General features: G+C 57.0%; 61 protein-coding genes and 1 tRNA gene (1 of these 62 only partly in view). 40 read left to right on the top strand and 22 right to left on the bottom strand.

The genetic code is table 11. The features are described from left to right. From AC2FFH_RS11175 to AC2FFH_RS11135, 9 genes are all read left to right on the top strand, one after another. Positions 1-412, top strand: partial view of a GNAT family N-acetyltransferase gene (locus AC2FFH_RS11175; RefSeq protein WP_496767243.1) — the 3' portion only. Its footprint begins 140 nt before the window's first position; only the last 412 of its 552 coding nucleotides appear in the window; its start codon lies off the left edge, out of view; the stop codon is at positions 410-412. Beyond that, entirely contained in the window at positions 409-705 is a 297-nt protein-coding gene (locus AC2FFH_RS11170) for a chorismate mutase (protein WP_170561253.1), read from the top strand. The genes AC2FFH_RS11175 and AC2FFH_RS11170 overlap by 4 nt, the downstream gene beginning before the upstream one ends. A gap of 42 nt (positions 706-747) precedes the next feature. Then, complete coding sequence (gene rpsP, locus AC2FFH_RS11165) at positions 748-1,137, top strand: 30S ribosomal protein S16 (RefSeq protein WP_170561254.1); 390 nt, start codon at positions 748-750, stop codon at positions 1,135-1,137. A gap of 12 nt (positions 1,138-1,149) precedes the next feature. Continuing rightward, the gene (gene bluB, locus AC2FFH_RS11160) at positions 1,150-1,785 is read left to right on the top strand and encodes a 5,6-dimethylbenzimidazole synthase (protein WP_496767246.1); all 636 of its coding nucleotides are present in this window, start codon (positions 1,150-1,152) and stop codon (positions 1,783-1,785) included. A 6-nt stretch (positions 1,786-1,791) separates the two neighbouring features. Further along, positions 1,792-1,941, top strand: coding sequence for a hypothetical protein (locus tag AC2FFH_RS11155; RefSeq protein ID WP_496844421.1), 150 nt, complete (start codon positions 1,792-1,794; stop codon positions 1,939-1,941). After that, on the top strand, positions 1,934-2,437 hold the full coding sequence (gene rimM, locus AC2FFH_RS11150; protein WP_058278985.1) for a ribosome maturation factor RimM: 504 nt from the start codon (positions 1,934-1,936) through the stop codon (positions 2,435-2,437). Before AC2FFH_RS11155 ends, rimM begins: the two co-directional genes overlap by 8 nt. After that, positions 2,437-3,252, top strand: coding sequence for a hypothetical protein (locus tag AC2FFH_RS11145; RefSeq protein WP_496767252.1), 816 nt, complete (start codon positions 2,437-2,439; stop codon positions 3,250-3,252). The genes rimM and AC2FFH_RS11145 overlap by 1 nt, the downstream gene beginning before the upstream one ends. Next, entirely contained in the window at positions 3,249-4,058 is an 810-nt protein-coding gene (gene trmD / locus AC2FFH_RS11140) for a tRNA (guanosine(37)-N1)-methyltransferase TrmD (protein ID WP_496780179.1), read from the top strand. Before AC2FFH_RS11145 ends, trmD begins: the two co-directional genes overlap by 4 nt. Positions 4,059-4,255: 197 nt before the next feature. Beyond that, entirely contained in the window at positions 4,256-4,618 is a 363-nt protein-coding gene (locus AC2FFH_RS11135) for a hypothetical protein (protein ID WP_147235301.1), read from the top strand. Here the strand turns inward: AC2FFH_RS11135 and AC2FFH_RS11130 are convergent. Beyond that, positions 4,615-5,418: a glycoside hydrolase family 25 protein gene (locus AC2FFH_RS11130; protein ID WP_496844420.1), complete on the bottom strand. Its 804-nt coding sequence runs from the start codon at positions 5,416-5,418 to the stop codon at positions 4,615-4,617. The genes AC2FFH_RS11135 and AC2FFH_RS11130 overlap by 4 nt on opposite strands. 378 nt (positions 5,419-5,796) lie before the next feature. On the opposite strand from AC2FFH_RS11130, the gene rplS reads away from it, so the two are divergent. Both rplS and rpmE read left to right on the top strand, forming a co-directional pair. Then, the gene (gene rplS / locus AC2FFH_RS11125; protein WP_058273331.1) at positions 5,797-6,180 is read left to right on the top strand and encodes a 50S ribosomal protein L19; all 384 of its coding nucleotides are present in this window, start codon (positions 5,797-5,799) and stop codon (positions 6,178-6,180) included. 11 nt (positions 6,181-6,191) lie between these two features. Then, a complete protein-coding gene (gene rpmE / locus AC2FFH_RS11120; RefSeq protein WP_010437577.1) occupies positions 6,192-6,413 on the top strand; it encodes a 50S ribosomal protein L31 in 222 nt (73 codons plus the stop codon). Positions 6,414-6,492: 79 nt separating this feature from the next. Here the strand turns inward: rpmE and AC2FFH_RS11115 are convergent, their stop codons facing one another. The 3 genes from AC2FFH_RS11115 to AC2FFH_RS11105 all read right to left on the bottom strand — a co-directional run bounded on the left by AC2FFH_RS11115 (position 6,493) and on the right by AC2FFH_RS11105 (position 9,581). Continuing rightward, the gene (locus AC2FFH_RS11115; RefSeq protein ID WP_496844419.1) at positions 6,493-6,957 is read right to left on the bottom strand and encodes a GNAT family N-acetyltransferase; all 465 of its coding nucleotides are present in this window, start codon (positions 6,955-6,957) and stop codon (positions 6,493-6,495) included. Between the two features lie 59 nt (positions 6,958-7,016). Beyond that, positions 7,017-8,612: an MFS transporter gene (locus AC2FFH_RS11110; RefSeq protein WP_496767260.1), complete on the bottom strand. Its 1,596-nt coding sequence runs from the start codon at positions 8,610-8,612 to the stop codon at positions 7,017-7,019. A gap of 81 nt (positions 8,613-8,693) precedes the next feature. Beyond that, positions 8,694-9,581, bottom strand: coding sequence for an AEC family transporter (locus AC2FFH_RS11105; protein ID WP_496844418.1), 888 nt, complete (start codon positions 9,579-9,581; stop codon positions 8,694-8,696). Between the two features lie 217 nt (positions 9,582-9,798). Here AC2FFH_RS11105 and AC2FFH_RS11100 point away from each other — a divergent pair, with 217 nt between their 5' ends. Both AC2FFH_RS11100 and AC2FFH_RS11095 read left to right on the top strand, forming a co-directional pair. Continuing rightward, the gene (locus AC2FFH_RS11100; protein ID WP_496727013.1) at positions 9,799-10,608 is read left to right on the top strand and encodes a division plane positioning ATPase MipZ; all 810 of its coding nucleotides are present in this window, start codon (positions 9,799-9,801) and stop codon (positions 10,606-10,608) included. A 321-nt stretch (positions 10,609-10,929) separates the two neighbouring features. After that, the gene (locus AC2FFH_RS11095) at positions 10,930-12,396 is read left to right on the top strand and encodes a uracil-xanthine permease family protein (protein WP_108861328.1); all 1,467 of its coding nucleotides are present in this window, start codon (positions 10,930-10,932) and stop codon (positions 12,394-12,396) included. A gap of 77 nt (positions 12,397-12,473) precedes the next feature. On the opposite strand, the gene AC2FFH_RS11090 is transcribed toward AC2FFH_RS11095, so the two are convergent. Both AC2FFH_RS11090 and AC2FFH_RS11085 read right to left on the bottom strand, forming a co-directional pair. Then, on the bottom strand, positions 12,474-13,718 hold the full coding sequence (locus tag AC2FFH_RS11090; RefSeq protein ID WP_496727012.1) for an adenylate/guanylate cyclase domain-containing protein: 1,245 nt from the start codon (positions 13,716-13,718) through the stop codon (positions 12,474-12,476). A gap of 60 nt (positions 13,719-13,778) precedes the next feature. Next, positions 13,779-14,231, bottom strand: a complete 453-nt coding sequence (locus AC2FFH_RS11085; protein WP_496767264.1) for a MarR family winged helix-turn-helix transcriptional regulator — start codon at positions 14,229-14,231, stop codon at positions 13,779-13,781. Positions 14,232-14,288: 57 nt separating this feature from the next. Here AC2FFH_RS11085 and hmgA point away from each other — a divergent pair, with 57 nt between their 5' ends. The 7 genes from hmgA (at position 14,289) to AC2FFH_RS11050 (ending at position 20,922) form a co-directional block, all read left to right on the top strand. After that, positions 14,289-15,644, top strand: coding sequence for a homogentisate 1,2-dioxygenase (gene hmgA, locus AC2FFH_RS11080; protein ID WP_496844417.1), 1,356 nt, complete (start codon positions 14,289-14,291; stop codon positions 15,642-15,644). 22 nt (positions 15,645-15,666) lie between these two features. Beyond that, positions 15,667-16,923, top strand: a complete 1,257-nt coding sequence (gene fahA / locus AC2FFH_RS11075; RefSeq protein WP_496844416.1) for a fumarylacetoacetase — start codon at positions 15,667-15,669, stop codon at positions 16,921-16,923. Positions 16,924-16,933: 10 nt separating this feature from the next. Then, complete coding sequence (locus AC2FFH_RS11070) at positions 16,934-17,884, top strand: MBL fold metallo-hydrolase (protein ID WP_496844415.1); 951 nt, start codon at positions 16,934-16,936, stop codon at positions 17,882-17,884. Between the two features lie 137 nt (positions 17,885-18,021). Continuing rightward, positions 18,022-19,632 (top strand): FAD-dependent oxidoreductase, encoded by a 1,611-nt coding sequence (locus AC2FFH_RS11065; RefSeq protein ID WP_496844414.1) that lies wholly within the window; start codon positions 18,022-18,024, stop codon positions 19,630-19,632. Between the two features lie 5 nt (positions 19,633-19,637). Further along, positions 19,638-19,835 carry a DUF2783 domain-containing protein gene (locus AC2FFH_RS11060; RefSeq protein WP_496844413.1) on the top strand — a complete coding sequence of 66 codons (198 nt, stop codon included), beginning with the start codon at positions 19,638-19,640 and terminating at the stop codon, positions 19,833-19,835. A 19-nt stretch (positions 19,836-19,854) separates the two neighbouring features. Further along, positions 19,855-20,493 (top strand): maleylacetoacetate isomerase, encoded by a 639-nt coding sequence (gene maiA / locus AC2FFH_RS11055; protein ID WP_496844412.1) that lies wholly within the window; start codon positions 19,855-19,857, stop codon positions 20,491-20,493. Between the two features lie 87 nt (positions 20,494-20,580). After that, entirely contained in the window at positions 20,581-20,922 is a 342-nt protein-coding gene (locus tag AC2FFH_RS11050; RefSeq protein ID WP_496844411.1) for a DOPA 4,5-dioxygenase family protein, read from the top strand. Here the strand turns inward: AC2FFH_RS11050 and AC2FFH_RS11045 are convergent. After that, complete coding sequence (locus AC2FFH_RS11045) at positions 20,919-22,547, bottom strand: acyl-CoA synthetase (RefSeq protein ID WP_496844410.1); 1,629 nt, start codon at positions 22,545-22,547, stop codon at positions 20,919-20,921. The two genes, AC2FFH_RS11050 and AC2FFH_RS11045, sit on opposite strands and share 4 nt — an antisense overlap. Before the next feature lie 219 nt (positions 22,548-22,766). On the opposite strand from AC2FFH_RS11045, the gene AC2FFH_RS11040 reads away from it, so the two are divergent. The 3 genes from AC2FFH_RS11040 to AC2FFH_RS11030 all read left to right on the top strand — a co-directional run bounded on the left by AC2FFH_RS11040 (position 22,767) and on the right by AC2FFH_RS11030 (position 25,774). Further along, positions 22,767-24,158, top strand: coding sequence for an aminotransferase family protein (locus AC2FFH_RS11040; RefSeq protein WP_496767314.1), 1,392 nt, complete (start codon positions 22,767-22,769; stop codon positions 24,156-24,158). Between the two features lie 161 nt (positions 24,159-24,319). Further along, positions 24,320-24,781 (top strand): hypothetical protein, encoded by a 462-nt coding sequence (locus AC2FFH_RS11035; protein ID WP_496767282.1) that lies wholly within the window; start codon positions 24,320-24,322, stop codon positions 24,779-24,781. 174 nt (positions 24,782-24,955) lie between these two features. Beyond that, complete coding sequence (locus AC2FFH_RS11030; protein WP_496767283.1) at positions 24,956-25,774, top strand: DUF2189 domain-containing protein; 819 nt, start codon at positions 24,956-24,958, stop codon at positions 25,772-25,774. Positions 25,775-25,905: 131 nt separating this feature from the next. On the opposite strand, the gene rplT is transcribed toward AC2FFH_RS11030, so the two are convergent. The 5 genes from rplT to pyk all read right to left on the bottom strand — a co-directional run bounded on the left by rplT (position 25,906) and on the right by pyk (position 30,361). After that, entirely contained in the window at positions 25,906-26,271 is a 366-nt protein-coding gene (gene rplT, locus AC2FFH_RS11025) for a 50S ribosomal protein L20 (protein ID WP_058273348.1), read from the bottom strand. Between the two features lie 14 nt (positions 26,272-26,285). After that, positions 26,286-26,486 (bottom strand): 50S ribosomal protein L35, encoded by a 201-nt coding sequence (gene rpmI, locus AC2FFH_RS11020; RefSeq protein WP_010443552.1) that lies wholly within the window; start codon positions 26,484-26,486, stop codon positions 26,286-26,288. Between the two features lie 182 nt (positions 26,487-26,668). Beyond that, positions 26,669-28,219: an alanine/glycine:cation symporter family protein gene (locus tag AC2FFH_RS11015; protein ID WP_496844409.1), complete on the bottom strand. Its 1,551-nt coding sequence runs from the start codon at positions 28,217-28,219 to the stop codon at positions 26,669-26,671. Positions 28,220-28,233: 14 nt separating this feature from the next. Beyond that, positions 28,234-28,671, bottom strand: a complete 438-nt coding sequence (locus tag AC2FFH_RS11010; protein ID WP_058279007.1) for a universal stress protein — start codon at positions 28,669-28,671, stop codon at positions 28,234-28,236. A gap of 244 nt (positions 28,672-28,915) precedes the next feature. Then, complete coding sequence (pyk, locus tag AC2FFH_RS11005; RefSeq protein WP_108861341.1) at positions 28,916-30,361, bottom strand: pyruvate kinase; 1,446 nt, start codon at positions 30,359-30,361, stop codon at positions 28,916-28,918. Positions 30,362-30,493: 132 nt separating this feature from the next. Between pyk and AC2FFH_RS11000 the strand changes: the two genes are divergently transcribed. The 3 genes from AC2FFH_RS11000 (at position 30,494) to AC2FFH_RS10990 (ending at position 31,928) form a co-directional block, all read left to right on the top strand. Beyond that, complete coding sequence (locus tag AC2FFH_RS11000; protein ID WP_496844408.1) at positions 30,494-31,231, top strand: N-formylglutamate amidohydrolase; 738 nt, start codon at positions 30,494-30,496, stop codon at positions 31,229-31,231. A 65-nt stretch (positions 31,232-31,296) separates the two neighbouring features. Beyond that, a complete protein-coding gene (locus tag AC2FFH_RS10995; protein ID WP_108861343.1) occupies positions 31,297-31,536 on the top strand; it encodes a DUF6868 family protein in 240 nt (79 codons plus the stop codon). A 77-nt stretch (positions 31,537-31,613) separates the two neighbouring features. Further along, positions 31,614-31,928, top strand: a complete 315-nt coding sequence (locus AC2FFH_RS10990; protein WP_496767290.1) for a DUF1244 domain-containing protein — start codon at positions 31,614-31,616, stop codon at positions 31,926-31,928. Between the two features lie 43 nt (positions 31,929-31,971). On the opposite strand, the gene AC2FFH_RS10985 is transcribed toward AC2FFH_RS10990, so the two are convergent. From AC2FFH_RS10985 to dgcN, 3 genes are all read right to left on the bottom strand, one after another. Continuing rightward, complete coding sequence (locus tag AC2FFH_RS10985) at positions 31,972-32,832, bottom strand: D-amino-acid transaminase (RefSeq protein ID WP_496726996.1); 861 nt, start codon at positions 32,830-32,832, stop codon at positions 31,972-31,974. A gap of 11 nt (positions 32,833-32,843) precedes the next feature. After that, positions 32,844-33,809 (bottom strand): N-acetyl-D-Glu racemase DgcA, encoded by a 966-nt coding sequence (gene dgcA / locus AC2FFH_RS10980; protein ID WP_496726995.1) that lies wholly within the window; start codon positions 33,807-33,809, stop codon positions 32,844-32,846. Between the two features lie 74 nt (positions 33,810-33,883). Next, positions 33,884-34,885: an N-acetyltransferase DgcN gene (gene dgcN, locus AC2FFH_RS10975; RefSeq protein WP_108861347.1), complete on the bottom strand. Its 1,002-nt coding sequence runs from the start codon at positions 34,883-34,885 to the stop codon at positions 33,884-33,886. 295 nt (positions 34,886-35,180) lie between these two features. Here dgcN and AC2FFH_RS10970 point away from each other — a divergent pair, with 295 nt between their 5' ends. Beyond that, positions 35,181-36,140 (top strand): L-malyl-CoA/beta-methylmalyl-CoA lyase, encoded by a 960-nt coding sequence (locus AC2FFH_RS10970; protein WP_496726994.1) that lies wholly within the window; start codon positions 35,181-35,183, stop codon positions 36,138-36,140. 41 nt (positions 36,141-36,181) lie between these two features. Here the strand turns inward: AC2FFH_RS10970 and AC2FFH_RS10965 are convergent, their stop codons facing one another. After that, positions 36,182-36,757, bottom strand: coding sequence for a PA14 domain-containing protein (locus AC2FFH_RS10965; RefSeq protein ID WP_109312215.1), 576 nt, complete (start codon positions 36,755-36,757; stop codon positions 36,182-36,184). Positions 36,758-36,872: 115 nt separating this feature from the next. Beyond that, entirely contained in the window at positions 36,873-37,325 is a 453-nt protein-coding gene (locus AC2FFH_RS10960) for an Lrp/AsnC family transcriptional regulator (protein ID WP_058273360.1), read from the bottom strand. Between the two features lie 73 nt (positions 37,326-37,398). On the opposite strand from AC2FFH_RS10960, the gene AC2FFH_RS10955 reads away from it, so the two are divergent. From AC2FFH_RS10955 to AC2FFH_RS10945, 3 genes are all read left to right on the top strand, one after another. Beyond that, positions 37,399-37,995: a LysE family translocator gene (locus AC2FFH_RS10955; RefSeq protein ID WP_496767292.1), complete on the top strand. Its 597-nt coding sequence runs from the start codon at positions 37,399-37,401 to the stop codon at positions 37,993-37,995. 236 nt (positions 37,996-38,231) lie between these two features. Continuing rightward, the gene (locus AC2FFH_RS10950) at positions 38,232-38,915 is read left to right on the top strand and encodes a hypothetical protein (protein ID WP_496726992.1); all 684 of its coding nucleotides are present in this window, start codon (positions 38,232-38,234) and stop codon (positions 38,913-38,915) included. A 101-nt stretch (positions 38,916-39,016) separates the two neighbouring features. Further along, positions 39,017-39,979: an acetyl-CoA carboxylase carboxyltransferase subunit alpha gene (locus AC2FFH_RS10945; RefSeq protein ID WP_108861352.1), complete on the top strand. Its 963-nt coding sequence runs from the start codon at positions 39,017-39,019 to the stop codon at positions 39,977-39,979. Between the two features lie 4 nt (positions 39,980-39,983). On the opposite strand, the gene AC2FFH_RS10940 is transcribed toward AC2FFH_RS10945, so the two are convergent. From AC2FFH_RS10940 to AC2FFH_RS10930, 3 genes are all read right to left on the bottom strand, one after another. After that, positions 39,984-41,111, bottom strand: a complete 1,128-nt coding sequence (locus AC2FFH_RS10940; protein ID WP_496767294.1) for a lytic murein transglycosylase — start codon at positions 41,109-41,111, stop codon at positions 39,984-39,986. Positions 41,112-41,222: 111 nt separating this feature from the next. Continuing rightward, complete coding sequence (locus tag AC2FFH_RS10935; protein ID WP_496740230.1) at positions 41,223-41,870, bottom strand: GntR family transcriptional regulator; 648 nt, start codon at positions 41,868-41,870, stop codon at positions 41,223-41,225. A 30-nt stretch (positions 41,871-41,900) separates the two neighbouring features. Continuing rightward, positions 41,901-42,596, bottom strand: a complete 696-nt coding sequence (locus tag AC2FFH_RS10930; RefSeq protein WP_496844406.1) for a M48 family metallopeptidase — start codon at positions 42,594-42,596, stop codon at positions 41,901-41,903. A gap of 100 nt (positions 42,597-42,696) precedes the next feature. Between AC2FFH_RS10930 and AC2FFH_RS10925 the strand changes: the two genes are divergently transcribed. The 7 genes from AC2FFH_RS10925 to AC2FFH_RS10895 all read left to right on the top strand — a co-directional run bounded on the left by AC2FFH_RS10925 (position 42,697) and on the right by AC2FFH_RS10895 (position 48,527). Then, positions 42,697-43,023 carry a TIGR02300 family protein gene (locus AC2FFH_RS10925; RefSeq protein ID WP_496740228.1) on the top strand — a complete coding sequence of 109 codons (327 nt, stop codon included), beginning with the start codon at positions 42,697-42,699 and terminating at the stop codon, positions 43,021-43,023. A 142-nt stretch (positions 43,024-43,165) separates the two neighbouring features. After that, positions 43,166-43,241, top strand: a tRNA-Ala gene (locus AC2FFH_RS10920). Between the two features lie 155 nt (positions 43,242-43,396). Next, on the top strand, positions 43,397-44,611 hold the full coding sequence (locus AC2FFH_RS10915; protein WP_282169963.1) for a tyrosine-type recombinase/integrase: 1,215 nt from the start codon (positions 43,397-43,399) through the stop codon (positions 44,609-44,611). Then, positions 44,608-45,123, top strand: coding sequence for a hypothetical protein (locus AC2FFH_RS10910; RefSeq protein WP_496707281.1), 516 nt, complete (start codon positions 44,608-44,610; stop codon positions 45,121-45,123). The genes AC2FFH_RS10915 and AC2FFH_RS10910 overlap by 4 nt, the downstream gene beginning before the upstream one ends. A gap of 85 nt (positions 45,124-45,208) precedes the next feature. Further along, the gene (locus AC2FFH_RS10905) at positions 45,209-45,574 is read left to right on the top strand and encodes a helix-turn-helix transcriptional regulator (RefSeq protein WP_282169965.1); all 366 of its coding nucleotides are present in this window, start codon (positions 45,209-45,211) and stop codon (positions 45,572-45,574) included. Further along, positions 45,571-45,840 carry a hypothetical protein gene (locus AC2FFH_RS10900; protein ID WP_170512719.1) on the top strand — a complete coding sequence of 90 codons (270 nt, stop codon included), beginning with the start codon at positions 45,571-45,573 and terminating at the stop codon, positions 45,838-45,840. The genes AC2FFH_RS10905 and AC2FFH_RS10900 overlap by 4 nt, the downstream gene beginning before the upstream one ends. A 146-nt stretch (positions 45,841-45,986) precedes the next feature. Beyond that, complete coding sequence (locus tag AC2FFH_RS10895; RefSeq protein WP_496844404.1) at positions 45,987-48,527, top strand: phage/plasmid primase, P4 family; 2,541 nt, start codon at positions 45,987-45,989, stop codon at positions 48,525-48,527. A gap of 192 nt (positions 48,528-48,719) precedes the next feature. On the opposite strand, the gene AC2FFH_RS10890 is transcribed toward AC2FFH_RS10895, so the two are convergent. Next, positions 48,720-49,100 (bottom strand): hypothetical protein, encoded by a 381-nt coding sequence (locus tag AC2FFH_RS10890; RefSeq protein WP_282169967.1) that lies wholly within the window; start codon positions 49,098-49,100, stop codon positions 48,720-48,722. A 596-nt stretch (positions 49,101-49,696) separates the two neighbouring features. On the opposite strand from AC2FFH_RS10890, the gene AC2FFH_RS10885 reads away from it, so the two are divergent. Both AC2FFH_RS10885 and AC2FFH_RS10880 read left to right on the top strand, forming a co-directional pair. After that, positions 49,697-50,278 carry a methylenetetrahydrofolate reductase C-terminal domain-containing protein gene (locus tag AC2FFH_RS10885; protein ID WP_496727383.1) on the top strand — a complete coding sequence of 194 codons (582 nt, stop codon included), beginning with the start codon at positions 49,697-49,699 and terminating at the stop codon, positions 50,276-50,278. Beyond that, positions 50,275-51,264, top strand: coding sequence for a methylenetetrahydrofolate reductase (locus AC2FFH_RS10880; protein WP_496770953.1), 990 nt, complete (start codon positions 50,275-50,277; stop codon positions 51,262-51,264). Before AC2FFH_RS10885 ends, AC2FFH_RS10880 begins: the two co-directional genes overlap by 4 nt. Positions 51,265-51,620: 356 nt before the next feature. Here AC2FFH_RS10880 and AC2FFH_RS10875 read toward each other — a convergent pair whose 3' ends face one another. Continuing rightward, positions 51,621-53,330 (bottom strand): adenylate/guanylate cyclase domain-containing protein, encoded by a 1,710-nt coding sequence (locus AC2FFH_RS10875; protein WP_496844403.1) that lies wholly within the window; start codon positions 53,328-53,330, stop codon positions 51,621-51,623. A 206-nt stretch (positions 53,331-53,536) separates the two neighbouring features. Between AC2FFH_RS10875 and AC2FFH_RS10870 the strand changes: the two genes are divergently transcribed. Continuing rightward, positions 53,537-53,959 carry a hypothetical protein gene (locus tag AC2FFH_RS10870; RefSeq protein ID WP_496844402.1) on the top strand — a complete coding sequence of 141 codons (423 nt, stop codon included), beginning with the start codon at positions 53,537-53,539 and terminating at the stop codon, positions 53,957-53,959. The last annotated feature ends 182 nt before the right edge of the window (positions 53,960-54,141 follow it).

The following is a 54,141-nucleotide window of genomic DNA, read 5'->3' as shown; positions in this document are numbered from 1 at the left end:
GGCATGGCGGTCGCTTTTGGGCCGGTTCGGGCACTGGGCCATCATGGGTTACGGCGGTTGGCACATCGTTGAAAAGGCAAGCGGCGCGTTTGCAGGCTGGACCGGGATCATCAATGCCCCGGGCTGGGATGAGCCGGAATTAGGTTGGGTCGTTTTCGACGGCTTCGAAGGCAAGGGCCTTGCATACGAAGCTGCGATGGCTGCCCGCGCCTATGCCGCCCATCACCAGGGGGTGAACGGTCCGATCTCATACATCGCCCACGCGAATGACCGCTCGCGCGCATTAGCCGAACGTCTTGGTGCCACTTATGAGCGCGAAGGCGAGGTTGTCGGCGAACGCTGCCAGGTTTGGCGGCACCCGATAATCGACATTTCCGACACCGCTTTGACCGCTGAGAGGACCGGCCAATGAACAACCCTGTGACACGGGCTGCGACGTTGCTGAAAGAGCATCGCGAAAGCATTGATCGGCTGGACGCGATCCTTGTCTACACGTTGGGCGAGCGGTTCAAGCACACCCAGGCCGTTGGCAAGCTCAAGGCCGAACACGAACTTCCCCCGTCCGATCCTTCGCGCGAGGCCGCGCAGATCGCACGGTTAGAAGAACTGGCGAAAGAAGCCGATCTGGACCCCGATTTCGCCAAGGCTTTTCTGAATTTCATCATTCAGGAAGTCATCCGACACCACAAGAAACACCAGAACTAAACCGGTGAACCACCGGATACGCCATTCAAAGGAGATACCACCATGGCAATGAAAATTCGTCTCGCCCGCGGCGGCTCGAAAAAGCGTCCTTTCTATCGCATCGTAGCGGCTGACAGCCGTATGCCCCGCGATGGTCGCTTCATCGAAAAGCTGGGCACCTACAACCCGCTGCTGCCCAAAGACAGCGAAGAGCGCGTGAAAATGAACATGGAGCGCGTTCAGTACTGGCTGGACCAGGGCGCACAGCCCACCGACCGTATCGCACGGATGCTGGAAGCTGCCGGCACCCGCGACAAGGCCGAGCGCAACAACCCCAACAAGGGCACCCCGGGCAAGAAAGCTCAGGAACGCGCAGAAGAAAAAGCTGCAAAGGCTGCTGAAGCTGCCGAAGCGGCTGCTGCGCCGGCTGAAGAAGCAGCAGCAGAAGAGTAAGCAGGTCGGCGCGTGCAGGATCAGGACTTCACCGACGATTTTCGCACGCAGTTCGAACTGTTGATGCGGCTCCGGCGCGATGTGCGCCGGTTCCGCACCGATCCCGTGGACGAGGCGGTGCTGACGCGCTGCCTCGACACATTTCGACTGGCCCCTTCAGTGGGGCTGAGCGAACCCTGGCGCGTCATTCGCGTCGAAAGCGAAGCGGCGCGTGCCGCAGCGCTGGAGAATTTCCAAAACGCCAACGAAAAAGCCCTTGCGGGATACTCGGGTGACAAGGCGCTGAAATACAGCCGCCTGAAGCTGTCCGGCATGCAGGAAGCGCCTGTTCAGCTGGCTGTTTTCTCAGACGAGACGACCAACAAAGGTCTGGGGCTGGGCGCGGGCACGATGCCCGAGATGCGCCGCTATTCTGTTGTAGCCGCAATCACCTTGTTTTGGCTCGCTTTGCGGGCCGAGGGGTTGGGTCTGGGTTGGGTCTCGATCCTTGATCCCGAACGGATGAAACGCGATCTGGCTGTGCCTGACGATTGGTCTCTGGTAGGCTACTACTGTGTGGGCTGGCCGGAAGAAATGTCTGAAAGACCCGAACTTGAGCGTGCCGGCTGGGAACAGCGCAGCGCCCGGTTGCATATCGAAACGCGGTAAGGCCAGATGTTCGGACTGATACGGCTTCCCATCCTGTTGCTGATCGTTTTTATTGTGGGCGTGTTCTTTGAGCGCAATAACCAACGCGAGGCATGTGCCTCGCTTGGAGACTGGCAGGACGGATTATGTGTAACGACGGAAGAGCCAAATGACTGATCTGATCTGCGTGGGCAGCGTTGCGGGGTCTTACGGCGTGCGCGGCGAAGTGCGGCTAAAAAGTTTTTGCGCCATCCCAGAGGATATCGAGACCTATTCGCCCCTAACTGACGAAGACGGCAAGGAACGCTATCCGCTGGTCCTGACCCGCCCAATCAAAAACGGCTTTGCGGCGCGTTTGGGTGGGATCGAGACCAAAGAACAGGCAGACGCCATCAACGGCCTCCGCCTGTTCGCGCGGCGTGATCAGCTGCCATCATTGCCTGATGACGAATTCTATCACACCGACCTGATCGAGCTTGAGGTCTACGACACCGGCGGAACGCTGCTGGGTCGTGTGAAGTCGGTACAAAACCACGGCGCCGCAGATCTGCTGGAACTGCACGGGCCGGGGTTGAAAGGCACCGTTTTTCTGCCCTTCACGCTTGAGGTTGTTCCAACCGTGGATCTGGACAAAGGCCGCATCATCGCAGACCCGCCCGAGGGGCTGATCTGATGCGACGCGTTCTGCTGCATCTGGGGCTACACAAGACCGGAACCACTGCAGCTCAGTCGTTTCTGTATGAAAACCGCGAGTTGATCTGGCCACATTTTGCACTGTTGCTGCCTTACAAGACGCGCAAATTGGGGCTGTCAGGTGCTGCGACCCGCCACTCCATCTATGGAACCGTGGGAACGCTGTCCGAATTCAGCTCGCAGGCCCGAGAGTATCTGGCCACGCGGAACTTCGGCACGAAACGTGGCCTGATCGTCAGTGAAGAGAATTTCAGCGGCCTGCGACCCAGCCGCAATATCGAACAGGGGTATGCAGCTACACCCGATCTGGCCGCTTGTCTGGTGGACGCCGTCCGCGATCGGTTCGAGGATCAGGAGGTCAATATCACGATCTACCTGTCCCTGCGCCAGCGCGGAGCGTGGTTGCGCAGCCTGTGGGCTCACGATCTTCAAAGAACCCGTGAAGTCCAGGATTTCGAAACCTTCCGCACGAACATGGATCACCTGCCCCCGCTCGAGGAAACGGTCTCGGAAATTCGCAAGAAACTGCCGTCGGTCACCGTGATCCAAGAGTGGCTGGAAGAGACGCATTTGCGCCGCTTTGGTCCCGGTACGCCTTTTGCCGAATTCCTGAACTTGCCTCGGGAAAAAGCGCAGCTTTTGGTGCCGCCCACAAAATCCAACAGCAGGCTGCCGGAAAGCGTGCTGGCCGAATTGCTGACGCTGAACCGATCCCATCTGGACGAAGCTGAGCTGACCCGGCAAAAAGCGCTGGTAGTAGAGCGGGCAAAGAACGCGATGGTCGGCACAATATGACAGACAAGCCAGGCAAATCTCACGGACGCAAGGCAATCCGACCCACGCTGAAGCCGCGTGAATTGATGACTCCGACACCTGACCTGCACGGGGTCTGGAAGGCGAAAATCATCACCCTGTTCCCTTCGGCCTTTCCCGGCGTTCTGGGCGAAAGCTTGACAGGCAAAGCCCTGCAAGAAGGGTTGTGGCAGTTAGAGACCGTGGATCTGCGCCAGTTCGGCGTTGGCAAACATCGCAATGTCGACGACACGCCGGCCGGCGGCGGCGCGGGTATGGTGTTGCGCGCAGACGTGCTGGGTGAGGCAATCGAACACACAATGGCTGGTGTGCAAGGCAACTGGCCGTTGATCTACCTCAGCCCGCGCGGTCGCCGGATGGATCAACGTATGATGCAAAACCTCGCACGCTGCGACGGTATGACCTTGCTCTGCGGTCGGTTCGAAGGCGTCGATGAACGCGTGTTGGAACATTACGGCGTTCAGGAAGTCAGCCTTGGGGATTTCGTGATGACCGGCGGCGAGATCGCAGCCCAGGCGCTGATTGACTCAACTGTGCGGTTGATTCCCGGCGTATTGGGCAACCAGGCCTCAGCCGAAGACGAGAGCTTTTCCTCGGGTCTTTTAGAGCACCCGCAATACACCCGACCCGCAGATTGGAAAGGCCGTCCGATCCCCGACATTCTGATGTCTGGTCATCATGGGCGCATTGCCGAATGGCGGCACCAGATGTCTGAAGAGATCACCCGCAAGCGACGCCCTGATCTGTGGGAACGCTATGAGGAATCCGGGGACGACACACAGGATTGATACCCCGAGTGTGGCTTGTATGCAGCACGTTCCTGTATTTAGCGAACACCACTTGAAGCTGATGTTCTGAAAAAATACTCATCTTGAAGATATTGCAAAATGCGATTTCAATTCAACGCATAACAGGCTGCTAAATGAAAAAAATCATATGCTTAGCTGTGCTTGCCCTTTCAGCTTGCACAACCAAGCCTCTTGAGATGGCAGTGCCCACTCAGGCGGGCCATAACCTGCACTCCGCAAAGGTCGCCGTGCAATCATGCGCCACCGAGGAAGATATTGGGGGCAACAGCGCGGTGATTGGTGGATACGCCACGAATATCCTGCTGTGGGGCGTGATCCTTGGCCCCATCGTTACGGCGCCCTTCGACGATAAGCTTCGCTCACAGGGTGAAATTGACCAGGTGCACCGCTGCATGACCGAACTTGGCTTCGAGCGACGCGAACTGACTGATGGAGAGCGGTTCTGGCTGCATCACACATCTGGCCAAGAACGGGTACGCCGTCTGGATCACCTTGTGGCGGGAGGAACCATTGAAACTTATGGGGCACCAAGCGGCTAAGTGCCCCCCGCCTTCCATCTGGCCCATATCTCAGGCGGGCCGTTGAATGTGTTGATGTCCACTTTCCCCTGAACGCCAGGAACCAAACCCGTGCCCGTATACTGCCAAAACCGCCACGCGGCCTTGGGGTAAACGTTGCGCGGGTGCCCGGCGACCGACCGCAGCCAGAATTCCGTCTTGGGCAGGCGGGCGATATCGGTGTCACCGTAGAAATCCACGGTCGTATAGACGATCGGGCGGCGGCCATAGTGGCGTTCCAGGATATCAAGGAACCGCTTCGCCTCGGACCGGACGGTGGCGCCATCGGGTCTGATGGTGCAGGTCTTGGAATGTGGCGTCCATTCCATATCCAGCACATGCGGCAGGTCGGCACCTCGGGGCACGTTCTCGATGAACCATTTTGCCTGCTCATGCGCCGGTCGGCAAAAATAGTAATAGTGATAAGCCCCCCATGGAACACCGGCGGCTTGCGCGCCGCGCCGGTGATCATCAAACAAAGGGTCGGCTACGTCCCCCCCCTCGGTCGCCTTGATGAATACGAAACTGACACCGGAGGACTTGGCCCTGCGCCAGTCAATCGGACCCTGCCATCGCGAAACATCGAGCCCGTGAACCGGATAGTGCCCCGGATGCCGGCCTTCCCACTCATGCGGCTTGGCATCCCCAAAGCTTGGAAAAATGACCGAAGGCGACGTGGTGCTCAGAAATGCCTTTGGTTCAACCTGTTGGGGCGGCGGGCTGCTGCGACCGCAAGACAGGGTCGCGAAGGCCATAACAGCCAGCATCAATGCTGTACGCATGGTATGTTCCTGTTCCAAATTTCTGCTCTTATAATTCCCTCTAGAATGCCCGATCTGCCTGACAAGGCAACGGTGTTGTTGACAAGCGGCGAAAACCTACCACTCCGCCCCGATCTTTATAGAGATTCAGGCTTGATCCCTGCCCACAAAGCCCGTAAAGCAGCGCAATCCGGTGCCGCGACATGCGACTCCGGTGTTTTGGTTTGCACCATGGCGTGACGCCCGGCTTTCTTCGGCCACGGCGCGGCAGGGCAGACCAGGCATAAGGAACATTCGATCTGACCTCTGGCGGGCTGTTCGCAGGACCCGGTGAAGACCAAGAGCTCTCAGGCCGTGCTCAACTTCGTGGACCAACCACGAGCAGATAGGAGAAATGCGATGGACCTGATCGCACAGCTTGAGGCGGAACAGATTGCCGCCCTGGGGAAGGACATCCCCGATTTCAAAGCCGGTGACACCATCCGTGTCGGCTTTAAAGTGACCGAAGGGTCGCGCACCCGTGTGCAGAACTACGAAGGCGTCTGCATCGCCCGCAAAGGTGGCAACACCATCGCCGGTGCGTTCACCGTTCGCAAAATTTCGTTTGGCGAAGGCGTAGAACGTGTGTTCCCGCTGTATTCGACCAACATCGACAGCATCACCGTTGTCCGCCGTGGCCGCGTCCGTCGCGCCAAACTGTACTATCTGCGCTCGCGCCGTGGTAAATCCGCGCGTATCGCAGAAGTCACCAACTACAAGCCCAAGGCTGGCGCCGAAGCGTAAGGAACGGAAAGATGAAAAAAGACATCCATCCCGATTATCACGTCATCGACGTCAAAATGACCGATGGCACCGTAGTTCAGATGAAATCCACCTGGGGCGCCGAAGGCGATCAGCTGGCTCTGGAAATCGACCCCTCTGTGCACCCTGCATGGACCGGTGGTTCGTCGCGCCTGTTGGACGCCGGCGGCCGTGTGTCGAAGTTCAAGAAGAAATACGAAGGTCTGGGCTTCTAAGCCAGACCTGTTTGAGATGCGAAAGGCCGCCCACCGGGGCGGCCTTTTTTGTGCGTAGAACGTTGCCAAAAATAAGTGGCTAATCCAGCCGCATGATCAACTCGACCTCACCATCGACAAGCCGGCCAGTCGGCGCAAACCCGAACGATTGATAAAGCGGCAGCGCACTGCCGGGTTCGTCGACGACGCTGATCACCAGGTTAGAGCGACCCTTTTTCAAAGCCACGGATTTCGCAAAATCCAATGCGGCCATTCCATAGCCCCGACCCTGACGAGATTTGTCGACCATCAACCGCCAGATATAGACGCCATCCGGGTCATCCCCGTCATCCAAATCTGCGTCGGGATGCGCCATGTCGATTATGGCCAGCAAACCAACCGCATCGCCGATATCCCAAATGCCATAGATTTCTGACCCCGGTTCGAAAATCGACTGCGCCATCGTCATTAGATTTGTCGCGACAAACCCTGCCTGATCTTCACGCACAGACAAAGCCGCCAAAGGGCGCAGGTTTTTTTGAGAGAGTAACGCAAACTCAACCATGGCGCCCTATTATCACAACCGGATTTCCAATAGAAGAATTCCGAACGGTCGAAGCGAACTCAACTCTTCGCACGCGTCAGCTCGGCTGCGCTGTGTACGGGCGGCACCGGGCCTCGAAGCAACATCAGCGCCAAAGCCATCCCGACTAGAGCCGCCGCAGCAGCAACAAGCATCGCGCTGTCAAAGGCGTTGTCCTGCAAGTCCCTAAGGGCCTTGGCCAATGCAACGCTAGTTTCAGGATCCATTTTAGCGATCATTTGTTGGATTTGACTCGGCGTCCCATGGGTCAGGGAATGGGCCAGATCTTCTCGCTGGGCGGACCCGGTGGGCAAAGCATTCATGACCTCGGAAATACCTCTGCGGGTCGTTATAGCTTCGGCCAAGCCTCCGACTACGGCCCCTAGTGTCGCGCCAAAATACAGGCAGGCATTAATCACTCCGGACCCTTGCCCGACATGCTCTTCCGGCAAAAGGCGCAGGCCCAGCCGGGGTAGCAGCGAGAAACAGATCCCCAACCCGATACCGACAATCATCAGCTTCCGCCAGATCTCGACATATTGGGTAGAGTTCGAGGTTGTCATCAACAACAAGAACCCACAGGCCATCGCCCCCAAGCCAACCGCAATGGGCCATCGAAAGCTGTAGGGTGCCAGAAACCGGGGTGCGGTGACCGAGATCACGAACATGCTGAGGCTAAGCGGCATGATCGCCAAACCTGCGCCGACAGGCGAGTAACCGAAAGCATCCGGGGATTGAACGAACGTGTTGAAATACACAAAGAAGCAGAACAGCGTGAAGCCGGTGAAGAACATACCAACGGCGGCCATGAAATAGCGCGGATGCTTGAAGTATCGCAGCTCGATCAACGGATCGTCGCTGCGGCGGGATACGATGACAAGGATGATTGTCGCAACCGCAGCGACTCCCAGCGGCATCAATGTCATCGGCGTAGCCCACCCGCTGCTTTCGCCATTGCTAAGCGCGAAGGACAGCGGGCCAAGGAACAACAGCAGCGCAAAAGCACCCGGATAGTCAAACTTGGCCCCGGCCTGACGTGTGTCCGGCACGTATCTGCGCCGGCTGACATGTAGCCCAATCAGGAAGGCGAACATCAGCAACACCAGATCGGTCGCAAACACTGCGCGCCAGCTGATGTAGTGGGCAAAGGCTCCGCCGACGATCGGCCCGACGCCAATGGCAAGACCGACAATTGCACCCCATGCGCCGGTGACACCTGCACGCTGTTCTTCGGGTGTGGCGGCGGTGAGCAATGACAGAGATGTTCCAAACAAGGCCGCAGCCCCTGCACCCTGCGCCCCGCGCCCAAACAAAAGCATCGCGCCATCTTGCGCAAACAGGACCGAGGCGGACCCAATGCCGAAGACAATCATACCAGCAAAGAACACGCCCATCTTGCCGGTGATATCGCCCAACCGGCTGACGATTGTGACCAGCGTAGCGCTGGCCACGGTATAGGTTGCCATCACCCATTGCAGACCGGATGGTGTCAAATCGAACTCGGCCTTGAGGTTCGGCAGGATGGTCGCGACGGCCGTTGTGTTAAACCCAACAACCATCATGCAGATGGCCGTCATCGCCAGCACAACGCGGGCACCCCCCTCGTGTGTTGGGTCAGATGACGTCTTGTCGATCATAAATACACCCCAAAACTCATTGTTCTTAAATGCAATTAATGAGCAGTTTAACGATTTTTGTCGCTGCGCAAAGGGTCGGCTTTAGATCCAGTAGGACAGAGCCACCGGCAGGACGATGATCGTGGCCAGCGTCGACACAAGAATGAAACCAGCAACATCCGGCCCGTATTCCGGAACGTGCTGGTCAATGAAAAGGTAAGTCGCAACCGAGGATGGCATCAGGCAACACAGAATCACCGCGCCACGCTCAGCTCCGGTGAAACCGAACGCCCATACCAAAGTGCTGGCGATTGCAATCGCCATGACCAGATGCAGAACGGTCAACAGCACCGCCCGGCCCAGACTTTTGATCCGCAACGTCGCCAGCGTATGGCCCAATGTCAGCAGCATCAGCGGGATCGACAGCCCACCGAGAATGTCGAAGGATTTTGCCAGCGGCTGAGGCAAGCTTGATCCGCTCGCCATAAGGATCAGTGATAGGATCACTGCATAAATGATCGGGGACGTGACGAGCTTTCTGGGCGAAAACTCACCCGCCGGGATCCACATGCCGATGGTGAAAATGCTGATCAGCACGACTACGACAAAACCCATCGTATAGGCCATTCCCGCATCACCCAACGCAAGCAACGCGATAGGCAGCCCGACATTGCCCACGTTCCCATGCATCAGCGGCGTCAAAAAGGCCCGAACCGGCAGACGCATGGCTTTTAGTGCCAGAAATCCCAACACTCCGAACCCCGCAATGGCCAGCGCTGCAGCCGTCATGACGTCCAGAAAGGTGCCAACCGCAATTTGGGTCGTGGACAGATGCGAGATGATCAGCGTCGGGTACCCAACGCGTGAGACGATCCCACCGATGACTTTGTTGTCGAACGGCGCCTTGATCACAGCAAGGGCATAGCCGATCCCGGCACAGATCAGCACCGGCAGAACCACGTTCAGAACGTTCAAAAACAGATGGTCCAACCGGTTCCCCTATCGCAAAACCCTGATTTGAACTGTGAAACAGCCCATCCGCTTTGACAAGCACGCGTCCTAACCAACACACCCGGTTGAGTTTTCCAAATTAGAGCCTGATATTGCCCTTTGATGGCGCTTGGGGTTCTTCCCTTCCCGGCCTCCACAACATATAGTGGGCGGTAACAACGTGTGGTTAAGCACGGCGGGACGTGGGAATGCAAGCATGGCACATATTATCGTAGTGGGGAACGAGAAGGGCGGCGCAGGCAAATCGACCGTGTCGATGCATGTAGCGACCGCACTAGCGCGATTGGGTCACAAGGTCAGCACACTGGACCTTGATCTTCGGCAGCGCAGCCTTGGCCGGTACTTTGAGAACCGCGGTAATTTCCTGAACGGGTCCGAGGTCACTTTGCCTAGCCCTCGCCACCACGATCTGCCCGAGATTGATGCCGCCAAGCTGAAACCCGGCGAAAACATCTATGACCACCGCTTGTCAGCTGCCGTGTCTGAGCTGGAAAGCGACAGCGATTTCATCCTGATCGACTGCCCCGGATCGCACACACGCCTAAGCCAGGTGGCACATTCGCTGGCCGACACGCTGATCACGCCATTGAATGACAGCTTTATCGACTTTGACCTGCTTGCACGGATCGACTCGAAGGGCGAAAAAATCCTGGGCCCGTCGGTCTATTCGGAAATGGTGTGGAACGCGCGTCAGTTGCGCGCGCAGGCGGGACTAAAACCCATTGACTGGGTGGTCGTGCGCAACCGCGTGGGTACGCAGCGCATGGTCAACAAGGAAAAGATGCAGCGCGCGATTGAGATGCTGTCCCAGCGCATCGGCTTCCGCGTCGCCTCGGGTTTCTCCGAGCGGGTGATTTTCCGCGAGCTTTTCCCACGCGGCCTGACCTTGCTGGACCTCAAGGATATCGGGGTCAAACAGCTGAACATTTCGAACATCGCTGCACGGCAAGAGCTGCGCGACATGATGAAAGAGCTTAACCTGCCGGGCGTAGAGATCGACTTCTAACTGCCACGTTCGGGCGTTCCAGTCCCAGCGCTACTATACCTCGCTAAAATCGTAGATCGGGTGCGCCCCTGCCCTTTTGGGCAATGAGTTTTGACAATACCGGCAGCCTGACGCTTCAGCGTCGAGTTAGGGCTGACTCTGGACCGTCATTGGTTTCTTTACCAAAAATACAACCATCCAAAACACCTTTTTGGTATTTTTGATAATCCCAGCTATCTGCTTGCTCTAATAATAGACAACTTTGAATGGATCAGGATGTGAATTCCACACCAGGCTATCAAAGGACAGGACGCCAAAGCGCGCGTTTACGGGAGGACAGCCATGACCGATTCATCCATTGGGACGCCGGAGCAACTCCGCGATCCAAATTACTTTCCAGCCATATACCGGGCCGTGCCGTTGGGGATTCAGCACGTGCTTGCAATGTTCGTGTCAAACGTTACTCCGGCGATTATCGTCGCTGGCGCGGCGGGCTTTGGCTTTGGCTCAAACAGCCCGGATTTTCCCGAATTGCTGTACCTGATCCAGATGTCGATGCTTTTCGCCGGTGTTGCCACGCTGTTGCAAACGGTAACGCTTGGCCCGGTTGGCGCGGCGCTTCCGATCGTACAGGGCACATCATTCGCCTTCATTCCGATCATGATCCCTCTGGTTGCCGGAAAAGGCGTGGACGGTCTTGCCGCCCTGTTTGGGGGCGTGATTATCGGTGGCTTGTTTCATGCCCTGTTGGGCACGGTAATCGGCAGGATACGCTTTGCATTACCGCCTCTGGTCACCGGATTGGTTGTGACGATGATCGGTCTTGCACTGGTAAAGGTCGGCATCGAATACGCGGCCGGAGGCGTACCAGCCAAAGCATCGGGTGCGGAAAGTTATGGTTCATTGTCCAGCTGGACACCTGCGCTGATCGTTGTGTTTGTCACGCTGGGGCTAAAGTTCTTCGCGCGTGGCATGCTTTCCGTTTCGGCTGTCCTGGTCGGTATTTTGGTGGGCTATGTTTATTGCCTACTGGTTGGGAAGCTGCCCGTCGAAGTGATCTCCGGCTCGTGGGAACGCTCTGCGGCTTTCGCACTGCCGCAGCCTTTCAAATACGGTTTCGAGTTCTCGTTCGCCGCAGTAATCGGTTTCTGCCTCATGGCCTTTGTCTCTGCGGTTGAGACGGTCGGAGATGTCTCGGGAATCACCAAAGGTGGCGCCGGTCGCGAGGCGACCGACAAAGAGATTCAGGGGGCCACATACGCGGACGGTTTCGGCTCTGCCATTGCGGGTGTCTTTGGCGGCTTCCCGAACACCTCGTTCAGCCAGAATGTCGGTCTGATCGCTATGACCGGCGTCATGAGCCGCCACGTGGTCACCATTGGTGCCATTTTCCTGATTGTGTGCGGTCTGGTGCCGAAGGTCGGCGGGTTGATCCGAACGGTTCCGATCGAAGTGCTGGGCGGCGGCGTCATAGTCATGTTCGGCATGGTTGTCGCCGCAGGCGTATCCATGTTGTCGGATGTTGTGTGGAACCGTCGCAACATGGTGATTTTTGCGGTTTCGCTTTCGATTGGTCTGGGGCTTCAACTCGAAGTCATGAACGTGGCGCCCGGATCGGCAAATGCGCTACAGCACCTGCCCGACACCCTGCGGGTCCTGGGCGCGTCAGGCATCCTTCCAGCTGCGTTCATCGCTATTGTGCTTAACCTGATCCTGCCAGAGACACTCGCTGATGAGGCGACAGAAGAAGTCTCTGGGGGTATGGCCGGCCACGGGCGCGGCGCGTTGGTTAAGGACGATCACGTCTGAGCCAGAAACCATTGCCTGAGCCTGTTCACAATTGGATAGGCCCAAGCCGTAACAAATTTCGGCAACGAAAAGCAAACTTAATCCCGTGCGTCATTCGCCTTGTAAACCGTAAACAGTTCCTTCGGTTCCGGCACTCCACGCAGCATGTAACGACCGACAGAGACCAGCTCTGACGCGGCAGGTCGCGCCGCCTTTGCCACGTCATCCGAGATCAGGATCCGTTGACCCAGCGACCTGTGCATTCCGGCAATCCGCGCGGTCTGGTTGACGGTCGGGCCGATGACGGTGAAGTCGAGGCGGTTCTCAGAGCCGATATTGCCGTACAGAATCTCACCCGCGTGCAGGGCCAGCGTATAGTTCGACACAGGTAGGCCATCGGCAGAACGTTGTGCGTTCAGTTTCGCCATCGATGCCTCCAATTCGGCGACGGCCGCCAATGCCGCACGCGCATCCGCATCAATCTCGCCTACATCGAACATGGCCATCAACCCGTCGCCCATGAACTTGAGGATGCTTCCGTCGCATTTGTGGACCACGTCGATAGCAGCGGCCAGATACTCGTTTAGCATCTCAATAAGGGCATCGCCCGGCAGCTCTTCGGACAGGCTGGTGAACCCCTCAAGGTCAAAATTCCAGATTACTGCATCGATCTGCTGAAGCGACCCGCGCCTGATTTCGCCGGATAAAACGCGCCGACCGGCATCACGGCCCAAATAGACGCGCATCAGGTCCTTTGATATCCGCTGGTTGTTTGCCGATTTCAAAGCCAACCCGAGATGCGGCAGCGCTGTATTGATCAACGCCAGATCGCTGTCCTTGAACCCCTCGGGCGCGTTTGACGTCCAGGACAACAATACACCGTTCACCGCCTTTTTGGCGTCCTTCGGCTGATTATGAGTCGGAATGTCAAAGGACACACCCGTCGCGTAATATTCAGTGGCGCCATGTTCGCGCAGTTCATTCAGCAAGGGAAATCGGCTGGGTTCGTTCTGATCCACCAACCGTTCGTGCACGACGCTTTCGCCTTCGTTCAGAACAGCAAACAGAGGGCTAGCACGCCATTGATCGCTGGGCTGTTCAGAGTATTCGAACTTTTGATATTCCCCTCCCTTGCCGTAATACCAGCTATAGCCGGTTCCGCCATAAATCGGGTGCAGGGTCGACTGGGCCGCATGAAATCGCATCAGCGGAACGCCCAGTTCCACCAGGCGATTGCAGTACTCTTCCAGCAGTTCTTCTTTTTCGACACCCTCAAGCCCGCGCGCCACCAGCCAGTTGATCAGATCGCTTGATTTTGCCGTATCGGCATCCAAGGTCGTCATGTTTTGTCCCATTTTTGTTCTGGGCTTCATCTGGGAATTGAGGCGGTGAATTACCAGTGGTCAATCCATATGCGCCAAACGCCGAAGCATTTTGCGCAACAGTTCTGCTTCGTTCCGGGAAAACAGGCCAGCAAGCTTTGTATCATAGGCCTCGGCCACCAAGCGCAAATCCCTGTAAACCGACTGACCTGCGGATGTCAGCGTTAATTGTTCAACCCGGCGGTCGGATGTGTCGCGTTTACGGGCTAAGTATCGGCGCTGTTCCAGTTTCGAAACTGCACGGCTGACCTTGGTTTTGTGAATTTTGGCACGCTCACCTATTTCTTTTGCAGTCATCTCGCCGTAATTTCCCAGATGAAACAAGACGCGCCATTCGGTGCGAAGCATTCCGTAACGGTCCTTATAGACCTGCTGAAACTCTAGCGAACTTTCTTCGGCTGCACGGTTCAGCAGGTACGGCAGGAATTCCTGCAGATCAAAGTCATCTTTTTTGGCAGATTTGTCCTGAGTCATGCTTGTTAGTTACAAAATCAACTATTACTCGACAAGCAGCAATTGGAGGAACACAGGATGAACCATCCGACGGATCCGCACAAAATGACGCAAGCCAGCACGCCCGTTGGCACGCAAGCAGGCTATATGCCCGGCTTTGGAAATGATTTTGAGACGGAAGCCCTGCCCGGCGCATTGCCGCAGGGTATGAACAGCCCGCAGCGTTGCAACTACGGTCTTTATGGTGAACAGCTTAGCGGCACGGCTTTTACAGCCAATCCGCCCGAACGCACGTGGTGCTATCGCATTCGCCCGTCGGTCAAGCATTCGCACCGTTATGAAAAAATCGAACTACCACATTGGAAATCCGCGCCCTGCGTTGACCCGGACGTGATCAGCCTTGGCCAATATCGCTGGGACGCAGTGCCTCATTCCGATGAAGGCCTGACATGGCTGACCGGCATGCGCTCGATGACCACGGCGGGGGACGTGAACACGCAGGTTGGCATGGCCAGCCACATTTATCTGGTCACGGAATCCATGGTGGATGACTATTTCTTCTCAGCCGATTCCGAAATGTTGGTGGTGCCACAGGAAGGTCGCCTGCGGTTCGCGACTGAACTCGGGATCATTGATCTGGAACCCAAGGAAATCGCCATTCTCCCCCGTGGCCTCGTGTACCGTGTCGAGGTGCTGGAAGGCCCAGCGCGCGGGTTTGTCTGCGAGAACTACGGCCAGAAGTTCGAATTGCCCGGCCGCGGTCCAATTGGGGCCAATTGCATGGCCAATCCACGCGATTTCAAGGCTCCGGTGGCGGCGTTTGAAGACCGCGAGGTGCCTTCGACCGTGACGGTCAAATGGTGCGGGCAGTTCCATACCACAAAGATCGGCCAAAGCCCGCTGGACGTGGTGGCGTGGCACGGGAACTACGCGCCCTACAAATATGACCTGCGCACCTACTGTCCGGTCGGTGCAATTCTATTCGACCATCCCGATCCGTCGATCTTTACCGTCCTGACAGCGCCCTCTGGGCAACCGGGCACGGCCAATATCGACTTTGTCCTGTTCCGCGAACGCTGGATGGTGGCCGAGGATACTTTCCGCCCGCCCTGGTATCATAAGAACATCATGTCTGAGTTGATGGGCAACATTTACGGCCAGTACGACGCCAAACCGCAGGGGTTTGTTCCGGGCGGCATGAGTTTGCACAACATGATGCTGCCGCATGGGCCGGATCGGGAAGCGTTTGAAAAAGCATCAAACGCGAACCTCGGGCCAGACAAGCTGGACAACACGATGTCCTTCATGTTCGAAACCCGTTTCCCGCAGCATCTGACACCATTTGCAGCCAACGAAGCCCCGTTGCAGGATGACTACATCGACTGCTGGACGTCGCTTGAGAAAAAGTTCGACGGCACACCGGGCAAAAAGTGACACCCAAAAGAGGTTTGAATAAATGCCATTGATGAAATCCTGGGTGGCCTCGGCCAACGACGCCGATCACCCGTTTCCCCTGAACAACCTGCCATACGGCGTTTTCTCGACCGAAGGCGGCGATCCGCGCTGTGGCGTCGCGATTGGTGACATGATTCTGGACGTCACCGCAGCCGAGGCCGGGGGCCTGATCGAAATGGCCGACGAGCCGCTCTTCGATCTGCCTTTCTGGAACCCGCTGATGGAGGAAGGTCCTGCCGTCTGGGCTGCATTGCGCAACCGCCTGACCGCATTGTTGGACGAAGGCGCAGAGGAACAGGCGCAGGTTGAACCGTTACTTATTGCTCAGATCGACGCCGAAATGCACATGCCTTTCGCCGTCAGCGAATACACCGATTTCTATGCCGGACGTCACCACGCGCAAAACGTTGGCACCATGTTCCGCGGACCGGAAAATGCCCTGCCGCCGAACTGGTTGCATATCCCCATCGGGTATAACGGCCGGGCTTCATCCGTTGTCGTATCGGGTACCGATATCCGTCGGCCCTGGGGCCAGCTCAAGTCGCCCGATCATGACATGCCCGCTTTTCTGCCTAGCCGCCGTTTTGACATCGAGCTTGAGATGGGCGCGATTGTCGGTACACCCTCGGACGGACCCATCTCGGTTCAGGAGGCCGACGACAACATCTTTGGCTATGTTCTGCTTAACGATTGGTCCGCACGCGATATTCAGGCCTGGGAATATCAACCCTTGGGGCCGTTTCAAGCCAAAGCCACAGCCACTTCGATCAGCCCGTGGATTGTGACAAAGGCGGCGCTGGAACCCTTCCGCTGCGACACGCCTGCGCGTGAATTCGAGTTATTGGATCATATCAAAGACTGCGGTCCGATGCTGTATGACATTGATCTTGAGGTCACGATGGAGCCCGACGGCAGGGGCGCCACAGTCATTGCCCGAACAAATTACAACGAAATGTACTACTCGGCCGCCCAACAACTGGCACACCATTCGACCTCAGGCTGCCCAATGAACACGGGCGATCTGCTTGGGTCTGGCACGATTTCCGGTCCAACAAAACCAGAGCGGGGCTCGCTGTTGGAACTCAGCTGGGGCGGAAAGGAACCGCTGACGCTGGATACCGGTGAAACCCGCACTTTTATCGAGGACGGTGACACACTGACCCTGACAGGTGCTGCCAAGGGCAAAGGTTACACCATCGGGTTTGGCGACTGTGTCGGGACCGTGCTGCCCGCCCTAAAAAACCCGTACACCCGATAAGGAGCTTATCATGGCTAAGGCATTCGCGTCCCAGGGGGATATGTCGGATAAGAAGATCTCTTTCACCGAGGTCGGCGAGGGCCTTTATGCCTTCACCGCAGAAGGCGATCCAAATTCCGGCGTCATCATCGGCGATGATAGCGTCATGATCGTCGAAGCGCAGGCGACTCCGCGCCTGGCCAACAAGGTGATCGAATGTGTGCGGTCCGTCACCGACAAACCGATCACCCACGTTGCGCTGACCCACTACCACGCGGTTCGCGTACTGGGTGCCAGTGCGTTTGGTGCGCAGCAGGTCCTGATGTCGGACATGGCGCGCGCCATGGTCGTTGAACGCGGGCAAGAGGACTGGGACAGCGAGTTTCAGCGTTTCCCCCGCCTGTTTGAAGGCCATGAAAGCATCCCCGGCCAGACCTGGCCCACCACCACATTCAGTGACACGATGACGGTTTATCTGGGTAATCGTCGGGTCGATCTTATGCATTTGGGCCGCGCCCACACCGCAGGTGATATCGTCATTCACGTACCCGACCAGAATGTCATGTTCACCGGTGACATCGTCGAATACCACTCCGCCTGTTATTGCGGTGACGGGCATTTCGGCGATTGGGGTGATACGCTGGATGAAATCAAGTGGTTCGACGTCGATGCCATCGCACCTGGTCGCGGAAACGCCCTGGTCGGCAAGGACATGGTCAATGCAGCGATCGAAAACACCCGTGACTTTGTCGATAGCACCTACCGCCCGGCTGCGAAAGTGGCGGCACGCGGAGGATCTCTGAAAGAGGCATGGGATGCAGTGCGCGCAGAGTGCGATCCGAAATTCGCCGATTACGCGATCTACGAACATTGCCTGCCTTTCAATGTCGCCCGCGCCTATGACGAAGCCCGCGGCATTGACACGCCCCGTATCTGGACCGCCCAGCGCGACTTGGAGATGTGGGAGGCCCTGCAGGGCTGAAGAAGACGAGCAAACTTGATCCAGATCGTTTTGCACAGGGGAAATAGGTGGAATCATAGGGCAAGGCCTTCTGGCGCACACGTGCCAGAGGGCGGGATTTAGTGCGCCCACGGCGCCTGAGTATCGGGGGAGAGCCCATGAACAAGATTTTCGAAGTTCCACTCTATGCCTATCAACGCAGCCCGGATCAGGACACGGCAAGCTCGGTACGACACAAGGTTATCGTGATTGGTGCCGGCCCGGTTGGGTTGGCCGCAGCCATTGATCTGGCCCAGAAAGGGGTCCCTGTCGTCGTGCTGGACGACAATGACAAGGTTAGTTTTGGCAGCCGCGCGATCTGCTTTTCACAGCGGTCTCTGGAAATCGCCGACCGTCTGGGCGCCGGGGGTAAGTTGGTCGATAAAGGCGTACTGTGGGATGCCGGCAAAGTCTTTTTTGACAACCGCCAGGTCTATGAGTTTCACCTGCAACCCGACGCCGGCTATGCGCATCCGGCCTTCATCAACCTGCAACAATACTATTTTGAAAAAGCGCTAGTTGAACGGATACGGGAATTGCAGGCCAAGGGCGCGCCGATTGAAATTCGCGGCCAGAACAAGGTCGAAGCCGTCGGCACCCACAACGATCACGTCAAGCTTGAAGTCGAAACGCCCGAAGGCCCCTATAACGTTGAGGCGGATTGGCTGATTGCCTGTGACGGTGCAAACTCGCCTACCCGCCGCATGCTCGGCCTGGATTTCGAAGGCCGTGTATTCGAAGACAACTTTCTGATTGCGGACGTGGTGATGCAGGCGGACTTCCCGACCGAACGCTGGTTCTGGTTCGATCCGCCGTTCAATCGCGGACAATCTGCCCTGCTGCACAAACAACCCGACAACGTGTGGCGGATCGACCTGCAACTAGGAAGGGACATCGATCCCGAGAAGGAAAAACAACCTGAAAACGTGATCCCTCGCCTAAAGGCGATGCTGGGCGAAGAGATCAATTTCGAACTTGAATGGGTCTCGATCTACACGTTCAAATGCCGTCGGATGGAGCGGTTCCGTCATGGTCGCGTTTTGTTTGCTGGCGACAGCGCTCATCAGGTCAGCCCCTTTGGCGCGCGCGGGGCCAACTCTGGCCTGCAGGACACAGACAACCTGTGCTGGAAACTAAAGATGGTTATTGACGGCGACGCGCCCGAGCTTTTGCTGGACAGCTACAACCGCGAACGGGTCGAAGCCGCTGATGAGAATATACGCATGTCCACCCTATCGACGGAATTTATCACGCCCAAATCCGATATGTCGCGTCTTTTACGGGATGCGGTTTTGGACCTCAGCGAGCACTACGCGTTTGCGCGCCCGCTGGTCAATTCCGGCCGGTTGAGCACACCATGCGCATATTCCGGATCATCGCTGAGTTCTGCGGATGCTCTGACCGGGCCAGAGATCACGCGCCCCGGTTCCGCCTGCCCGGACGCGCCTTTGGGTGATGAATTTCTGCTGCCCAAGTTGGCCGGGAAATTCACGCTGCTGACGATAGATGCGGATGCACCCGACAGTATCGAAGAGGGCGGTGTACAGGCGACGCGGCTGGCCCTGTCGGTCAAGGATGACCTGTCTTTGGAGTTGAAGCGCAGGTATCTGGGTGATGCCACAGGCGCGGTGTACCTGATCAGGCCTGACCAACACGTTGCAGCCCGTCGCGACACATTCGAAGAAAACGCGTTCCAGCAGGCGATCCGCCGGGCAACCGGTAAGGAGTGAACGAAATGACCAATCTGATCCTTTCCCCCAATCTGGAAAATGCCGACGGTTTCTATGCCGATTTGGTGGCGGCGCATGATGGGCTGGTCAAAGCCGACAGTGACGCCCTGAATGCACGTCTGGTTCTGGTCCTGGCCAATCACATCGGCAATGCAAATGTATTGTCTAGCGCCCTGAAAGCCGCCACGCTGAAGGACACCTGACGAACTGAGGAGATCGATGATGAGCGGCGTGGTGTTGTATGACTTTTGGCGGTCTTCGGCCAGCTACAGGGTGCGCATCGCGCTGAATCTGGCCGGGATTACCTATCGCGGAGTGTCGGTTGATCTGGCAGCGGGCGAACAGAGATCCGACCACCACTTGGCGCGTAATCCACAGGGGCTGGTCCCCGTGCTCGAGATTGACGGGCTGCGGTTGACGCAATCTCTGGCCATTATCGACTACCTTGACCAAACTCGCGGCCTTGGACTGTTGCCTCCGGAACCGGCGGCCCGGGCGCATGCGCTGGCTTTGGCGCAATCCATCGCGGTTGATGTGCATCCGGTCTGCAACTTGTCCGTCGCGCAGTATGCGACCGCGCTGAGTGATGGTGCTGACGGTAAGCCCGGTGACTGGATGCGCCATTTCATTCGCCCCGGCTTACTGGCTTTTGAGGCACTTCTCGAGGGTTTTGAACAAGCGCCCTATTGCACCGGAACCAAGCCCGGACTGGCCGATGTTTGTCTGGTCCCGCAAATGTACAATGCGCGCCGTTGGGACGTGGATTTATCGGACTTGCCGCGCAGTCTAAGCGCTGAGACCGCTTGTGCCGAACATCCAGCCTTTGCCGCAGCCCACCCAGACTTCCACGCACCCTCTTGACCTGGCGCACAGAGCCTGTGTGACGGCGCGAGTGGCAATACCATTTGCAGCGCCATATCTTGTTCGAAACGTATGCTAGAGGCCCCAATGTCAGAGATCACCGGCTATCACGCCCATGTCTATTTCGACGCAAACACGCAAGCCATTGCCCAGCAGGTCTGCGAAGACGTTGCCGATCTGTTTCCCGTGCAGATGGGGCGCATGCATGCCAAAAATGTAGGCCCCCACCCGCGATGGAGCTGCCAGCTGGGCTTTGGTCCAGACGCGTTCGATCAAGTCATGCCTTGGCTAATGCTGAACCGACAGGGCCTGACCATCTTCACCCACCCCGAAACCGGCGACCATCTGGCGGATCATCGGGACCGGGCCATCTGGATGGGTGAAATGCTGGATCTTGATCTGTCGATCTTTGACAAAGTGAGCACTTAAGTCAGCGCCTTTGCCTGATCCCGCAGTTTGAACTTTTGAATCTTACCGGTCGAGGTCTTGGGCAAGGGGCCAAACACCACGGTCTTGGGGGCTTTGAAATGAGCCATATTATCCCGGCAGAATGCGATGATATCGACCTCGGTCGCCTGCGCATTGGGCTTCAGCTCGATGAACGCACAGGGCGTTTCGCCCCATTTGTCATCCGGGCGCGCGACCACGGCCGCCTCCATCACCGCCGGGTGCTTGTAAAGGATATCCTCAACCTCGACGGATGAGATATTCTCACCACCCGAAATGATGATGTCTTTCGACCGGTCCTTAAGCGCAATGTAGCCGTCCGGATGCATCACCCCAAGATCGCCAGAGGCAAACCATCCGCCTCGGAATGCCTTATCTGTGGCTTCGGCGTTCTTGAGGTAGCCTTTCATGACAACGTTTCCTTGCATGAAAATCTCACCCATCGTCTCACCATCGGCAGGCACCGGTTCCAGCGTGTCCGGATCCGCAACCATCAGCCCCGACAGGGCCGTATAGCGCACACCCTGACGGACCTTCAGCGCCGCGCGGTCTTCGGCCTCTTTACCGTTCCATTCATCCTTCCAGGCGCAGACAACCGACGGACCATAAGTTTCAGTCAATCCATAGACATGGGTAACCTCAACGCCCATGTTTTCCATGCTTTCGATCACAGCGGCGGGCGGCGGTGCGCCGGCGGTCATCACCTTAATCTCATGATCGAAATCCTTGAGGTGTTCAGGCGCATTGGCAAGCATGTTCAGAACGATCGGCGCGCCGCAGAAATGCGTGACTTTCTCATCCCTGAACGCCGCATAAATCGGTTCGTCCCGCACGGCCCGCAGGCAGACGGAAACACCCGCATTGGCGGCCATCGCCCAGGGGAAACACCAGCCGTTGCAGTGGAACATCGGCAGGGTCCACAGATAGACCGAGTGCTTTGGCATATTCCAGTCCAGCAGGTCCGACTGTGCATTCAGCGCGGCCCCTCGGTGGTGATACACGACACCTTTCGGATTGCCGGTTGTACCTGACGTGTAGTTCAGCGTGATCGCGTCCCACTCGTCATTGGGTAGTGACCAGTTGAATTCAGGGGCGCCCTCGGCCAGCAAGGCGTCGTAGGTTACGCTGCCCAGTTTCTCACCACCCTCAAAGCTCGGGTCCTCGATATCGACGATCAGTACATCGTGATCCACCTGTTCCAGCGCCTCTTTGACCACGCCTGAGAACTCGGGATCGACCAGAAGGACTTTGGATTCTGCGTGATTCAGAATGAAGGCAATGATCGGTGCGTCCAATCGGGTGTTGATGGCATTCAGAACAGCGCCCGCCATCGGCACGCCAAAATGCGCCTCATACATTTCCGGAATGTTGGCCGCGATGATTGAAACCGTGTCGCCCGCGCTGATTCCGCGTGCGGACAATGCGCCTGCCAGCCGGCGGCAGCGGGCATAGGTTTCAGCCCATGTATAGCGACGCGCGCCGTAAACTACCGAAGGGTAGTCCGGATAAATATGCGCTGTTCGCTCGACAAAACTCAGCGGTGACAACGGCGTATAGTTTGCCCGGCATTTGTCCAAATGACGCTCATAGATGCTGGCTTGTGTCATTTGCTGATCCTCCCTCTGCGGTTCCGGCGAATTGAGCACAAAGTCGTTCCTCTGACAAACCCGTAAAAATACGGCGCGGCCATGGACTGGAATTACGGGATGGTGCAATCTGGCCCTATCTCCGACAGAGCTTTCGCGGTGATCTGAGCCATCGAAACACAAAGCCGGGAAAGCCCATTTTTGGCAACCCGCGCCCCAGTCATTCTGAAAGGACATGTCATGGACGGCACGTTCAACGAAAACGATCTCTCGCACGTGGTCGAAGCCGACCGCGCCCATATCTGGCACCACCTGCTGCAGCATAAGCCATTGGAAACCAATGATCCCAAGATCATTGTCGAAGGCAAAGGCATGCGCGTCTGGGACCAGAACGGCAAAGAGCATCTGGACGCCGTGTCCGGTGGCGTCTGGACCGTAAACGTAGGCTATGGCCGCGAATCGATCTGTAAGGCGGTTCACGATCAGCTGATGAAGCTGTGCTACTTCGCCAATACCGCAGGGTCTATTCCCGGTTCGATCTTTGCTAAAATGCTGATTGAAAAAATGCCGGGCATGAGCCGGGTCTACTACACCAACTCCGGCTCTGAGGCGAACGAGAAGGTGTTCAAGATGGTTCGCCAGATCGCGCACAAGCGCTACGGCGGCAAGAAAACTAAGATTCTGTACCGTGACCGCGACTATCACGGCTCGACGCTGGCAACCATGTCTGCAGGCGGTCAGGACGAGCGTACGGCGCAGTACGGCCCCTTCGCGCCCGATTTCGTCCGCGTTCCCCACTGCATGGAATACCGCAAGCACGAGCTGGACGGCGCGCCTGAAGAAAACTTTGGCGTCTGGGCCGCGGATCAGATCGAAGAAGTGATCCTGCGCGAAGGTCCCGAAACCGTTGGCGCCCTGTGTCTTGAGCCTGTGACCGCAGGTGGTGGCGTCATCGAAGCGCCCGAAGGGTATTGGGAACGCGTGCAGGAAATCTGCAAAAAGTACGACATCTTGCTGCATATCGACGAAGTTGTCTGCGGCGTGGGCCGTACCGGCACCTGGTTCGGTTATCAGCAGTACGGCATCAAGCCGGACTTCGTGACCATGGCCAAAGGCGTTGCCTCAGGTTATGCGGCGATTGCCGTGATGGTCACCACCGAGGAAGTCTTTGACATGTTCAAGGACGACATGTCGGACCCGATGAGCTATTTCCGCGACATCTCGACCTTTGGTGGCTGCACCGCCGGTCCAGCTGCGGCAATCGAAAACATGCGCATCATCGAAGACGAGAACCTGTTGCAGAACTGCACCGACATGGGCAACCGGATGCTGGGCAACCTGCAGGCGCTGATGGAAAAGCACGAAGTTATCGGCGACGTGCGCGGCAAGGGCCTGTTCCTGGGTGCTGAACTGGTCGCAGATCGTGCCACCAAAGAGCCGATGGACGAGAAAAAGGTTCAGGCGGTCGTTGCCGACTGTATGGCGCAGGGCGTCATCATCGGTGCCACCAACCGTTCGATCCCCAGCCGCAACAACACGCTGTGCTTCTCGCCTGCACTGATTGCAACCGCAGACGACATCGACCAGATCACCGACGCGGTCGACGGCGCACTGGGTCGTGTATTCGGCTGAACCTAACTGAATACATCTGCCACCACTCACGCAATCACGGCAGATGAACTTAAACCGGCGCGCCACCCGCGCCGGTTTTTTGTGTTTACGCATATGGGTTTGTCAAATGCGTCTACTCCAGTACCCTGTAGTTATCACACCCCATGCAGGAGACGTGTCCAATGGTACTCAAGCTCATCCGAAGCCTCGCCGCCGTGGCCACCCTTGCGGTCACCACCCCTTCCAGCGCTGATGAAGGCAGCGGCTTTCCCCAGATCGTCGGCACCTGGCACGGCACCTATCTGGTGGCCTTCGCCAAATCGAACCCAAATCACGGGAAAGGTCTGCTGAAAACCGAGATGGAGCTGGAAGTCACCAAACTGGACGGCAATCTCATCACTGCCACCAACCGCTGGCGGCGTATCGGCGACGAAGAGTGGGTCGTAGAAGAAGCTATGGGCACTTTCAGTCTGGACGACCCCACCCGCTTTGTTCTGGCCGAGGCTGGGATTTCGGGCGAAGACGTCTCGGCGGGGATTTTCAACGGGGTCTACCTGGATGACGTGATCATGGTCACCTATGCCGGTCCGGGAACCGGCGTGGCGTTTGCGGCGCAGTTGGTGAAGAAAGACCCAAACAAATAGGCTTATGGCTCCGTTGAAATTAGCAAAACTCGCCAGCCAAAGTTTGGCCGCCATCCTTACTCTTGCCGTTATGCCGCCACTGATGCAGACTTGTTTCAGGAAGGATGTCTGCTTAACCGCATAGCAAGTTGGCAGACCACCCAGCGCGACACCATTCTTTGAGAGGAGTGTGTCATGGCATCCAAAACTACAGGGTCCACACCACCGGACAACATGACGCCGCAACATGCGGCCATGCCCCAAATCAACAAGGTAACTACAGGTGATGTCACCGAGTCGCTGAAGGCAGGGTTTTCCGACTTTCTGGCGCGCCCCTTCATGAGTGGGTTCTTCGGCCTGTTCTATGCGGTTTTCGGAATCCTGATGGTTTGGAGTCTGGTCTGGCTTGGAAAGATCTGGATGATCATTCCCGCCATTGTTGGATTCCCGCTGGTCGCGCCTTTCGCTGCCGCCGGGCTCTACGAAATGTCCCGTCGGTTGCAGAACGGAGAGAGGTTCGGCTGGTCAGAAATCCTGACTGTGATGGCCAATCAGCGCAAACGCGAAATGGGATGGATGGCCTTTGTCACCCTGTTCATTTTCTGGGTTTGGATTTACCAGATCCGGCTTTGGCTTGCGATCACCCTGCAAAACGCATCCTTTTCGGATTTTGAAGGGTTCTTGAATACCGTATTCTTCACGCCTCAGGGCTGGGCCTTCCTCGCCATCGGAACTTGCGTCGGCGCATTTCTGTCGGCGGTCCTTTTTTCGGTCACTGTCATTGCCATGCCCATGTTGCTTGACCGGGAAACCAATTTTGTTTCCGCCATGTTGACTTCTTTGCGCGTCGTCGCGGAAAGCCCGGGTGTCATGCTCACTTGGGCTGCGATCATCTCGGTTACCATGCTGTTGTCGCTGGTTCCGGCATTTCTGGGCCTGATCTTCACACTGCCGATCCTTGGCCACGCCACGTGGCATCTTTATCAACGGGCGGTACCACCAGCGCAGGAATAATCTATCCGAGCATCACCATGGACGTTATGCGCTTTAGTTTACCGAAGTGTTGCTGAGTTCACTTTCGGCTATCAATGAAAAAGGCCGCCCCAAACGGGACGGCCCTTCATTCACTGTCTCTCGAAAGAGGATCAAGCAGCCAGAGCGGCCTGAGCTTTGGCGACGATCGTGCCGAACGCTTCCGGTTCGTGCACGGCCAGGTCGGCCAGAACTTTGCGGTCCACTTCGATACCGGCCAAGGTCAGGCCGTTGATGAAGCGGGAATATGTCAGTGCTTCGTCATGCGAACGGACAGCAGCGTTGATACGCTGGATCCACAGCGCGCGGAAGTTGCGCTTGCGGTTCTTACGGTCGCGGGTTGCATACTGGTTCGCCTTATCGACGGCCTGACGGGCAACCTTGAAGGTGCTCTTGCGGCGGCCATAATAACCTTTGGCGGCCTTGATAACCTTCTTGTGACGGGCGTGAGTTACGGTTCCACCTTTAACGCGGGACATCTCTTAATCTCCTCTTAGCGGTCGTAGGGCATGTAGCCCTTGACGATCTTGGCGTCGGGGGCGGACAGGGTGGTGTTGCCACGGGCGTCGCGGATGAATTTCTTGGTCCGCTTGATCATGCCGTGACGTTTACCGGCTTGGCCAGCAAGGACCTTACCGGTCGCAGTCACCTTAAAGCGCTTTTTGGCGCTCGACTTTGTCTTCATCTTAGGCATTTCCGTCTCCTTTCGGGGTTCGGTTTCAGACGCGACTCGGCATGCCATCTCGGCCGGTCACGCGATCAGAAGCGCCGTTTACGCAAGTTCGACTATACTGGCAAGGGGGTTTGGACCAGAATCTGCGCTTTTTACAGGCTGATCAGGCACCGGGGCGACAAAGGCCGCCCCGGTGGTTTGATTTAGTGTTCGAATTTGCGGATTTCGCCAGTCTTTAGTCGACTCGAATAGCTGGCCAGTTCTTCACGCACCACCTTCATCAGGAAGTAGAGCGCAAACACGTTCACGACCGCCATCGCAAAGATTGCCGCATCCGAGAAGTCGATGACAGGGCCAAGATTGGCCGCCGCGCCGATAACAACGAAGATGCAGAAGATGACCTTGAACACCAGCTCCTTGGCGTGGCCTTCCCCGAACAGGTAAGTCCAGGCCTTGAGGCCATAGTAGGACCAGCTGATCATGGTTGAGAAGGCAAACAAGACCACCGCAATCGCCAGTACATATGGGAACCAGCTGAAGGCACTACCAAAGGCTGCCGAGGTCAGGCTGACGCCCGAGTTGCCATCAACAGTCGCAATAGCATTGCCCGCTTCGTTCAGCATGTAATTGCCGGTTTCCGGATCGACGATCAGCTGCTGGGTGATGATGATCACCAGCGCAGTCATCGTACAGATCACAACCGTGTCGATGAACGGCTCAAGCAACGAGACGAACCCTTCGGTGATCGGCTCTTTGGTCCGAACAGCCGAGTGCGCAATCGCCGCAGAACCCACGCCCGCTTCGTTCGAAAACGCGGCACGCCGGAAGCCCTGGATCAGTGCCCCGACCATACCACCAGCGACGCCGAGGCCGGTGAAGGCACCTGCGAAAATCTGGCCGAACGCCCAGCCGATTTGATCAGCATTCATGATGATAATCACCAATGCCGCGGCCACATACAGGATGCCCATGAACGGAACGACCTTTTCGGTCACCCGTGCGATGGATTTCAGGCCGCCCACAATGACAAGGAACACGATGATTGCAAAGACAACCCCTGTGATCCATCCGGGATAGTCGCCCGTGATGCCCGCAATCTGTTGGTGAGCCTGATTGGCCTGGAACATATTGCCCCCGCCCAGCGCGCCCAGAATACAGAAGATCGAGAACAGGACGGCCAGAATCTTGCCTCCAGGCAGGCCCAGCTCGTCAAAGCCCTTGGACATATAGTACATTGGGCCACCGGAAACGGTGCCATCTTCGTATTCGTTACGGTATTTCACACCCAACGTACATTCGGTGAATTTCGACGCCATGCCTAACAGGCCCGCGACAATCATCCAGAAGGTGGCTCCCGGTCCGCCAATGCCTACGGCGACCGCCACACCGGCGATGTTACCAAGACCAACTGTCCCCGACAGCGCCGTGGCCAGAGCCTGAAAGTGGCTGACCTCACCCGCGTCATTGGGATCGGCGTAGTCGCCTTTGACAAGGCTGATCGCATGGCCAAAGAACCGCAGCTGCACAAAGGCAAAGTACAGCGTGAAGACAGTCGCCGCGACGACCAACCAACCCACGATCCACGGGAAACTGGTTCCCGGAAACGGCGCAAAAATAAAGCTAACAAATGGACCGGTGAAATCGGCAAATGCCTGATTGATCTTGTCGTCCAGCCCGGGCGCCTCTTGCGCCATCGCAGGAGCGGCGATCAAGGCGGCGATTACAGCCAGCCAGAGATGTTTCAACATAGTCATTCTCATCCCTCCCGTCAGTTCACAACAGTGACTGGCACATCGGCGTGCATGACCAGATTTTGGGTCGAGCTGCCAAACAAGCGTTTCTTGAATCCATCAGCCGAGGCGCGCCCGACGATGATCTGCGAACCGCCATTCTCAACGGTGATTGCGTTCAGAGTTTCAGCCACGTCGCCATGACGCACGATGCCCTGCACTGTGTAACCATCTGCGGTCAGAGCCTCGACAGCCGGGGTAACAATCCGGTTCGTCGCAAGTTCGATTTCTTCTTCTCGCCGCTTGTGCCGCAATGCGTTCTCTTCAGGGGTCTGAAAAGTAAATGGGGACCATTCGATGACATAAACAACCAGCAATTCACACGTACCAATTCGGCCAGCCAGATCTTTGGCAAAGGCGATGGCGTGTTCTCCGGTTTCTGTCCCGTCCAGTCCAATGACAATTTTCGTTGTCATAACGTTCCTCCAATAATTTTGGTTATGCCGGGACCCGTGCCCCCGGCAGGGCAGCCGGAACCTGGAACTTATTAAGTGGACCGCCCATGCGCCCGAGTATCCCGGAAAAACCCTCAAAAACAGAGAGTTATCTTGCAAACACATCCGTTATTTCGGTATGCTATTGAAATTTATATACTTTTTCCGCCCAAAATTTAGGCGTATCGGTTTGATACCAGCTTTTCAAGGCCCTGCATCGCAACTGTCACCCGGGATCAGTGTTGTAGATCAGCCGTTCATCGCAAGGCGCGATACGCAAAATATTGGTCGTTCCCGGGACGTTGAAAGGCACACCGGCAGTCACCACGATCTGATCGGCTTCGGATGCGAACCCACCGGCACGGGCCGCACGGGCCGCGTTGACGACAGCGCCTTTGAACCGCTCAAGCTCGGGCGTCATCACGCAATGACAGCCCCAGCTCAGACACAGACGCCGCGCGGTTCCCGTGGCAGGCGTCATCGCGATGATCGGAACGCCTGGACGTTCGCGGGCAGTCAGAAGCGCGGTGGTGCCGCTTTGGGTAAAACAGCAAATCGCCTTGATATCTGTTTTTTCTGCAATCTCACGCGCGGCGGCAACGATTCCATCGGCAATAGTGGTCCCCTTTGCCGTCCGGGACGCTGCGATAATCTGCGTGTAGGTCGGGTCCGCTTCGACCTCGATCGCAACCTTGTTCATGGTTTGCACGGCCTCGATTGGGTACGTACCCGCAGCGGATTCCGCGCTGAGCATGATCGCATCCGTGCCTTCGTAGATTGCTGTCGCCACGTCCGAAACTTCGGCCCGGGTTGGCATCGGGCTTTCGATCATGCTTTCCAGCATCTGAGTGGCCACGATCACGGGCTTAGCCGCCCCACGGCATTTGCGTACCAGTCGTTTCTGGATCGGGGGCACCGCCGACACAGGAAGCTCAACACCCAGATCGCCGCGCGCGACCATGATCCCGTCAGAGGCATCCAGAATGTCGTCGAATGCCTCGACCGCTGCAGGCTTTTCGATCTTGGACAGGATCGAGGCGCGACCGTCGGCCAGCGCGCGCGCTTCAAACACATCCTTGGCACGCTGCACAAAGCTCAGTGCCAGCCAATCCACACCCAGTTGGCAGACGAATTCCAGGTCGTCGCGATCCTTGGCCGACAAGGCGGCCAGCGGCAGCACCACATCAGGAACGTTCACACCTTTGCGGTTCGAGATCGTACCGCCGACCTCAACGGTGCAATTAGCGAAATCCTGGCCACAGTCCTGCACGGTCAGGCGGATTTTGCCGTCGTTGACCAGAAGGCGCGCACCCGGCTCCAACGCGGCAAAAATCTCGGGATGCGGCAGGCAAACGCGGTTGATATCTCCGGGCGCAGGGTCCAAGTCCAGACGGAAGGCCGCGCCTTCTTCAAGTTCTTCTGCGTCGTTGGCGAACACCCCGACACGCAACTTGGGTCCTTGAAGGTCAGCCAGAATTGCGATTGGCCTGTCCAGATCTTTTTCAATCTGTCGGATGATCCGGTGGCGTTCGCGGATCTCATCATGGCTGCCGTGACTCATATTCAGGCGGAAGACGTCTGCGCCTGCCTCGTACAGCGCGCGGATCATGTCATAGTCATTTGACGCCGGTCCCAGCGTCGCCACGATTTTCACATTTCTCAGGCGTCGCATTGGTCTGGCTCTCCTAACGTCTTCTCTTGATTCTGCGCAAATGTTACCGCAAACATTGCTCCGCCTGCTTATTGCGCAATTCCCTTTTCAAAGCAACTGCCCTAAACCTGCGACAAACTAGATGACAGGCTTATGACGTATTCCCCGTTTTTTATCCACGGCGCGGATCGGCCCTCGCGCTGGCTGATCACATGCGACCACGCATCCAACTTGGTTCCGCCCGAAATCCACGGTGGCGATCTTGGCCTACCTCGTGAAGATATGGAACGCCACATCGCTTATGATGTAGGTGCCTACGAGGTGTCAAAACATCTGGGTGAGCTTTTGAGTGCACCCGTGATCGCGGCCAATTTTTCCCGCCTCGTGATTGATCCGAACCGCGGCGAAGATGATCCGACCCTGTTGATGAAGCTCTATGACGGGTCGATCATTCCCGGCAACCGGCACGCCGATGCGGCAGAACGAGAGCGGCGGTTGAACATGTGCTATCGCCCGTATCATGACGCGCTGGCGCAGATGGCCGCGTTGCCGCATGCGGTGATCGTGTCGATGCACTCGTTCACGCGGCAATTAAGGGGTCGTGATCCCCGCCCGTGGCATATTGGGGTTTTGCATACTCCGGACGAACGGTTCTCGGGCCCGTTGATCAACCGTCTAGAGGCCGAGGGTGACCTTTGCGTCGGCGTTAATGAACCCTATACCGGCGTGCTGCCCGGTGATGCCATTGACAAACACTGTACCAGTTTTGGTCGCCCCAACGCACTGATCGAGCTGCGCAATGACCTGATTGCCGAACACGCGGGACAGCGAGAATGGGCCGAGCGGCTAGCCCCTATCCTGCAGGACGCACTGGGCGAAAGCGGGTTGTGACAAATGCCCTCACGTCATTGTGAGAACCCGCCCCAGACCCCATATTATTGGGAAAGGAGGCCACAATGACTCAGGAGTTTCTGACGTCCGTCTTTGGCTGGATGGCTGTGCTTAACATCGCGGTTCTGCTGTTCACCACAGTGATGATCTTGCTGTTGCAGGATTGGATCGCAGGCATCCACGGCAAGATGTTCCAGATGGAGCGCCCCGCAGTGAAACGGGCATATTTCCGGTATCTGGCCAACTACAAGATTTTGACACTGATCTTCTGCATCACTCCTTGGCTGGCATTGAAACTGGCCTGATACGCTGATCGTTGAAACATCGCCCTTTGGCCGCTAGGTCATTTACAGCACGTATTTCTGTCATCCGGAGCCAGACCATGCACAAGCAAACCGAAATAGAACTTCAGGCAGCCGCATTCCGTCGCTTGCAACAGCATCTGATGGAGGACCGCACCGATGTGCAGAACATCGACATGATGAATCTGGCCGGGTTCTGCCGCAACTGCCTGTCGCGATGGTATCAGGAAGCCGCCAATGAAAAAGGCATCGAGATGGGCAAGGATGAAGCCCGTCAAATTTTCTATGGCATGACCATGGATGAATGGAAAGCCAACTACCAGACCGACGCCAGCCCGGAGAAGCAGGCCGCCTTCAAGGTCGCGTTCGAAGAGAATGTGACGAATAAGGGCTGACGCCCAAAACGAAAGAGGCCCGCCAACCTGGCGGGCCTTTTGTTTAGATTGCGACCTTGCGGCTTTCGTCCAGATAAATCTCTCGCAAACGCTTGGCGATTGGCCCCGGCGTACCGTCGCCCAGCGTAACCCCGTCAATCTCAACCACGGGCATGACAAACGCACTGGCCGAAGTTGTAAAAGCCTCATCCGCTTCCTTCGCCTCATCAATGGTGAACAGGCGTTCTTCCACTTCCATCTGCGCCTCGGCGGCCATACGCAGGACGGCCTTGCGGGTGATGCCGTGCAGAATGTCGTTCGAAAGCGGGCGGGTGACGATCTTGCCGTCCTTTACGTAGTAGGCGTTGTTGCTGGTGCCTTCGGTCACATAACCGTCCTCAATCAACCACGCATCGTCACAGCCTGCCTTCTTGGCCATCATCTTGCCCATCGACGGGTACAGCAGCTGAACGGTCTTGATGTCGCGGCGGCCCCAGCGGATGTCTTCGATCGAGATGATCTTGGCGCCCTTCTTGGCGGCTGGGCTATCGGCCAAGCCGGGCTTGTTTTGAGTGAACAGCACAAGGCTGGGCTTGGTATCTGCGGGCGGGAATACAAAATCGCGGTCGCCATCCGAACCGCGGCTGACCTGCAGATAGACCAGCCCTTCTTCGATGCCGTTCAGCTCTACCAGCTTGCGATGAATTTCCAGCAACTCATCCTTTGTGCAGGGCTCAGCCATCTCCAGCTCATCCAGAGACCGTTTGAGGCGTACTGCGTGACCTTCGAAATCGATCAGCTTTCCATCCAGAACACTGGTGACCTCATAGACAGCATCTGCAAACAGAAAACCACGGTCAAAGATGGATACTTTGGCCTCGGTCTCAGGCAGATATTCGCCATTTACATAAACGGTGCGGGTCATGTCTTGTCTCCTCAGCCCCAGAGGTCCGCTTTGGGCGGGTGCACTCCGGCATCATCAAAAATCAGCGGGTTGTCGCGGTCTTCGGCCAGCAGAAGCGGGCCGTCAAGGTCTGTTACCATTGCGCCCTGTGCCAACAGTGTCGCAGGTGCCATAGCCAAAGAGCTTCCGACCATGCATCCGACCATCACGCGATAGCCTTCAGCAAGCGCCTGTTCCCGCAGGGCCAGCGCCTCTGTCAGGCCGCCCGTTTTGTCGAGCTTGATGTTGACCACATCGTACTTGCCCTTGAGTGCAGGCAGGCTTGTGCGATCATGACAGGACTCATCGGCACACACCGGCACGGGGCGCTCCATCCCGATCAGCGCGTCATCTTCACCGGCGGGCAAAGGCTGCTCGACCAGGGCCACACCCAATCGCACCAGATGCGGGGCAAGGTCCGCGTAAACACCAGCGGACCAGCCTTCGTTTGCATCGACGATGATCGTGGCATCTGGTGCACCTGCGCGCACGGCCTCCAGCCGGGGCATGTCATCCGGCGTTCCCAGCTTGATCTTCAACAAGGGCCGATGCGCGTTGACGGCAGCCTGTGCCTGCATCTTTTCCGGCGTATCGAGCGACAGTGTATACGCAGTGATCTCTGGTCCCGGAACTGGCAGCCCGGCCAGATCCCAGGCGCGCTTTCCGGCGCGTTTTGCCTCCAGATCCCAAAGGGCGCAGTCCACCGCATTCCGCGCCGCGCCTGCAGGCAAAAGGTCCATCAGGCTGTCGCGGGTAAATTCAGCAGGCAAAGCTGCGATCTCGGCCTCGACCGAATCCAGCGTTTCATCATACCTGGCATAGGGCACGCATTCGCCCCACCCCTGATGGGTACCGTCAGAAATCCGAACCGTCAGCACCCTGGCCTCGGTCCGAGACCCACGCGAGATCGTAAAAACCTGCGCCAGCCGAAACATGTCACGAGAAACTTCTACCTGCACGCGCCAGCTCCTTCATCTTTTTCAAAATACTCTCGCCGAAGGCGGACAAGCCCGCCTCCGACGCGCCGCTTAGATCACAGTGCGGCCAGCGCATCCACCAGCTTACCCGAACCAAAGCGGAACGGGTCAGTCGCAGGCAGGCCCATTTCCGCCTCAACCTTGGCCAGGTATGCGGTGGCGTCCTCTTCGGACATATGCTGGGTGTTAACCGAAACCCCAACGACCTCACATGCCGGATTCGCGACCTTTGCCAGTGCCAGCGCCGTGTCGCGCAACGCTTCCAGTGTCGGCAACTGATAGGTCGGCAGCCCGCGCATATGCTCTCGGGTCGGTTCGTGGCTCAGGATCAGCGCATCGGGCTGGCCGCCGTGGATCAGCGCCATGGTCACACCGGAATAAGACACGTGGAACAGCGACCCCTGCCCTTCGATCAGATCCCAGTGGTCATCATCATTGTCAGGTGTCAGCCATTCGACCGAACCCGCCATGAAATCCGCGATGACCGCGTCCAATGGCACGCCGTCCCCGGTGATCAGGATGCCGGTCTGACCGGTTGCGCGGAAGGTCGACTTCATGCCGCGCTCGCGCATTTCGGCATCCATTGCCATCGCAGTATACATCTTACCGACCGAGCAATCGGTGCCAACGGCCAGGCAGCGCTTACCTTTGCGCTTGATACCATTTGCAATCGGATACTCGACCGATGGCACACGAACATCGTGCAGCTTGCGGCCAGTGGCCTCGGCAACGGCAACCAGATCGGGTTCGTCACACAACAGGTTGTGCAGGCCCGAGGCGAGGTCAAATCCTTCCTCGAGCGCCATCACCAGAACTTTCTTCCATTCCTGGCTGATCACGCCGCCACGGTTGGCCACGCCGATGACCAGCGTCTTGGCGCCGGCTTCTTTCGCTTCGGTCAGGGACATGTCGGTCAGGCCCAAATCAGCCTTACAACCTTCCATACGGTACTGGCCGACGGCATTTTCAGGACGCCAGTCCTTAATGCCAACTGCCACTTTGGCCGCCAATTGGTCGGGCGCATCGCCCAAAAACAGCAGGTACGGTGTCTCGATCATTGCGGTTCACTCCTTTGATTCTGGCGCAATCTAGGGGACGATTTCCACGAGTGTTTCGCGTTTTCGCCTGACAACGCCCCGTCACGTGGGAAATTTTTGCGCCATTCCTTTAAGTAGCGCACTAATCTTTCAAGTTTTTAAAGCGATTAAACTTTAATCGCTGTTTTGACCCAGTATTGCGGCAATTGCTGCGATTGCATTGCCGCACCTGCACAAAGATGCTTGCTATGGCTTGCGCAATTTAATACCCCATGAGGCAAGAAAATCGTAATTTCCTTTCTCGCACGAGGTCCAGATGAGCTTTCGCATCCAACCCGCCGCCCCCGCGCGCCCCAACCGTTGCCAGTTGTTCGGACCGGGATCAAACACCAAGCTGTTCCCGAAAATGGCCGCGTCGGCCGCTGACGTAATCAACCTCGACCTTGAGGACTCGGTCGCGCCGTCGGACAAGGACGCCGCGCGCGCAAATGTAATCGAAGCGCTGAACACCGTCGATTGGGGCAACAAATACATGTCCGTGCGCATCAACGGGCTGGACACACCCTATTGGTACCGCGATGTGGTGGACCTGCTGGAACAAGCCGGCGACCGGCTGGATCAGATCATGATCCCCAAGGTCGGCTGCGCGGCAGATGTCTACGCCGTTGACGCGCTGGTCACCGCCATCGAGCGCGCCAAGGGCCGCACAAAGCCCGTCAGCTTTGAGGTGATCATCGAATCCGCAGCTGGCGTTGCCCATGTCGAAGAGATCGCGGCCTCGTCTCCGCGCATGCAAGCGATGAGCCTGGGTGCAGCAGATTTTGCAGCCTCGATGGGGATGCAGACCACCGGTATCGGCGGCACGCAAGAAAACTATTACATGCTGCGCGAAGGCGAAAAGCATTGGTCCGATCCGTGGCATTGGGCGCAGGCTGCCATTGTTGCGGCATGCCGGACACATGGCGTTCTGCCCGTGGACGGACCCTTTGGCGACTTCTCAGACGACGAAGGTTACATCGCGCAAGCGAAACGTTCGGCTACCTTGGGCATGGTTGGTAAATGGGCGATCCACCCCAAGCAGATCGCGTTGGCCAACCTGGTCTTCACCCCGTCGGACGAAGCCGTGTCCGAGGCACGCGAAATCCTGGCTGCGATGGAGCAGGCCAAAGCCAATGGCGAAGGCGCAACCGTTTACAAAGGCCGTCTGGTCGACATCGCCTCGATCAAACAGGCCGAGGTGATCGTGGCGCAGGCCGAATTGATCGCCGCGAGCTGATCTAATTGAATAAGGCGCCCTTAGGGGCGCCTTATTGGGGCCTACCGGCCAAAGACGTCGTTAGGCGTCCATGTAAAACGCTCACCCTTTTTTCCTGACTTCATCATCAGGCAAGATGTACCGAGCTTCTGAAAATAGATTATCTTCAGCGGATACCAACCCGCCTTCGGCACCTCTACTTCGGTTCGTTGATTGGCCTCACACCCCTGAATACTATTGACTTTGCCGATCTGCTGCCCGCCGACCCAGGCATCGATCCCATCGTTTGACCATGTCTCCAACTCGTATACCCCCGGTGAGTCAAAGCGCATGTAACCGGTGATTTCTGCGGCGACATTATAGTGGTGGTCGAATGTCAAAACATCCTCGCCTTCGTTTGTATCCCTATAATCCAAACCGATCAGCGGCTGCCCCGGCTGAGCCTTAGGCAGCAACTGCTTGGCATGAGTGAGGTTGCGGATTTTGCGCTGAGTACCAGTTCCCACATATTTTACATTCAATCCCGCTTTTGGACTGGGTTGCGGACTGGCGGGCTGCAATTTGAGCGGCGCGGCCACTGCTGAACTGGCGATAAACGCCGCAGCTGCTATCAGCGCTCCAATGCGAACAAATTTCATTATCTTCTCCCTGTGTGTGGCCTGTTGGGGTTGTTCCCCTTCGATCAGGTCCTTGAGAAGACACTAGGCTGTGAAAATTCACCCGGCAAGCCGGTTGAAGATCACAATTCCAACGTCAGGCGCGCATATCCTTGGGTGAATCCATCACCACATAAGACGTGATCGACGTCACATGCGGCAGTGTTCCCAGAACTTCGGTGTGGAATGTCTTGTAGGAAGGCAAGTCCGCGCATTCCACGCGCAACAGGTATTCGATGGTCCCCGTGATATTGTGGCATTCGACCACTTCCGGCACACGTTGTAGGGCGCGTTCGAACCCTTCCTGTGCAGCTTTGGTATGTTCTCCCAGCCCAACGCCGATATAGGCGACAAATCCGACGCCAATCTCGGATGGGTTCAGGACTGCGCGGTAACCCGAGATTACACCCGAACGCTCCAGCTCCTGCACGCGGCGCAGGCAGGCAGAAGGAGACAGCCCCACCCGGTCGGCCAGATCCAGATTACTGATGCGGCCGTCTTGTGATAGCTCTCGCAATATTTGCTGATTTATGTGGTCAATTTTCGCCATTGATTGCGATATTAGTGAGATCACGCATTAAAACGCAATTTCATTTGTTCAGTTTGCAGCAATTATCCAACTCATGACCTACGATATCCTTCTGGCCTTGATCGCCTTTGCTTTTGTCTCGTCCATTACGCCTGGACCCAACAACCTGATGCTGATGGCGTCAGGGGCTAATTTCGGATTTCGCAAAAGCATCCCGCACATGCTGGGGATCGGGCTTGGGTTTACCTTCATGGTGCTATTGGTCGGCACCGGCCTCGTGCAGCTGTTCGACAGATATCCGATCAGCTATACGGTGCTGAAATTCGCCTCTGTTGCGTATCTTCTGTTCCTTGCTTGGAAAATCGCGCATGCCGCCCCGGCTAAGGGGCAAAACACGACAGGCACGCCGATGACGTTCCGGCAGGCGGCAGCCTTTCAGTGGGTCAACCCCAAGGCCTGGGCCATGGCCTTGACAGCCACAACTGCCTACACACCGGATCAGACCCTTCAGGCCATCGTTGTCGTGGCTCTTGTATTCGGAGCGGTCAACCTGCCCTCGGTCAGCACATGGACCGTTTTGGGTCAGCAAATGGCGCGCATCCTGACGAACCCACGCCGGCTGATGGTGTTCAACTGGACAATGGCGGCTTTGCTCGTCGGCTCGCTCTACCCTGTTCTATACCCGAACTGAGCAATTTCAGCGCCAGGTCTTCAGCCTGATTATCATGAACGTGGGCCAAAACACGCAGAACGCTGTCTTCATAACGGGTCGTCATCAGCATCCTTTCTATTTGCCCGCCTAGGGATGCATATTCTGCGGCCACATATCTTGCTGAATTCAAATCGGAATACACAGGTAAGAATGTTACACTGGGCGTATAACTCACGAGACCAATAGATTTTTCAACATGGTAAATGAGGACCAATATGAACAATCCATCTCGCCCGCTCCGCCAAATTCTGTTTGCCGCCATCCTTGCCGCAATACCGGCTATTGCGCAGGCCGATGACGTCCAGACACAAACCATGATTTCTGAACGTGTCAGCCAGCATAACCCGGCGCCCGAAGCCTATATCAAGGATCGCCCAATCCTGGGTTGGCAGCTGACCAGCGATGACTTCGACGCCATCCCCGACGCGATACGCGAAAACCTCGGTTCGGTTGATGGCACCAGTTACGATCAGGCTTACCTGACCGAGAACACCGGCTCGATCATTGCGCTGCAGTTCCGCAAGGATGGCCCAGACTTCTACATCATCGGCAAAAGCACGTTTGACGAGGCCTACGAGCTGGTTTCGCTGGACAGTGTTGCCGCCAAGAATACGCGCCTGATCGAACGGCTGGACATGGCCCCTGAGGTCAAGGCGATGTTCGAAGATCAGGCGCCCGGCATTGTTGGCGCGCTCAAGACAACACCGGTTGATATGCTGCGCCTGTCTGATCTGGGATATGCAAAAAGCGATGCTCTGACCATTCAGGCCCCATGGGGCGAACAGACCAAACCCGAAGGCGCAGACGCATTTCTGGTCTGGGACAGCGGCGAGAACCAGTACTACATGGTGAACGCTGACGACGACGGCCTTCCGACCAGCTACGTACCTGTGAAGTGACCCATACCGGCGCGGCCCTTGATCGGGGCGCGCTTTACCTTGTGTTGCATTCCTCTGACAGCAAGTTCATATAGCAATGAACTTCCGCGTTGAGAGGCGTCATGACCCAGTATCTGGATTTCGAAAAACCCCTGGCCGAGATCGAAGGCAAGGCCGAGGAACTGCGCGCGCTGGCCCGTGCCAACGAAGAGATGGACGTGGCCGAAGAAGCCGCTGCGCTGGACGCCAAGGCTGCCAAGCTGCTGGACGAGCTTTACGGTGACCTCACTCCGTGGCGAAAATGTCAGGTCGCGCGTCACCCTGAACGCCCCCATTGCCAGGATTACGTGGCAGAACTGTTTACCGAATTCACACCGCTAGCGGGTGATCGCAACTTTGCTGACGATCTGGCTGTGATCGGTGGCCTGGCCCGTTTCGACGACCAGCCCGTCATGGTGATCGGGCACGAAAAAGGCTCGGACACCAAATCTCGGATCGAACGGAATTTCGGCATGGCCCGCCCTGAAGGTTATCGCAAGGCCGTACGCCTGATGGAAATGGCTGGACGTTTCGGTCTGCCCGTCATCACTCTGATCGACACGGCCGGTGCATATCCGGGCAAAGGTGCCGAGGAACGCGGCCAGTCCGAGGCCATCGCGCGGTCGACCGAAATGTGCTTGAAGATCGGCGTGCCTTTGGTGTCTGTGATCATCGGCGAAGGTGGTTCAGGCGGCGCAGTAGCGTTTGCCACGGCAAACCGGGTCGCGATGCTGGAACATTCGGTCTATTCGGTAATCTCACCTGAAGGCTGTGCGTCGATCCTGTGGAAGGATTCGGAAAAGATGCGTGAGGCCGCCGAAGCGCTACGGCTGACTGCTCAAGACCTGCAAAAGCTGGGCGTCTGTGATCACATCATCACCGAACCCAAGGGCGGCGCGCATCGCGACCGCGCCGCAACGGTCGACTCTGTACGAGGTGCCATTGCTGCTATGCTGAAAGAACTGGATGGCAAGGATGCGGCAGCCCTGATCAAGGACCGCCGCCAAAAATTCCTGGATATCGGCTCGAAAGGGCTGGCGGCGTAATCCGTCAGCCGCCGAGCTGACGCAACAAAGCCGCTGAAGGTTCACCGGTTACGGCCAAACCACTGGCGCGTTGATACGCGCTGATGGCGGATTTCGTATTGTTGCCGATAACCCCATCCGCGCCCTGGGTGTCGTACCCTGCGGATGTCAGTCGGCGCTGCAGCTCTTTGCGATCCTCAAGCGTCAACCCGGTCGCATCGGGCCCGAACGAGGCCTGAAACGGGGCGCCACCGGCGATCCGGTCCGACAGATGCCCAACGCCGATCGCGTAGCTGTCCGAGTTGTTATAGCGCTTGATCACCTGGAAGTTGCGGAACACCGCAATCCGCGGCCCCGGCGTTTGCGGCTGCAACACCGCCACAGGCGTTCCCGAAACAGTACCTGCTTCGCCCCCCCAAGGCTGTCCGCGTACCCAGCCAGCGCGCGCCAGATATGCGGCGGTCGAGGCCAAAGAGTCCGTGGGATCCTCAGACCAGATATCCCGACGACCATCACCGGTAAAATCCACCGCGTAGGCCAAATAAGAGGTCGGGATGAACTGCGTGTGCCCCATCGCCCCGGCCCAACTGCCGGTCATGTTCGCGGGCGATGTATCGCCCTCTTGAATGATCTTCAGGGCGGCTATCAATTGCTTTTCAAAAAACGCACCGCGACGCCCGTCATAGGCCAAGGTTGAAACCGCTGATACCACCGGCACATCCCCGCGGCGGGCTCCATACCGGCTTTCCAAGCCCCATACGGCCACGACAACCTCTTTGTCGACGCCGTATTTTGCCTCGATCGCTGACAGGGTTCCGGCATGGCGTACCAGCATCTGTTTGCCGGTTGCGATCCGTTCATCCGACGCAGCAATCGCCAGGTAGTCTTCGAGTGAGCGCTTGAATTCGACCTGATTGCGGTCCCGTTCGATCACATCCGGCAGATACCCTGCCCCCTGAAAGGCCCGGTTGATGGTGGTCTGAGAAATGCCTTGCGAGGCCGCGCGCGACTTGAACCCGGCAACCCAGGCGTCCCACCCTGCGTTGGGGACGGCCCGCATCCGCGTTGCCGGGGCGCTGGTTGGCGCGCCACCCGAACAGGCGGCCAAAAAGGTTGACCCAAGTCCAACTGAAAATAGGCGTCGATTGATCATGTCTGAAATCTGCTCTTGTTGTGATTTGGGTCAGAGTATCGCAGACCAAGTGCGCAAGCTAGTTCTGCGGTGCCTGGAAAAGGCAACCCGATCACTTCGGCGACAAGCCGCTCAACTGACCAGCATGCGCAGCCCCTGCGTCACATCTGAACGTACGGCCAGCCGCAATCCGGGCTCATCCCCCGCCTTCAACGCGGCGATGATCAGCTTGTGATAATGCGGCGGCTCTGTCCGCCGCAACCGCCCGTAAAGCGCGCGCATCGTCGGCCCCAACTGAAGCCACACGGTTTCCACAATGGCCAGCATCGCCGGAGCCTGAGCGCGCAGATACAGCGTGCGATGGAATTCCAGGTTTGATCGGATGTAACCGACGGCATCCCGTTTCGTGACCATTTCCGCGACGGTCATGTTGATGCTCTGCAACCGGTCTATCAGCGCCATGTGCGCACGGGGCAATGCACGGCTGGCCAGCTCGACTTCTAGCAGTGCACGCAGGGCTGCCAGCTCTTCGATACGGTCATTGGTCAGCTCGGGCGTGGACACCCGACCCGAAGAAGACAGAAACAACGCCCCTTCGGCCACCAGCCGCCGCACCGCTTCACGCGCAGGCGTCATTGAGACATCAAATTCCTTGCCGATGCCGCGCAGGGTCAACGCCTGCCCGGGCGCTATGTCGCCGTGCATGATACGCGAGCGCAGGGCTCGATAGACCAGATCATGAGCTGCAGGTTGGGTGTCGGTTTGGCGAGCGCTTAACATAACCCCATGTGATCACAAATTGCCGCGCGGTCAACTCGTCGCGCCATCAAATCTGTACTGATGAAGCTGCGCCCCGTTGTCGCGCAGCCAGCGCCTTTGGGCCTTGCAATCACCAAACAGAAGCTCGACCTGCGCCCAAAACGCGGGGGAATGGTTCATCTCGGCCAGATGCGCGACCTCATGTGCGGCGACATAATGCAGGATGTCCGATGGGGCGAGGATCAGACGCCACGAAAACATCAGACCACCAGCGGAACTGCACGATCCCCAACGAGACCGCGTATCGCGCAAGGTCAGGCTGGAATAAGGTCGGCCCAGCATTGCCGCATAATCGTCGCAGGCCTCGGTCAGGCGATCCCGCGCCAGTTCCTTTAGGAACCGTGCCAATCGCCGGGCTTCGGCCCCTTTGGGGACTGCAACCTCTGCGTCCCGCAGCAGAACGCGTCGGCCCTCTGCCAGTACGATTCGCCTATCTTTGCCTTCTATAGGGATTGATTGTCCGAATCCTACGGCTGATGGGTTGGGTCGGCCCTCAAGATGCTGACGGATCCAGTCTTCCTTGACCTTGGCGAAATTCAGCGCCTCGGTTTCAGCCACACCTTTAGGGTAGGTTAGTGTAACCCGCCCATCCAATTGAGAAATCCGCAGGCTGATACGCCGCGCCCTGGCCGATTTGCGCAGCGTTAGCGGCACCGGCGGTTTTCCGGGCAATGCGTGGTCCCCCATGTGCCTGTTTCTCCTGCTCAAAGGCTTTGACAGTGCCCGCTGCATGTGGCACGTGACCTGAATCATTACTACGACTCACCTGATATCAAGGGGATCTGAAATGCCCAAGGAAGAATGGGGTGTAAAACGCGTTTGCCCGACCACCGGTAAGCGGTTTTACGACCTGAACAAGAACCCGATCGTCAGCCCCTACACCGGCGAGATCGTGGAGCTTGAAACCGGCAAGAGCCGGATGATCGCCGCAGATGCGGAAGATGCCGCGTCGGCAAAAGCACGCGAAAATGCGTCGGAAGAAGATCTGGTTCTGGACGATGACGAAAATGTCGACGTCGAACTGGACGATGATCTGTTGGACGATGATGAAGACAGCAACGACGACGTTTCGCTGGAAGAGATCACCGACATGCCGTCGGAAGACGACAGCTAAAACCTGTCCGGGGCGGCCCCTGCGCCGCCTCAGACGATCCTCGGATGCGAGGCAGAAACTTTTCCGCAAAGTCCATTTTTGGACTTGCACTCATTGTCACTGTCTCATAAATGTCCGCCCACCGCAGCCGCGGTACCATGATGGGGCCTTAGCTCAGTTGGGAGAGCGCTTGCATGGCATGCAAGAGGTCAGGGGTTCGACTCCCCTAGGCTCCACCATTTTTCTCCTCAGTTCGAATTCACTCGCAGTCACACGGCTTTGTAAATAAGGCTTTTGACGTGCCAGTCTTTCTCACCCCCAAGGAAACTTGGGCTCTGCCAGAATACCCATTGTGGGGGTCTGTGTGGGGTTCGCCAGTGAGAAAGTATGCAAGATGACCAAACTTACAGACAAACAAATCAAGGCTGCGAAACCCGGCTACAAGAAGATCAAGCTGGCAGATGGCGGTGGCCTGACGCTGATCGTTCACCCGAAAGGCGGCAGGACATGGGTCTGGCGCTATAGGGTCGATGGTAAGCAGCGTGAGATGAGCTTGGGCTCCTATCCCTCTGTCGGCCTCAAGGACGCGCGCCAGCGCGTCGAGGCGCAGAGGAACTTGCTTGACACCAATATCAACCCCGACGTGGCGGAGATGCGCGCAGGGGTACAGGCTCGGTCAGGTCTGACGGACACCACCTTCGCCGGTGTCGCACGCGCATGGCTGGCAGAGGAGCGTCCACACTGGGCAGAGAAGACTTATGTCCGCGCCCGCAACCGGATCGAAAAGGATGCCATCCCTCTGTTGGGGGCTGTAGTGGTCGCGGATATCACGGCAGTCGATATCAAGGCCGTTGCGCTCAAGATCGCGGATCGTGGATCGCATGAGACTGCACGCCGGGTCATTCGCATCCTGCGGCAAGTTCTAGGCTATGCGGAGGCCGAAGGCTTGATCTCTGTCGTGCCGGGAGCAAACGTGATCGACAGGTTCAAGCCCCAGCCGAAGAAGCACCACCCAGCCATCGTTGAGCCAGAACGTCTGGCGCTGTTTCTGCAGGCGCTGGACGCTTGGCCGCATCACACTTTGGGCAAACCTCTGGTGCAGATTATCGCACATACAGGTCAGAGGGCCGGTGAGGTGCGCAAAATGCGATGGGCGGACATCAACATGGGCGAGCGGGTCTGGAACAACCCTGTCACCAAGACAGGTATCACGCTCGCCATACCCCTGACGGACGCGGTGATCAAAATCCTCAACGAGATGTACAAGCTCAATGGCCACCGCGAGTACGTATTCGCCAGCGAGAACGGACCTGTTTCTGAACCGGCCACAATGAACATGATCCGCAGGATCGGGTTTGATGGAGAGACCGACGCACATGGCCTGCGGGCAACGCTGCGCACATTGGTGACCGAGCATCTCGGGTTCGACGAGAAACTGGCAGAGGCACAGTTATCCCACGCATCGAAGGAACAGCATGGCCGCGCATATGACCGCACATCGTTCCTCGCCCAGCGCCGCGTTATGATGGAAGCTTATTCGCAGTTTCTGGTTCAGCTTCAGGAGGGCGGTGCTATCGTGGTGCCGTTGATTGCGGGGGCAAAGTTGTGAGTGACACGGTATTAAAAGATTTCGACTGGTTGCGTGGACGTTTAAACGAGCGCGTGAAATCTGGCGAATGGTCCTACGTTCTCGACTTGCATGACATTCTGGATGTTTTGCGCGAGCAGGAAGAAATAGTGTCACCAGCGCTGGACAAGCACCTGAGAGATCGCACAACTGCAATGCACAAAGCGAATGCTGGCAATGCTGCGAAAGACCCGATGGAAATCGGTTTTCAAGGCGGCGTTGCGGGTGGCGTCATGTACCTGATCGATCAGCAAGGCTATAACGTGGAAAAAGCGCGAACTCTGATTGCAAATGTAATGCAGATTGATCGTGACGATGTAGTCAAGTGGCATAAAGCCACGCTGAAAGCTCCAGATATCAGTGATCAGAACTACCGCCTCAATCTGAACTTTGCCGCGCAGGAAATGATCCGGAAACTCACTGAAAGAGTGTCTCGAATACACAACCAAATGACGGTTGAAGACGTCATTCTTGGGGTGTTCTCACCCACCTGATCAGGGGGGGTAAATTAGAACGTTTGTTCTTACCCCCCTGCTTTCATTATCTGAATTGCCAGTATCTTTTTGTAGGAGGCTAGCAATGTCAGATCACATCGAAGTGCCCGTTCCACACCGTCTTTATGATCAGCGGTATCTGGCGGCGCTGCTCGGTCTCAGCGACGACGAGTTCTATCTGTTGGACCACTGGCGCGAGTACCATCTCGGCCCGAAATTCATGAACCTTCCCACGGGACAAATCCGGTATCTCGGCAGCGACATCACCAATTGGATAGAAGCTGGTGGCGATCACGATCCCCGTGACATCATTCGTAGCTACGAAGGCCTTGAGGCCAAGAAGGCAGAGAAGCTGGGCCAGGAAATGATGGAGAAAGGTTTTTTCAAGCGGTCACGGGCTGCAATTGAAAAAGCCAATGGCGAAGAACCTCAGACGCAGGCGTCCGCATGAGTGTCGCCCGTATGCCTATCCACCCCGACAGCTTCCCGAAAACAGGGAACGTCACACTGAAACAGCTTTCCACCCACAGCGGTGCGTTGGGCATGTTCCCCGGATCGCCAAGCACGTGGTTGCGTATGGTGGACAGCGGCGATGCGCCGGAACCCATCCAGATTGGTCGCCAGCATTTTTGGCGCGCTGAACATGTCCGCGCAATTGCGGCGGGTATCGACTGGCGGCTTGTGAAGATCGACACGCCCGATCTGGCAGCGGAATAGGAATGGAGAAACCCCGCCGCACGGAGAGCGCAACGGGGCCAGTGATGATTGTTGCTCTCCCTAGACCAAGGAAAGGAACAAAGTATGCAGGCAAAATCTGCAGCATACCGGACCGAAACACAGCGGTGGCGGTCATGAGGGGACCAATGAAAAATTTGACCGAGCGTCTCCGCATCGTCGAGGAATCACACGCGGACAAAATCCTCGCCGCCATTGGTGCCAAACCACAAACTGGAAAAAAGCATCAGCGCTGCCCGTTTCCTGACCATGAAGATAAGAACCCTTCATTTCGCTACGATGCAGACGCTAATCGTATTTTTTGCACGTGCCTGCCCGAAAAAGGGGTTTCGCTGACCGATGCGCTAATGAAGGTACGAGGCCTTGCCGACTTCAACGCTGCTGTACGCGAGATTGAAGCCGTAACTGGCGAAAAGGTTTTTGAAGGACGGCGGAAGCAGAAGCAATCGGAACCGGGAGAACAGGCGGCCTCGGAGAACCGTGAAGAAACTGATGAACAAGCCGTGCAGCGAGAAGCGGAGGAAAGAGCACGCTCCGGCGCGGCATCTGATGAAAAGGCTGCTAAGATCGCATGGGTGCAGGAGCAGGTTGCGAAGACACGTCCTTTAGCCGGCTCACCCGGCGAAGAATACTTGCGCAACATCCGTGGATTGGTTGGGATCGATCTTGAACACGACGCTTTGCGATATGCTCCAGATTTCCAATGCAAACCGGGTGGTAAGAAAAACCCGGCTCTAGTGGCGGTGGCTACGGATGACGATGGAAATATTGTTGGCATGCAGGGCACAATCCTGAACCGCAATGGGCAACCGATACGCGACGAGAACGGCAAGAAGACCAAACTGAGCGCAGGCTACATCGGGGATGGTTCAGTTCGGATCAAAAACAAACTGGGTACAGGCACAATTGCGATCGCCGAAGGTATCGAAACCGGATTAACCCGATTGTTTGCTGGGCCAGCAGAGATCAGGGTGTGCCTCGGGTCCATCCGCCCCGAAACGATAGGAGCAAACGCCGGTCGGATTGAGATCATTGCCGACAGCGACAAAGCGCAGGACTGCCGCCAGATCGCGCGTGAATTGGCGGCAGAAAACCCAAATGCACGGGTCCATGTCGTCACAGTACCGTCAAACCTTGGTGAAAAGGCCGATTTGAACGATCTGCTCCAGGATATGGGACGTCGGGCTGTTGCCGCCGCCGTGGATGATGCCGACCGCATCCACGCGCGGCAGCGAAGGTCCAACGTTGAGCAGCTGCTCCGCGGTAGCGACGAAGAGATTGCCGATCGTGTGCTGGAAAACCTAGAAGATCTCTTTGGTCGCATTGTCATCACTGAGGGCACAGTTTGGATTTACGATGGCAAGCTTTGGACTGCTCTCAACGACAATCGGCTTACGCGTGCCATCGCGCGCTTTGACGGTGCCACTTACCCTACGCCGTCCAACGGCATTGGCGAGGTCAAGATCACGTCCAGTAAGGCGCAGAGTGTCAAGTCGCTTCTCATGTCCAAACGCGATGACAATGGGTTTTTTGAAGGTGCGCCTGTTGGCATCACCTGTGAAAGCGGGTTCGTTTTGTTCGAACAAGACGTTGCAACAGGTGAATATGTCCCACGGCTCGAACCACATGCTCGCAAGCACCGGGCTCGGCATGCCGTACGTGGTGTATGGCCAGTGCAGGATGCTGAGAAGCGACTTTTGGGAAGCGACGTGATGAAGCTGCTCACGGGTTTGTTCTCAGCTAAAACGACTTTGAGGCGGCTGCAGCACGAGGCTCCAAACCTTGAGTTCGACTTGGACAGGGCTGAACAAGACAAAAGCGCGCGGATTGAGCTGATCCTGCAGACAGCCGCCGCAGCGGCACTTGGTATCGGCACGCAAATGAAACACCCGCAGGCCCTTATTTGGATTGGGCCGGGCGGCGCAGGAAAAAGTACCACGCGCAAGGTCATCTCATCATTGATCGCAGCGGATGCACTTCAGTCGGTGCCGCCAGCCAAGATGGGACAAGACTACTTCGTCTCAGTTTTGCGCGGGTGCGCGCTGAACGTTGCGGAGGAGACGTCGGATCGTGATCTTTCAGGCGACGCGCTAAAAAAGGTCATCACCGGGGACATCTGTCATGCCCGGCTGCCATACGGCATACCGTTCTATTTCAGTCCCAAGGCGCAGCATGTGTTCATCTGCAATGAGCTGCCCGCATTTAGCGGGGGGATCGACAGCGGCGTTGAGCGCCGCTTCAAGGTTCTGGTCTTCGACAAAGCGTATTCTGAAGAGCAGCCCGACGAGGGATTGGCAGATCGCATAATCGAATACGAGGCGGATCTTCTACTACATCTTGTCGTGGTTGCGGCTGCGGAACTTTTGACCACGCGGCGCATGGCGGATCCCATGACATCACGCATCGCCAAGGAGGCGTGGATGAGGGATGCGGACCGAGTTCGTGCGTGGGCGGCAGAAAGACTATCCATCAGGGCAAACAAGGTCGTCACCGTTGCAGACCTATATCTGGATTTTCGCCAATGGTGCGCTGCCGAAGGTGTTCCAGAAGGCCGCATCCCCGCACGTAACAGTTTCGCGCGACGCTTGCGTCAAGTAGAGCCCCGTCTCGTTCCAGGACCCAATAGCAAAGGCGCTCGGTTCGAAAATGCTATCCTCAAGACGGTCTGATTTAAGTGGGACAGCTTGTAAAGAGGCCAAACGAGCTAGGCCGGCCAGTTCTTTATGGGCGGACAAGTAATCAAACCTCCCAACTTCCCCGTCGGGCGTTTGGTTGGGAGGTTGGGAGGTTTTATGTCTCGTCCGTCGGTATATGTTCTGTTGCGCACATCAAGCATAATGCTGCTTTTCAACGTCCGACGTTCATTGCAGCGCCGCGGTGCGACCCCGCGAGAACCTCCGAGTTTCGTCCAGTGCCTGACGCATTGCTGCCAAACCAGCCCGTTCGACATACTGGTCCATCGGGTCGAGTTCATCCCAAGTGCGAGATGCGGCAGCAGGCCAGAACTGCGGATGACTGTGCCGCATTTGGCTGAGCCGCCATTCATGGTGGCAGAGTTGCGGTGTCATAGCTTCAGGATCGCTCAGGAAACGCGCAGCGACACCACAGCAGGCCTGCCACTGCCGGTCATGCACAATCGGGCTTTCCTCGCCGCTCGTTGCTGTTTGGGCTTCACAGTAGGCCATAGCGATCAAGACGATGTGCCTTGCTGCGGCAGCTTCAAGTTGGATATCTTGCTCCATGTGATTTCTCCTATTCATCATGTTGATGCGCATCCCGTTGGCTGTTGCCACCGGCGACCACCCCAAGGCGGGGTTGGTGATCACAATTTTCGTGACGCTCTGGATGCTGTTGGTTTCGCCCTGCCTTAGGCTCATCAGTGGATCGGCGCTAGACCCAGACCATTCGCACCGGTCGCAAGCATGTCTCGGGCGGTCCATACCCCGGCGGTCTTCCGCGACTTACGGGCAAGGCTCGGCAGACGAGCGTTATCATGTTTGGGGGAATTGCGGGCTGTCCGCCCGCGATTGGTATGTAATCGCTAAGTCTGTCAGCTTCAAGGAGCGGGCGGCGTAGCGCGGACAAAACAAAAAAGCGGCCACGTCGTTTAAAAAGAACAACGCCTGCTTCGCGCTCAAAATCAGCCGCTCATGCCAAGTGCAGCGAACGACCGCTTCGAGCCCTTAGTAACGAATGCTGCACTCGGAACCAATGTCAGTTACCGGGTCAGTGTGCTTTACGTCGGGTGGGATTGGGCGGCAGTGATATGCAAGCGCTATATTACGTATAGAAAGTCGTCGACCCGTGCTAAGGTCAAGCCTCCACAAGGAACTAATCTATGTACCGTGTCCGACTTTTTGCCACTCGCCACGCACGCACATTTGAATGGATCTACAAGCGTGTCGAGCAGGTCATGGTGGCGCTGGACCCCCTTATCGCAAAAATTGGCTACAACCGTGTCGAGCGCCCGATTGCCCTTATCGAGAAGGGAGTGAAGACACTTCTTTTCGATTGCAAAATGTGCGGCCAATGCGTGTTGTCCTCAACCGGCATGTCCTGTCCGATGAACTGCCCCAAACAGCTGCGCAATGGCCCCTGTGGCGGGGTGCGGCAGGGAGGGTATTGCGAGGTGAAGCCTGAAATGAAGTGCGTTTGGGCGCTGGGCTGGGACGGGGCCAGCCACATGAAAGACGGGGCCGCGAAGATCAGGGAGGTTTTGCCACCTGTCGATCGTAGTCTGCAAGGCTCTTCCTCGTGGTTGCGCGTAAGCCGCGAAATGGCGACACTGAACCGGGAAAAACGGGATGCGGCCCGCATGGCCCTTGCTGACGCCTTTCCAGAGGCACGATTGCAGGAACCAAGCTCGGCTCCTCTGGCAGACGAGCCACCCAAGGCCACGACCTCGGGGCGCGGCACATGAGCGATACCTCACCCATCGAAAACACCCTGCTGCCCTATGCCAAGCCGCCTGAGGGTCATGTCTCTCACAGTCGGCTTGAGCGTGTTTTGCGCTCGGGCCGCTTTGCCGTGACGGCTGAATTGAACCCGCCCGACAGCGCCAATGCGGCGGATGTTTTTGATGCGGCCCAGCCCTTGGGAGAGGTCGCGGATGCGATCAATGCCACCGACGCATCGGGGGCCAATTGCCATATGTCCTCCATCGGCATTTGCGCTCTGCTGACCCGCGCGGGCTATTCTCCGGTTTACCAGATTTCCTGCCGCGACCGGAACCGCATCGCCATTCAGGGCGATGTTTTGGGGGCAGCCGCGCTGGGTGTCAGTAACGTGCTTTGCTTGACGGGCGATGGCGTGGGCGTGGGCGATCAGCCCGGCGCGAAACCGGTGTTCGATTTTGATAGCCTCAACCTGCTGCGCACCCTGCGCACAATGCGCGACGAAGGTGTGTTTCTGTCGGGACGAAAACTGTCCAGCCCACCGCAGCTGTTCCTCGGGGCGGCAGAAAACCCGTGCATCCCACCTTATGAGTGGCGTGCGGACCGCCTGACCAAAAAGGTCGAGGCCGGGGCCGATTTCATCCAGACCAACTATATTTTTGACATTCCCCTCTTTGAGGCATTCATGGAGCGGGTGCGTGATGCCGGCATGGACAAGCGCGTGTTTGTCATCGCCGGGGTCGGCCCTCTCGCCTCGGCCAAGGCGGCGCGGTGGATGCGCAGCAACGTGCCGGGCATTCACATCCCCGATGCCATCATCGACCGGTTGGAGGTGGCGCAAAACCCTTCGGATGAGGGCAAGAAAATATGCATCGAGCTGATCCAGCAACTGCGCGAGATTGTGGGCGTCTCAGGCGTGCATATTATGGCCTATCGGCGCGAACACCTTGTCTCCAGCATCATCCTTGAATCAGGTGTTCTGGCAGGACGGCGCAGGCGGAATAAAGGTTAACCTGTCTGGTTGGATAACCATTGCGTGTCGTCATTGAACTTTCGGAACAGCCGACCACTTGCAGTGATTGACAGACTTCTAACCGTGCTGCTTTTCGCTGCAGACGCAATGTGCGGATTGCTGCCGTTGGGGCGGGCGCAGCGAATTCACACTTTGTTTGCGTCCTGTGAATTCGCCAACTAAACCTCGAAGGTCTGCAATGGTCGACAAACCCGACGAATGCAAACGCAGCAGTCAAATAGACCGGGAACGGCAGCTTTGGGCTCGGAGCGGACATTCGAAGTCAACAATAAGGAGCCAAGGTCTGCTATGCGGACGAAGCCGCCGGATTGGGTCGCCTGCTTAACTTTGCTTTCTCAGATTGGAAGGCCTGCTTTTAGCCATCCATCCCGCCATTGCTCCGAGCATTCGGGAACGCTGAATATGGGGAGCTTCGTTTGTTCTTTAATGTCGAGATCCGGACGAAGTTCCTTCAGTTCAGATACCGCAGCCCTTGCTGACTCAAGGTCTCCGTTTTGAGCCAAGGATGCGATGAGCATGAGATGAGTAATCACGAATTTCGCCCTAATGGCCAAGGCGTTTCGATTGGCCTCTACAGCTTCAGCATAGCGGCCAAGTTGGAAAAATGCGGAGGCTTGCCCTACATAGGCTGCGTGCCGCATCGGATCTTTCGGACTGAGATTGATCGAGTGTGTCGCGTGTTCGAGGGCTTCTTCGGGTCTGTCGAGAAAATTCAGATTGATGCCAGCGAGCATGTGAACGGTCGCAGCATTTGGATTTTCGGCTAGTGCTTGTTTGAAAACTGCGCGAGCTCGCGGCAAGTCTTGTGCAAGCATAGAGATTGAGTGTGCGGCGTAAGCCAACGCGATTCCATCCGCGCGGTCACTTAACAACACACGTTCTGCTGCGGTTACGGCTGCTTTAGGCCCTTCATCAATCGGCTTAAGTCCCTGTACCATCCTTTGGATATGCAGCCACGCAAGCAATCCAGCTGCCGACGAATAATCAGGATCGCGCTCCAACGCCAGACGTGTAAGGCGAATAGCCTCACGGTTGTCTTCGTCGGTCAGCAGGTGAAAATGTGACTGAGCCTGGAGATAAAGTTCATACGCGTCGAGGTTTTCTGTCGGTTTCGCCCGAGCGCGGACCGTCTCGGCATGGCGAACGGACGGTTCGATTGCCGTGACAACTTCCTGTGTGACCTGATCTTGAAGGTCAAAAACATCGTCCAGCATCCCATCGAAACGATCGGCCCAAATATGGCTGCCATTCTCTGCATCAATTAACTGTCCTGTTATCCGCAGACGCTGACCCGCGCGCCTTACAGAACCTTCAAGCACATATCTCACGCCGAGCACCTGCCCGACTTCGCGAATGTCAGTGCTCTTTCCTTTGAATGTAAAAGACGAGTTTCGCGCCACGACCATCAACCAACGAAACCGAGACAACTCAGTTATGATGTCCTCGGTAATCCCATCGGCGAAAAACTCTTGTTCAGTGTCGCCAGACATATTGTCAAACGGCAGCACAGCAATACCGGGTTTCTCCGATTTGACAGTTGGACTTGTAGCCGCCGAACCGACAGGCCACTGCCACACGCCAACGGGGCGGGCAATGTTCTTCAATTCGGCCTGCTGGCCGCCAGAGAACGAGGCGGCGGCATTCCTGTCTAGGCTGTTATGTGCGGTGTCTGAAATCAATATTTGCCCCGGTTCCGCTAATGCCTCGAGACGGGAAGCTATGTTGATACCGTCACCGAATATGTCATCACCTTCCGAAACGACTTCCCCGGTATGTATGCCGATGCGGATTTGGATTTCCTGTGGTCGGTCAGCAATCTGAACAGCAATCGCGCATTCTGTCGCGGCTGATGCGGAGCGAAACTCAACAATCCATCCGTCGCCCATGCTTTTGACCAGTCGCCCATCATGGGCTGCTAAAGCGGGTATTAGATGATCCTCACGGAAAGCCTTGAGCGCTTTGAGTGTTCCGTCCCTATCCTGATCCATCAACGCCGAGTATCCGGCGACATCAGCCGCCAGCACCGCAGCAAGCCTCTTTTCCATGTTTCTCTCCCCGCTTGTTGGAAGCTAGCTTGTAGAAAGAGCAATGTCAGCCCGGTAGTTAGAGCAAAGGGGTTCCATCAAGAAAGCGCGACCGCTTTGGGCTCTTACCGTTGGTAGATACTAGCGGCAGAGAATGGCAGCAGGGAACCCAAAGCTACGTGCAGATGTGCTTGATCTTACGGAAGTATCACAACTACCTTTCCAGTATGTTTGTCCGTTTTGTCAGCAATAGACCTCATCCCAATATCAACGCAGAACTCGGTATGTTTGCGGCCCGCGACCATGTTGATTTTTCAAAGCAGAAAGGGAGCATTCAGAGAGCACATGAAGAAGCATTCTACTGGTTCAGCGCAGATGGCGGTGGCGGGTTAACCTATCCCCGGCTCAAGGGAAAGGTTCGCACACCCGACGTTAGAAGGTCGCTGTTTTGGTTTCGGGAAGATGCCAAATTTTTCCGTCGTGAGGCTGGTAGCGTTGTTGTACGGGCGCGCGAACTGGCAGCCGTTCTAACTCTTGCGGGGTGTGAGATTCGCGAAATAGGAACGAGAACTCCGGGTAAAATAATCTGGGAAGACAGCCGCCAAGTGCTCGCGCTGCCAAACTTCGAAAGAGTTCCTAGAGCGTTTTGAGCTGGGTTGTCGAACGGCAACTTCGTCCGCGCAGCAGGCGCTCAGAAAAACTTGCCGACTGACCGCTTCGAGCCCATAGTGACGGATGCTGCGATTTGGTCGAACGACATGGTGTGATCGCGGTGGTCGCTCTCCTTGGGCAAACGAGGCCTGATATTATCAGCCTCACCAATCAAAAGCCG

This window comes from Ruegeria sp. YTSC003 (assembly GCF_059609785.1).
This window is presented reverse-complemented; position numbering and strand designations above follow the sequence as displayed.

Coding starts and splice junctions, on each gene's coding strand:
- AC2FFH_RS11170 (WP_170561253.1), top strand. CDS start 409: ATGAACAACCCTGTGACACGGGCTGCGACGTTGCTGAAAGAGCATCGC.
- rpsP (WP_170561254.1), top strand. CDS start 748: ATGGCAATGAAAATTCGTCTCGCCCGCGGCGGCTCGAAAAAGCGTCCT.
- AC2FFH_RS11155 (WP_496844421.1), top strand. CDS start 1,792: ATGTTCGGACTGATACGGCTTCCCATCCTGTTGCTGATCGTTTTTATT.
- rimM (WP_058278985.1), top strand. CDS start 1,934: ATGACTGATCTGATCTGCGTGGGCAGCGTTGCGGGGTCTTACGGCGTG.
- AC2FFH_RS11145 (WP_496767252.1), top strand. CDS start 2,437: ATGCGACGCGTTCTGCTGCATCTGGGGCTACACAAGACCGGAACCACT.
- trmD (WP_496780179.1), top strand. CDS start 3,249: ATGACAGACAAGCCAGGCAAATCTCACGGACGCAAGGCAATCCGACCC.
- AC2FFH_RS11135 (WP_147235301.1), top strand. CDS start 4,256: ATGGCAGTGCCCACTCAGGCGGGCCATAACCTGCACTCCGCAAAGGTC.
- AC2FFH_RS11130 (WP_496844420.1), bottom strand. CDS start 5,418: ATGCGTACAGCATTGATGCTGGCTGTTATGGCCTTCGCGACCCTGTCT.
- rplS (WP_058273331.1), top strand. CDS start 5,797: ATGGACCTGATCGCACAGCTTGAGGCGGAACAGATTGCCGCCCTGGGG.
- rpmE (WP_010437577.1), top strand. CDS start 6,192: ATGAAAAAAGACATCCATCCCGATTATCACGTCATCGACGTCAAAATG.
- AC2FFH_RS11115 (WP_496844419.1), bottom strand. CDS start 6,957: ATGGTTGAGTTTGCGTTACTCTCTCAAAAAAACCTGCGCCCTTTGGCG.
- AC2FFH_RS11110 (WP_496767260.1), bottom strand. CDS start 8,612: ATGATCGACAAGACGTCATCTGACCCAACACACGAGGGGGGTGCCCGC.
- AC2FFH_RS11100 (WP_496727013.1), top strand. CDS start 9,799: ATGGCACATATTATCGTAGTGGGGAACGAGAAGGGCGGCGCAGGCAAA.
- AC2FFH_RS11095 (WP_108861328.1), top strand. CDS start 10,930: ATGACCGATTCATCCATTGGGACGCCGGAGCAACTCCGCGATCCAAAT.
- AC2FFH_RS11090 (WP_496727012.1), bottom strand. CDS start 13,718: ATGACGACCTTGGATGCCGATACGGCAAAATCAAGCGATCTGATCAAC.
- AC2FFH_RS11085 (WP_496767264.1), bottom strand. CDS start 14,231: ATGACTCAGGACAAATCTGCCAAAAAAGATGACTTTGATCTGCAGGAA.
- hmgA (WP_496844417.1), top strand. CDS start 14,289: ATGAACCATCCGACGGATCCGCACAAAATGACGCAAGCCAGCACGCCC.
- fahA (WP_496844416.1), top strand. CDS start 15,667: ATGCCATTGATGAAATCCTGGGTGGCCTCGGCCAACGACGCCGATCAC.
- AC2FFH_RS11070 (WP_496844415.1), top strand. CDS start 16,934: ATGGCTAAGGCATTCGCGTCCCAGGGGGATATGTCGGATAAGAAGATC.
- AC2FFH_RS11065 (WP_496844414.1), top strand. CDS start 18,022: ATGAACAAGATTTTCGAAGTTCCACTCTATGCCTATCAACGCAGCCCG.
- AC2FFH_RS11060 (WP_496844413.1), top strand. CDS start 19,638: ATGACCAATCTGATCCTTTCCCCCAATCTGGAAAATGCCGACGGTTTC.
- maiA (WP_496844412.1), top strand. CDS start 19,855: ATGAGCGGCGTGGTGTTGTATGACTTTTGGCGGTCTTCGGCCAGCTAC.
- AC2FFH_RS11050 (WP_496844411.1), top strand. CDS start 20,581: ATGTCAGAGATCACCGGCTATCACGCCCATGTCTATTTCGACGCAAAC.
- AC2FFH_RS11045 (WP_496844410.1), bottom strand. CDS start 22,547: ATGACACAAGCCAGCATCTATGAGCGTCATTTGGACAAATGCCGGGCA.
- AC2FFH_RS11040 (WP_496767314.1), top strand. CDS start 22,767: ATGGACGGCACGTTCAACGAAAACGATCTCTCGCACGTGGTCGAAGCC.
- AC2FFH_RS11035 (WP_496767282.1), top strand. CDS start 24,320: ATGGTACTCAAGCTCATCCGAAGCCTCGCCGCCGTGGCCACCCTTGCG.
- AC2FFH_RS11030 (WP_496767283.1), top strand. CDS start 24,956: ATGGCATCCAAAACTACAGGGTCCACACCACCGGACAACATGACGCCG.
- rplT (WP_058273348.1), bottom strand. CDS start 26,271: ATGTCCCGCGTTAAAGGTGGAACCGTAACTCACGCCCGTCACAAGAAG.
- rpmI (WP_010443552.1), bottom strand. CDS start 26,486: ATGCCTAAGATGAAGACAAAGTCGAGCGCCAAAAAGCGCTTTAAGGTG.
- AC2FFH_RS11015 (WP_496844409.1), bottom strand. CDS start 28,219: ATGACTATGTTGAAACATCTCTGGCTGGCTGTAATCGCCGCCTTGATC.
- AC2FFH_RS11010 (WP_058279007.1), bottom strand. CDS start 28,671: ATGACAACGAAAATTGTCATTGGACTGGACGGGACAGAAACCGGAGAA.
- pyk (WP_108861341.1), bottom strand. CDS start 30,361: ATGCGACGCCTGAGAAATGTGAAAATCGTGGCGACGCTGGGACCGGCG.
- AC2FFH_RS11000 (WP_496844408.1), top strand. CDS start 30,494: ATGACGTATTCCCCGTTTTTTATCCACGGCGCGGATCGGCCCTCGCGC.
- AC2FFH_RS10995 (WP_108861343.1), top strand. CDS start 31,297: ATGACTCAGGAGTTTCTGACGTCCGTCTTTGGCTGGATGGCTGTGCTT.
- AC2FFH_RS10990 (WP_496767290.1), top strand. CDS start 31,614: ATGCACAAGCAAACCGAAATAGAACTTCAGGCAGCCGCATTCCGTCGC.
- AC2FFH_RS10985 (WP_496726996.1), bottom strand. CDS start 32,832: ATGACCCGCACCGTTTATGTAAATGGCGAATATCTGCCTGAGACCGAG.
- dgcN (WP_108861347.1), bottom strand. CDS start 34,885: ATGATCGAGACACCGTACCTGCTGTTTTTGGGCGATGCGCCCGACCAA.
- AC2FFH_RS10970 (WP_496726994.1), top strand. CDS start 35,181: ATGAGCTTTCGCATCCAACCCGCCGCCCCCGCGCGCCCCAACCGTTGC.
- AC2FFH_RS10965 (WP_109312215.1), bottom strand. CDS start 36,757: ATGAAATTTGTTCGCATTGGAGCGCTGATAGCAGCTGCGGCGTTTATC.
- AC2FFH_RS10960 (WP_058273360.1), bottom strand. CDS start 37,325: ATGGCGAAAATTGACCACATAAATCAGCAAATATTGCGAGAGCTATCA.
- AC2FFH_RS10955 (WP_496767292.1), top strand. CDS start 37,399: ATGACCTACGATATCCTTCTGGCCTTGATCGCCTTTGCTTTTGTCTCG.
- AC2FFH_RS10950 (WP_496726992.1), top strand. CDS start 38,232: ATGAACAATCCATCTCGCCCGCTCCGCCAAATTCTGTTTGCCGCCATC.
- AC2FFH_RS10945 (WP_108861352.1), top strand. CDS start 39,017: ATGACCCAGTATCTGGATTTCGAAAAACCCCTGGCCGAGATCGAAGGC.
- AC2FFH_RS10940 (WP_496767294.1), bottom strand. CDS start 41,111: ATGATCAATCGACGCCTATTTTCAGTTGGACTTGGGTCAACCTTTTTG.
- AC2FFH_RS10935 (WP_496740230.1), bottom strand. CDS start 41,870: ATGTTAAGCGCTCGCCAAACCGACACCCAACCTGCAGCTCATGATCTG.
- AC2FFH_RS10930 (WP_496844406.1), bottom strand. CDS start 42,596: ATGGGGGACCACGCATTGCCCGGAAAACCGCCGGTGCCGCTAACGCTG.
- AC2FFH_RS10925 (WP_496740228.1), top strand. CDS start 42,697: ATGCCCAAGGAAGAATGGGGTGTAAAACGCGTTTGCCCGACCACCGGT.
- AC2FFH_RS10915 (WP_282169963.1), top strand. CDS start 43,397: ATGACCAAACTTACAGACAAACAAATCAAGGCTGCGAAACCCGGCTAC.
- AC2FFH_RS10905 (WP_282169965.1), top strand. CDS start 45,209: ATGTCAGATCACATCGAAGTGCCCGTTCCACACCGTCTTTATGATCAG.
- AC2FFH_RS10900 (WP_170512719.1), top strand. CDS start 45,571: ATGAGTGTCGCCCGTATGCCTATCCACCCCGACAGCTTCCCGAAAACA.
- AC2FFH_RS10895 (WP_496844404.1), top strand. CDS start 45,987: ATGAAAAATTTGACCGAGCGTCTCCGCATCGTCGAGGAATCACACGCG.
- AC2FFH_RS10890 (WP_282169967.1), bottom strand. CDS start 49,100: ATGGAGCAAGATATCCAACTTGAAGCTGCCGCAGCAAGGCACATCGTC.
- AC2FFH_RS10885 (WP_496727383.1), top strand. CDS start 49,697: ATGTACCGTGTCCGACTTTTTGCCACTCGCCACGCACGCACATTTGAA.
- AC2FFH_RS10880 (WP_496770953.1), top strand. CDS start 50,275: ATGAGCGATACCTCACCCATCGAAAACACCCTGCTGCCCTATGCCAAG.
- AC2FFH_RS10875 (WP_496844403.1), bottom strand. CDS start 53,330: ATGGAAAAGAGGCTTGCTGCGGTGCTGGCGGCTGATGTCGCCGGATAC.
- AC2FFH_RS10870 (WP_496844402.1), top strand. CDS start 53,537: ATGTTTGTCCGTTTTGTCAGCAATAGACCTCATCCCAATATCAACGCA.